Source organism: Streptomyces sp. NPDC002265 (assembly GCF_040296125.1).
Classification (GTDB): domain Bacteria; phylum Actinomycetota; class Actinomycetes; order Streptomycetales; family Streptomycetaceae; genus Streptomyces.
Map to the genome: position 1 here is coordinate 1 of NZ_JBEOWS010000005.1, position 57671 is coordinate 57671.

The 57671-nt window shown below is 73.1% G+C and carries 49 protein-coding genes and 2 pseudogenes (1 of these 51 running past the window's edge); 21 read left to right on the top strand and 30 right to left on the bottom strand.

What is annotated here, in order from left to right; genetic code table 11:
- The 8 genes and pseudogenes from ABT085_RS01650 to ABT085_RS01685 form a co-directional block, all read right to left on the bottom strand.
- Positions 1-372, bottom strand: a pseudogene (locus ABT085_RS01650) (hypothetical protein); the annotation flags it as partial.
- Entirely contained in the window at positions 369-4412 is a 4044-nt protein-coding gene (locus ABT085_RS01655; RefSeq protein WP_351600410.1) for a tubulin-like doman-containing protein, read from the bottom strand. The pseudogene ABT085_RS01650 and the gene ABT085_RS01655, both read right to left, overlap by 4 nt.
- Positions 4413-4578: 166 nt before the next feature.
- Positions 4579-7059, bottom strand: a complete 2481-nt coding sequence (locus tag ABT085_RS01660; protein ID WP_351600412.1) for a VWA domain-containing protein — start codon at positions 7057-7059, stop codon at positions 4579-4581.
- A gap of 236 nt (positions 7060-7295) precedes the next feature.
- Positions 7296-8531 carry a hypothetical protein gene (locus tag ABT085_RS01665; RefSeq protein WP_351600414.1) on the bottom strand — a complete coding sequence of 412 codons (1236 nt, stop codon included), beginning with the start codon at positions 8529-8531 and terminating at the stop codon, positions 7296-7298.
- Complete coding sequence (locus ABT085_RS01670; protein WP_351600416.1) at positions 8528-11506, bottom strand: DEAD/DEAH box helicase; 2979 nt, start codon at positions 11504-11506, stop codon at positions 8528-8530. The genes ABT085_RS01665 and ABT085_RS01670 overlap by 4 nt, the downstream gene beginning before the upstream one ends.
- Positions 11507-13504 carry a phosphorylase family protein gene (locus ABT085_RS01675; protein WP_351600418.1) on the bottom strand — a complete coding sequence of 666 codons (1998 nt, stop codon included), beginning with the start codon at positions 13502-13504 and terminating at the stop codon, positions 11507-11509.
- A gap of 245 nt (positions 13505-13749) precedes the next feature.
- Positions 13750-15264 (bottom strand): glycerol kinase GlpK, encoded by a 1515-nt coding sequence (glpK, locus tag ABT085_RS01680; RefSeq protein WP_351600419.1) that lies wholly within the window; start codon positions 15262-15264, stop codon positions 13750-13752.
- A 37-nt stretch (positions 15265-15301) separates the two neighbouring features.
- On the bottom strand, positions 15302-16069 hold the full coding sequence (locus tag ABT085_RS01685; RefSeq protein ID WP_351600421.1) for an IclR family transcriptional regulator: 768 nt from the start codon (positions 16067-16069) through the stop codon (positions 15302-15304).
- A gap of 222 nt (positions 16070-16291) precedes the next feature.
- Between ABT085_RS01685 and ABT085_RS01690 the strand changes: the two genes are divergently transcribed.
- Positions 16292-16717 (top strand): ATP-binding protein, encoded by a 426-nt coding sequence (locus ABT085_RS01690; RefSeq protein WP_351600423.1) that lies wholly within the window; start codon positions 16292-16294, stop codon positions 16715-16717.
- 111 nt (positions 16718-16828) lie between these two features.
- Here the strand turns inward: ABT085_RS01690 and ABT085_RS01695 are convergent, their stop codons facing one another.
- Together ABT085_RS01695 and ABT085_RS01700 are read right to left on the bottom strand one after the other, a co-directional pair.
- Positions 16829-17956: a PP2C family protein-serine/threonine phosphatase gene (locus tag ABT085_RS01695; protein ID WP_351600425.1), complete on the bottom strand. Its 1128-nt coding sequence runs from the start codon at positions 17954-17956 to the stop codon at positions 16829-16831.
- 97 nt (positions 17957-18053) lie between these two features.
- Positions 18054-18812 (bottom strand): IclR family transcriptional regulator, encoded by a 759-nt coding sequence (locus ABT085_RS01700; RefSeq protein WP_351600427.1) that lies wholly within the window; start codon positions 18810-18812, stop codon positions 18054-18056.
- Between the two features lie 247 nt (positions 18813-19059).
- On the opposite strand from ABT085_RS01700, the gene ABT085_RS01705 reads away from it, so the two are divergent.
- Positions 19060-20298, top strand: a complete 1239-nt coding sequence (locus tag ABT085_RS01705) for a phosphodiester glycosidase family protein (RefSeq protein ID WP_351600429.1) — start codon at positions 19060-19062, stop codon at positions 20296-20298.
- A gap of 12 nt (positions 20299-20310) precedes the next feature.
- Here the strand turns inward: ABT085_RS01705 and ABT085_RS01710 are convergent, their stop codons facing one another.
- The 6 genes and pseudogenes from ABT085_RS01710 to ABT085_RS01735 all read right to left on the bottom strand — a co-directional run bounded on the left by ABT085_RS01710 (position 20311) and on the right by ABT085_RS01735 (position 24860).
- Positions 20311-20505 (bottom strand): hypothetical protein, encoded by a 195-nt coding sequence (locus ABT085_RS01710; protein WP_351600431.1) that lies wholly within the window; start codon positions 20503-20505, stop codon positions 20311-20313.
- 102 nt (positions 20506-20607) lie between these two features.
- Positions 20608-20799 (bottom strand): annotated as a pseudogene (locus tag ABT085_RS01715) (hypothetical protein); the annotation flags it as partial.
- Positions 20800-20953: 154 nt separating this feature from the next.
- Positions 20954-22036, bottom strand: a complete 1083-nt coding sequence (locus tag ABT085_RS01720) for an acyl-CoA dehydrogenase family protein (RefSeq protein ID WP_351600433.1) — start codon at positions 22034-22036, stop codon at positions 20954-20956.
- Positions 22033-23217, bottom strand: coding sequence for an acyl-CoA dehydrogenase family protein (locus ABT085_RS01725; RefSeq protein ID WP_351600435.1), 1185 nt, complete (start codon positions 23215-23217; stop codon positions 22033-22035). Before ABT085_RS01725 ends, ABT085_RS01720 begins: the two co-directional genes overlap by 4 nt.
- On the bottom strand, positions 23214-24191 hold the full coding sequence (locus ABT085_RS01730) for an NADPH:quinone oxidoreductase family protein (protein ID WP_351600437.1): 978 nt from the start codon (positions 24189-24191) through the stop codon (positions 23214-23216). Before ABT085_RS01730 ends, ABT085_RS01725 begins: the two co-directional genes overlap by 4 nt.
- A 96-nt stretch (positions 24192-24287) precedes the next feature.
- Entirely contained in the window at positions 24288-24860 is a 573-nt protein-coding gene (locus ABT085_RS01735; RefSeq protein WP_351600439.1) for a helix-turn-helix domain-containing protein, read from the bottom strand.
- A 118-nt stretch (positions 24861-24978) separates the two neighbouring features.
- Here ABT085_RS01735 and ABT085_RS01740 point away from each other — a divergent pair, with 118 nt between their 5' ends.
- From ABT085_RS01740 to ABT085_RS01770, 7 genes are all read left to right on the top strand, one after another.
- On the top strand, positions 24979-26520 hold the full coding sequence (locus ABT085_RS01740) for an ATP-dependent DNA ligase (protein ID WP_351600440.1): 1542 nt from the start codon (positions 24979-24981) through the stop codon (positions 26518-26520).
- On the top strand, positions 26517-26990 hold the full coding sequence (locus tag ABT085_RS01745; protein WP_351600442.1) for an NUDIX hydrolase: 474 nt from the start codon (positions 26517-26519) through the stop codon (positions 26988-26990). The genes ABT085_RS01740 and ABT085_RS01745 overlap by 4 nt, the downstream gene beginning before the upstream one ends.
- Before the next feature lie 145 nt (positions 26991-27135).
- Positions 27136-28521 carry an NADP-dependent succinic semialdehyde dehydrogenase gene (locus tag ABT085_RS01750; RefSeq protein WP_351600443.1) on the top strand — a complete coding sequence of 462 codons (1386 nt, stop codon included), beginning with the start codon at positions 27136-27138 and terminating at the stop codon, positions 28519-28521.
- Between the two features lie 25 nt (positions 28522-28546).
- Positions 28547-28783, top strand: coding sequence for a DUF6213 family protein (locus tag ABT085_RS01755; protein ID WP_162468415.1), 237 nt, complete (start codon positions 28547-28549; stop codon positions 28781-28783).
- Positions 28784-29065: 282 nt separating this feature from the next.
- Positions 29066-30127: a type III polyketide synthase gene (locus ABT085_RS01760; protein ID WP_351600445.1), complete on the top strand. Its 1062-nt coding sequence runs from the start codon at positions 29066-29068 to the stop codon at positions 30125-30127.
- Positions 30124-31338 (top strand): cytochrome P450, encoded by a 1215-nt coding sequence (locus tag ABT085_RS01765; protein ID WP_351600447.1) that lies wholly within the window; start codon positions 30124-30126, stop codon positions 31336-31338. The genes ABT085_RS01760 and ABT085_RS01765 overlap by 4 nt, the downstream gene beginning before the upstream one ends.
- A 7-nt stretch (positions 31339-31345) precedes the next feature.
- Positions 31346-31867: a cupin domain-containing protein gene (locus ABT085_RS01770; RefSeq protein ID WP_351600449.1), complete on the top strand. Its 522-nt coding sequence runs from the start codon at positions 31346-31348 to the stop codon at positions 31865-31867.
- Positions 31868-31928: 61 nt separating this feature from the next.
- Here the strand turns inward: ABT085_RS01770 and ABT085_RS01775 are convergent, their stop codons facing one another.
- Positions 31929-33155: an acyl-CoA dehydrogenase family protein gene (locus ABT085_RS01775; protein WP_351600451.1), complete on the bottom strand. Its 1227-nt coding sequence runs from the start codon at positions 33153-33155 to the stop codon at positions 31929-31931.
- A gap of 172 nt (positions 33156-33327) precedes the next feature.
- Between ABT085_RS01775 and ABT085_RS01780 the strand changes: the two genes are divergently transcribed.
- Positions 33328-33972: a TetR/AcrR family transcriptional regulator gene (locus ABT085_RS01780; protein ID WP_351600453.1), complete on the top strand. Its 645-nt coding sequence runs from the start codon at positions 33328-33330 to the stop codon at positions 33970-33972.
- 71 nt (positions 33973-34043) lie between these two features.
- Here the strand turns inward: ABT085_RS01780 and def are convergent, their stop codons facing one another.
- Positions 34044-34583 (bottom strand): peptide deformylase, encoded by a 540-nt coding sequence (gene def / locus ABT085_RS01785; protein ID WP_351600454.1) that lies wholly within the window; start codon positions 34581-34583, stop codon positions 34044-34046.
- A gap of 159 nt (positions 34584-34742) precedes the next feature.
- Here def and ABT085_RS01790 point away from each other — a divergent pair, with 159 nt between their 5' ends.
- The 5 genes from ABT085_RS01790 to ABT085_RS01810 all read left to right on the top strand — a co-directional run bounded on the left by ABT085_RS01790 (position 34743) and on the right by ABT085_RS01810 (position 39329).
- Positions 34743-35981 (top strand): MurT ligase domain-containing protein, encoded by a 1239-nt coding sequence (locus ABT085_RS01790; protein WP_351600456.1) that lies wholly within the window; start codon positions 34743-34745, stop codon positions 35979-35981.
- 20 nt (positions 35982-36001) lie between these two features.
- Entirely contained in the window at positions 36002-36730 is a 729-nt protein-coding gene (locus ABT085_RS01795; protein WP_351600458.1) for a type 1 glutamine amidotransferase, read from the top strand.
- A 234-nt stretch (positions 36731-36964) separates the two neighbouring features.
- Complete coding sequence (locus tag ABT085_RS01800; protein WP_351600460.1) at positions 36965-37990, top strand: 6-phosphofructokinase; 1026 nt, start codon at positions 36965-36967, stop codon at positions 37988-37990.
- Positions 37991-38110: 120 nt separating this feature from the next.
- Positions 38111-39061: a cytochrome c oxidase assembly protein gene (locus ABT085_RS01805; RefSeq protein ID WP_351600462.1), complete on the top strand. Its 951-nt coding sequence runs from the start codon at positions 38111-38113 to the stop codon at positions 39059-39061.
- A gap of 91 nt (positions 39062-39152) precedes the next feature.
- Positions 39153-39329, top strand: coding sequence for a hypothetical protein (locus ABT085_RS01810; protein WP_351600464.1), 177 nt, complete (start codon positions 39153-39155; stop codon positions 39327-39329).
- A gap of 35 nt (positions 39330-39364) precedes the next feature.
- On the opposite strand, the gene ABT085_RS01815 is transcribed toward ABT085_RS01810, so the two are convergent.
- The 4 genes from ABT085_RS01815 to ABT085_RS01830 are packed head-to-tail and all read right to left on the bottom strand — an operon-like array spanning position 39365 to position 43428.
- Positions 39365-40570 carry a sensor histidine kinase gene (locus ABT085_RS01815; protein ID WP_351600466.1) on the bottom strand — a complete coding sequence of 402 codons (1206 nt, stop codon included), beginning with the start codon at positions 40568-40570 and terminating at the stop codon, positions 39365-39367.
- Positions 40567-42297, bottom strand: a complete 1731-nt coding sequence (locus tag ABT085_RS01820) for a sodium/solute symporter (protein WP_351600468.1) — start codon at positions 42295-42297, stop codon at positions 40567-40569. Before ABT085_RS01820 ends, ABT085_RS01815 begins: the two co-directional genes overlap by 4 nt.
- A 5-nt stretch (positions 42298-42302) precedes the next feature.
- Positions 42303-42662, bottom strand: coding sequence for a hypothetical protein (locus tag ABT085_RS01825; protein WP_351600470.1), 360 nt, complete (start codon positions 42660-42662; stop codon positions 42303-42305).
- Positions 42663-42672: 10 nt separating this feature from the next.
- On the bottom strand, positions 42673-43428 hold the full coding sequence (locus tag ABT085_RS01830) for a LytR/AlgR family response regulator transcription factor (RefSeq protein ID WP_351600472.1): 756 nt from the start codon (positions 43426-43428) through the stop codon (positions 42673-42675).
- A gap of 77 nt (positions 43429-43505) precedes the next feature.
- On the opposite strand from ABT085_RS01830, the gene ABT085_RS01835 reads away from it, so the two are divergent.
- From ABT085_RS01835 to ABT085_RS01855, 5 genes are all read left to right on the top strand, one after another.
- Positions 43506-44030 (top strand): Lrp/AsnC family transcriptional regulator, encoded by a 525-nt coding sequence (locus tag ABT085_RS01835; RefSeq protein WP_351600474.1) that lies wholly within the window; start codon positions 43506-43508, stop codon positions 44028-44030.
- Positions 44031-44146: 116 nt separating this feature from the next.
- On the top strand, positions 44147-44965 hold the full coding sequence (gene ddaH, locus ABT085_RS01840; RefSeq protein ID WP_351600476.1) for a dimethylargininase: 819 nt from the start codon (positions 44147-44149) through the stop codon (positions 44963-44965).
- Positions 44965-46203, top strand: coding sequence for an ornithine--oxo-acid transaminase (gene rocD, locus ABT085_RS01845; RefSeq protein ID WP_351600477.1), 1239 nt, complete (start codon positions 44965-44967; stop codon positions 46201-46203). Before ddaH ends, rocD begins: the two co-directional genes overlap by 1 nt.
- Before the next feature lie 149 nt (positions 46204-46352).
- A complete protein-coding gene (locus ABT085_RS01850) occupies positions 46353-48812 on the top strand; it encodes a SpoIIE family protein phosphatase (RefSeq protein ID WP_351600481.1) in 2460 nt (819 codons plus the stop codon).
- Positions 48813-48954: 142 nt separating this feature from the next.
- The gene (locus tag ABT085_RS01855; protein WP_351600483.1) at positions 48955-49680 is read left to right on the top strand and encodes a lysophospholipid acyltransferase family protein; all 726 of its coding nucleotides are present in this window, start codon (positions 48955-48957) and stop codon (positions 49678-49680) included.
- A 141-nt stretch (positions 49681-49821) separates the two neighbouring features.
- Here ABT085_RS01855 and ABT085_RS01860 read toward each other — a convergent pair whose 3' ends face one another.
- The 8 genes from ABT085_RS01860 to ABT085_RS01895 form a co-directional block, all read right to left on the bottom strand.
- Complete coding sequence (locus ABT085_RS01860) at positions 49822-51417, bottom strand: alpha/beta hydrolase (RefSeq protein WP_351600485.1); 1596 nt, start codon at positions 51415-51417, stop codon at positions 49822-49824.
- Positions 51418-51610: 193 nt separating this feature from the next.
- A complete protein-coding gene (locus ABT085_RS01865) occupies positions 51611-52378 on the bottom strand; it encodes an urease accessory protein UreD (protein ID WP_502982594.1) in 768 nt (255 codons plus the stop codon).
- Positions 52360-53043: an urease accessory protein UreG gene (gene ureG / locus ABT085_RS01870; protein ID WP_351600489.1), complete on the bottom strand. Its 684-nt coding sequence runs from the start codon at positions 53041-53043 to the stop codon at positions 52360-52362. Before ureG ends, ABT085_RS01865 begins: the two co-directional genes overlap by 19 nt.
- Positions 53044-53303: 260 nt before the next feature.
- On the bottom strand, positions 53304-53978 hold the full coding sequence (locus tag ABT085_RS01875) for an urease accessory protein UreF (protein WP_351600491.1): 675 nt from the start codon (positions 53976-53978) through the stop codon (positions 53304-53306).
- Positions 53978-55699 carry an urease subunit alpha gene (locus ABT085_RS01880; RefSeq protein ID WP_351600492.1) on the bottom strand — a complete coding sequence of 574 codons (1722 nt, stop codon included), beginning with the start codon at positions 55697-55699 and terminating at the stop codon, positions 53978-53980. The genes ABT085_RS01875 and ABT085_RS01880 overlap by 1 nt, the downstream gene beginning before the upstream one ends.
- Positions 55692-56003, bottom strand: a complete 312-nt coding sequence (locus tag ABT085_RS01885; protein ID WP_351600494.1) for an urease subunit beta — start codon at positions 56001-56003, stop codon at positions 55692-55694. Before ABT085_RS01885 ends, ABT085_RS01880 begins: the two co-directional genes overlap by 8 nt.
- A gap of 12 nt (positions 56004-56015) precedes the next feature.
- Entirely contained in the window at positions 56016-56318 is a 303-nt protein-coding gene (locus ABT085_RS01890; RefSeq protein ID WP_162468422.1) for an urease subunit gamma, read from the bottom strand.
- A gap of 354 nt (positions 56319-56672) precedes the next feature.
- The gene (locus ABT085_RS01895; protein WP_351600496.1) at positions 56673-56951 is read right to left on the bottom strand and encodes a type II toxin-antitoxin system Phd/YefM family antitoxin; all 279 of its coding nucleotides are present in this window, start codon (positions 56949-56951) and stop codon (positions 56673-56675) included.
- 73 nt (positions 56952-57024) lie between these two features.
- Here ABT085_RS01895 and ABT085_RS01900 point away from each other — a divergent pair, with 73 nt between their 5' ends.
- On the top strand, positions 57025-57671 hold the 5' portion of the coding sequence (locus tag ABT085_RS01900; RefSeq protein WP_351600498.1) for an ATP-dependent Clp protease proteolytic subunit. 25 nt of this gene lie beyond the right edge of the window; the window shows 647 of its 672 coding nt (coding positions 1-647); it begins with the start codon at positions 57025-57027; the stop codon falls past the right edge of the window.

The window sequence follows — 57671 nt, forward strand, 5'->3', positions numbered from 1 at the left end:
CAAGCGGGGGCCGAGCCCGGCGCCGGGCTCGGTGTCGGGGTCCGTCTCCAGGGCGGCCGGGACGTCGTCGTACGGGCCGCCCGGTGCGTCGGTGTCGGCCGTGCCCGGCAGATCGCCGATCACGAGACCGAGCATCCAGGCCTTGGTTCCGTAGCCGAGGACCTGCTCGTACAGGCTGTGGTGGTCCGTCAGCCCGCGCGGGGTGTCCAGCAGGAGGAACCGGTAGTGTCCGTCGCCCGGTTCGGGCAGCCCCTCGTGCCTGAGCTGCTTCTGGACGGCTCTGCGCAGTGCGCCGGGGGGCGTCAGCCGGTGCGCTCCGGACCGCAGGTCCAGCACGATCACCGCATGTGCCCCGTCCCTGACCTCGCTCACTCGGGGTCACGCTCCCAGGGGTCGCGGGCCGTACGGTTCTCGGCCGTACGGTCGGGTGTGTGGTCCGGCCCGGCCTCGCTGCCGGGGTCGCTCCACCGAGGTCGGCTCCACGTGGACTCGCTCCATGTGGTGTCCCGCCAGACGGAGTCGCTCGGCGTCGGGTCGGCGGCGAAGGCCGGACTTCCCGTGGCGGACGGCTCCGTGGCCCCATCACCGCCGGCGGGGTTCCGGTGAAGGCCTCCCGCCGAATCCGAACCCACGTCAGGAGATGGGGACTTGTCGAGGTCGGCGTCCAGCCACGGGAACGCCTCGGCCGCCGGGTCGTCCACCGCGTCGTCGCCGTCCGCGTCCCGGGGCTCCGCCCAGGCGGAGGACGCGCCGACCGTCGCGCCGAAGGACGCGCCGTCGGCCGGCCGGGGCTCGGCGGGCGCTCGCCGGGGGCCCGGGTCCGGCTCGCCCGTCAGCCCTTCGGGCCAGCGGGGTTGCTCGGGCCAGTCGAGGAAGTCGTACCCGCTCGTGCCGGACGGCTCGTGCTGCGCGGCCGGCGGCTCCGCAGCGCGCGACTCCGCGGCAGAGGGCTCCGCGGCGCGGGACTCCGAAGCACGAGACCCGGCAGCGCGAGACTCCGATGCGGGGGGCTCCGCAACGCGAGGCCCGGCAGGGGGAGGCTCGGCGGCGGACCAGGGCCCGGCAGGGGGAGGCTCGGCGGTGCGCGGCTCCGCGGCGCGAGGTCCGGCGGTGGACCGGGGCGCGGCGCGGTCCTTGCGGGCCGCGGCGGAGTACGGCTCGTCGGCTCCGTCGGAGCGCGCCCTGGGGATCCGTGTGGTCCCCCAGTCGTCCTTCGTGTCCGTGCGCCGCGTCGCCCGCGGCGGCCCGGACGGCCCCGGATCCTCCGCGGTGAACCGCTCGTCGGCCATCGTGGCCGCAAGCGACCGCAGGTTCGGCTGGAGTGCCCGCTTCTCGGTGAACGTCACCTCCAGGGCGCCGGGCAGGGTCTCGGCCCAGAACTGGCGCAGCGGGCCGATCCATTCGGCGGACCAGTGCCCGGACTGCTGCTCCAGCTTCTCCAGCAGCTGGAGCTGACGCGGCGCGATCTCGTTCACGAACCGTGCGAACAGCGGGTCGGGGGTGCTGCCGGAGAGCGACAGGCCCTTGGGCTGCACCCGCATCAGGACACCGCAGTAGTCCTCCACGATGCGGCCCTCGTCCAGCAGCGCCCAGCGTTCGTAGGAGCGCAGCAGTCCGGCCCAGCCGGAGATGTCGCCCTGGTAGTCGTCGAGCCGCAGGGTCATGCCGGGGACGTCGGGGCCGTCCTCCTCGTACAGCCGGACCCGGACCCGGGAGGGGGAGTCGGTGTCGCCCTCGACGACGGTGAGCTGGCCGTTCCACATCGCGCACAGCAGGCGGTGCAGGATGTGCCGGCGGTCCTCCTCGGTGCTGGCCAGCCAGTCGTCGCGGTAGCCGAGCCGCTGCCGCCAGCTCAGCACGTCCTCGCTCTGTTCCACGTCACGGGCCCTGGCCCAGCGGCGCAGCACGTTGCGGGCCTCGGGGACCTCGGTCAGGCTCATCTCGCTGCGGAAGAGCACGACGGTGATCGAGTCCGTCTCGACCCCGCGGAACTCGATGGAGCGCTTGCCGTCCCTGGGCAGCAGCAGGGACTTGCGCAGGTACTCCTCGACCGCGTCCTTGTTCTGGATGCGCGGGTAGACGATGAGGACCTTCAGCGGTCCGCCGCCCTCGGGCACGAACCCGTGCGGCAGCAGACCGGCGATCTTGAACCGGAACTGCTCCAGCGCGGTCTTGCCGACCTCCTCGGTGGCGTCGCCGACCCCGGCCGCGGCGCTCAGCAGCATCGCCATGGACGGCAGCAGCGGCCGCTCGTCGGCCTGCATGCCGCTCTCCGCGAAGAGCGTCTTGACCCGCTGCTCGACCGCGGCCTTGACGGTCGCGACGGCCGCGGCGGGGTTGCGCCGGCCCGCGGTGTACGAGGACTGCCAGCAGTCGGCGTCGACGAGTTTGAGCAGCAGCGCCGACTCGTCGTCGTTGTCCCGCAGGCCGACCCGCTTGATCAGGCGTTCGCGCAGGTCGTCGTAGAAGTCGCGGAGGTTGCTCTGCGGCGGCAGCAGGTAGGAGACACCGGTGCGGTCGTCGTAGAGCTCCTGCACCTGTTCCTGGAAGGCTCTGGGCTCTTCCTCCACGTGTTTGCGGAACGCCTCCACCAGGAGGCTCAGTTCGGCGTTCAGCGCCGCGGCGGCCGGGCGCCAGCGCTGCTCCTGGCGGCGCCACCCCTCGTGCCAGACGACCCGGCTGCGCCACTGGTACCAGCGGTCCTGCGCCTCGACGGCCGCCACCACGTCGGCATCGCCCCAGTGGGCCTTGGACAGGCCGCCGATCCGGCCCTTGATCCGGGGGACCGGAGGCGGCTGCGCGTCCACGCCCGCCGGGCGTACGGGCTGCCGGCCGCGGTTGTCCAGCATGCCGAGGAAGCCGAGCACGGTCACCGGGTCCTGGTCGCCGGGCACCCCTTTGACGATCCGTTCGGCCTGGAAGAGGTCGGCGGAGCGCAGCACCCGCTCCAGTGCGGCGCGGGGCGCGAACTGCTCGGCGAGCGCGGGAGCGCGCCGGTCCACCTTGCGCCGCAGGTCGTCCAGGAGGCCCTGCATGTCGCTGATGCGGTCGCGCAGGGCCTGCTCGATGGCGATACCGCCGCGGGGCAGGGGGTCGGGGTCGGGTACGGGGAGGGCTTCGCGGGTCCACAGTTCGTCCAGACCCGAGTCGGCGAACATCTTGCGGACGGTGCCCGCGTACTCGTGGCTGGCCTTGGCGACGGGTTCGGTGAGCCGGCGTACGGACATGGCCAGCATCCGGGAGGAGACCAGCGCGGCCAGTTCGTCGAGCGGTGCGGTCATCGAGGCGACCAGGCTGGTGGACACCCCGCGGTGGCCGATCCCGGAGGCGGCGCGTACGGCGCGGTGCAGGCCGCGGTTGATGAAGCTCGCGGCGAAGGTCTGGTAGTCGTCGTCGGCGCGGGCGCGCGGGCCGCTGCCGTCGCCCAGTTCGGTGCCGACGAGCGACATCACCAGCGAGACGATGGAGCGGCGCAGGTCGTCGGGCCGGATTCCGGCGGTGCGGCTGAACAGGAAGGCGGTCGGCACCATGCCGGTGCGCAGCCGGATCGGGTGGACGCCCGGGTAGCGGATGTGGGTCGCGGCGTCCAGGTCGGTGTCGCCGAGGTCGGACTCGGCGGTCGGCACGTTCTGTTCGTCGACCAGCCGGAAGAGGTCCACCGCGGCGCGGGCGGCGTTGAGTTCGGCCTCGCGGCCGCCGCCCGAGGCGGTGGGGAAGGCGGACGGCATGACGACCAGCGGGTAGATCCGGGCGCCGGTGAAGTTCTTCGCCCGGAACGCCTCCCCGATCAGGTGGAGGTAGTCGAGGAAGATGCCGGCGCCGGTGCCGCCGGCCACGGAGAAGGCCACGAACACGTCGCAGCCGGACATCGGTCCGCCGCCGAGCTGGCTGAGTTCGCCGCCGGAGCGGCTGATGGCGTCGATGGCCTGGAGCAGCGGCCCCATGACCGGGTCGAGTCCGTTGCGCAGAGTGCCGAACAGGGCGGCGCGGCCGACCGTGGGCAGTTGGCCGGCGCCGTTGCGCAGCGGGGTGACCTTGGGTTCGCCCGTGCGCGGCGGCAGCCAGCCGCTGACCTCGTCGCGCATCACCGCGCGCAGTTCCCGGGTGACCTCGGGGGAGCTGTCGTGGTCGGGCAGCAGGTCGTGGGTGGCGCGGGCGGTGCGGCCGTAGGCGGCGCGCAGCGCGTTGTCGGCGCTGAGGTGGGGCAGCCGGGCGAGTTCGGACTCGCTGAAGTCCGCGTAGACGAACTGGAGGCACTCCGGCAGTTGGTAGCGCAGCGGAATGCCGAGTCGGTTGAGCGCGGTTCCGTCGGGTCCGCACAGTTCGGCCCGCAGCCGTCGCTCCAGCTCGGCTCCGACCAGTCCGCCGGTGCCGCCCAGACCGACGAACAGCATCGGCTGGAAGATCTTCATATGGTGGTCCTCCGCCGGGACGCGGGGCGTCCCGGTCGCTGGTGGTCGAGTACGGGTGGGGGGACCGCGGTCGTGGACGCGCGGTCCGGTGGGGGCGGACGGCGGCTCGGGGTGCCGCCCGCCCGGTGGGATGTGCGGGGCTGCCACGGTGGTGTCGGGCGGACCCTCAGATGTCGGGGTGCTCCTGCTCCGGTGCGCTCGCCGGGTACGAGCCGGTGTGGTCCGTCGCGGCGGAGGCGCCGGCCCTGGCGGTGGCGCGACCGGGCGTGCGGGACCGGCCCCCGGCGGACGGGCCGCCGCGACGGCCGGTGCCGGGGCGGCGGCCCCGGCCGTCGGCGATCCGCAGCGAGAGGGTGCCGGTGAGCGCCAGTTGTTCGCCGAAGCGCAGGGTCCGCTCGCCCTGGCCGCCGGCCCGCAGCACCACTCCCCCGGCGAGGTCGCGCCGGACCGCGTAGGTGCCCCGGTCACGGCGTTCGATCCGGGGGTTGTCGGTGGCGGCGTCGACGAGGTCGAACTCGTACCGGTTGCCCCGGCCCGTCTTGGCCTTGCGGCTGCACACGGGGGTGCCGTCGGCGTCCAGGAGTTCCAGGAGGAGTCCGCCCGGGGCGAGCCGCAGGCGCTTGACGCGACGTCGGGAGAGCAGCGCGGCGACGACGGCGACGAGGACGAACACCCCGGGGACGATGAGCTGCCACCAGGCGTCCCAGATGCGCCGGGGGAGGCTGGGCACGGCGGTGACGGTGATGCTGAGCGGTGCGTCGTCGAGGACCCGGGTGCCGTCGGCGGCGGTGACCTTGCCGCCCAGGGCGGTGCCGTCGTCGTCGACCGGCGCGCCGAGCCCGCCGGCGTCGGCCACCCGCACGGTGACGTCGAGCGTGCGGGCCGAGCCCGGTTCGACGGGTACCTCGGCGGGGTCGACGCTCAGGCCGGTGCCCTCGGCGTCGGCGACGGCGAGCCGCACGGTGTGTGCCGCCGTGTCCTTGTTGCTGACCTTGAGCGTGCCCGTGACGCGGCCGCCGGGGTGGACGGTGGCGGCGGGGATGTCGAGGACGGCGCCGAACTTCGCGTTCGGCGGGGCGATGCCGGTGGGGTAGGAGCGGGTGTCGGGCCGCAGGCCCACGGATTCGACGGTGCTGGAGAAGAGCAGGTCGCCGGTGGCGTCGCGGGGCACGGTGACGGTCCCGGAGAAGACGCCGTCGAGGCCGTGCTCGTCCTGGCCGCGGCCGTCGTCGGTGAGCGTGATGGGGACCTTCTGCGGGAACCCCTTGCCGGTCAGCTGTCCGGAGACGGTGATCCCGTGCAGGTCCCGCTCGTCGAGTTTGACGCCGGCCCTGGTGAGGACCTCGACCTCCACGCGGGTGCGTTCCCCGGCGCTCGGGGAGGGCTTCTCCAGCCGGATGTCGGAGCGGACCGCGCCCTGCCAGAGGACGCTGATGCTGGCGGTGCGGTCGCGGTGTCCGGCGGGTGCGTCGAGGTGCACCCGCCAGGTCCCGGCGAGGGGCCGGGTGATGCGCAGGGACTCGACCGGCTTGCCGCGCCCGGTGAACTCGAAGGACGACTCCCCGTCCCCGGCGCCGTCACCGGGGTCGGTGATCTTGTGGCCCTCGGGGTCGTAGTACGTGGCGGTGACCAGGGGGTCGCCCTTGGAGACGACGATCGTCCCTTCGGTGGCCAGCGGGGAGACTCGCACGCTGAGGTCGCCGGGGGGCCTGGTCCGCGAGCCCGGGTCCCGGTAGAGGCAGCGGGCGGCGGCGAACGCGGTCTCCAGGGCCCTGCCGAGGTTCTCGGCGTCGACGACCTCCGCCTGCGGCCTGGTCTGCGGCAGGTCGCGGCATCCGTTGCGGTAGCCGCCGGCGGCCATCTCGTCGAGGCGCTTGCGGTCGACCGCTCTGCCGAAGCCGAGCGGCCGGATCTGCACCTTGGCGTCGGCGGCCTCCCGCAGGGCGCGGGTGAGGTCCTCGTCCGCCTGCTCGTCCCGGGTGCGGTCGTCGAGGCCCCGGTAGCGGTAGCTGTCCTTGACGTCGAGGTAGCCGTCGGTGAGGAGGAACAGCACCCGGGGCCGCCCGGAGTCCGGTGCCTCCTTCAGCCGGGTGACGCCCTGGCGGACGGCGGAGATGAAGTCGGTGCCGGAGCCGCCCTGGGGGGTGCGTTCGCGCAGCTGTCCCGCGCACTCGGCGATCTGTTCCCGGCCGACGGTGTCCAGCTGCCGCATCGGGCAGACCTCGTCGACGGGTGACTGGGTGGCGGTCCTGGCGTCGGCGAAGCCGAACACCACCATCCTCGACCGGGGCGAGGGGTCGCTGACGGCGATCGCCGCCACCGCGTCCTTCTCCCGGTCGAGTTCCCCGGCCCCCAGGCTCGCCGACTCGTCGACCGCGACGGCGTAGTCGACGGGGTCGTCGGAGGCGCCCGTCGCGGCCGGGGCCACGGCGGCGGGCCGGCCGTGCCCCGCGGCGTCCGTGCCGAGGGCCGTCGGTGCGGTGCCGGGGAGCGCCGCCGCCGGGAGTGCCGCGGCGGGCAGCGCGGCCGCGGCGAGCGCCACGGCGGCGAGGCGGTACGCCCTTGCGCGCACCGCGAGGAGGGGGTGCTCCTTCGTCGTCGAGGCGCGTGCGCACGCACGCCCGACCGCCCCCGTTGTATACGTCACGCTTGGCTCCCCCACACATTCCGAAGCCCCCGAAATTCCCCGCATTCCGACGACTGCCGGAACGACATCCCTTCGGTGGCGTCCTGCACGAAGAGATTAGTGTCACCGGGCCACGCTTTTGGCCGGAATCTCCTCTTTCCCCGACAGATAAAGCGACCACTCTTAATTAGCGATCATCCGAAAATATATTTCGCCTTTTCGAGCACGCTCGCCGTCATTGCCTGTTCATTCATGACCTATTTCCGATCGTCTGTCGTCGGCTCCGCAAGCCGGGCCGCGCGCAGCCGTTCGGCGAGTCCGTGCTTGCCCTTGGCGACCGCGGCCCGGCGCAGGGTCTCCAGGTCGACCTGACCGAGCTCCAGCTGCCGGCAGAGGGAGTCGACCCGGGCGCGAAAACCGACGGGATCGTGGCGCAGCCGGGCGCCGAACTGCCGGTCGAGGCGTTCGACGAGGGCCCAGGCCCTGGTGTCCCGGTCCTCGCACCAGAACTGGAAGAACGAGCCGCCCAGCACGACGAACCCGCCGATCCGGTGCAGCCCGACCGGGCCGCCGGCCCCGACCCGGTCGCGCGGCAGCGTGACGCGCCAGGCCCCCTGCGAATCCCGTACCGGCGGGTACCGGCCGAGGCCCTGGCCGCTGAGCCAGCCCGTGATCCGCTGCTCGACCGACCGGGCGGCGGCCAGTTCCTCGTTCCGCAGGGCGTGCACGCACTCCGGTGTCTGTTCGCACGCGGCCGAGAGGAGGACGTCGTGCTCGCCGTCGAGGGCCCGGGTGTACACCAGATGGCGGGTCCGCCCGTCGTCCTCGGCCGCGCGCACGACGTACGCGGGCAGGTGCAGGCACTCCGGCGCGCCCACGCGTTCTAGGCCGTCGATGCCCGCCGGCAGGTTGAAGCCCTCCCGTCCGGGGGCGTCCGCCAGTTCCCGCACGGCCTCGTCGCGGAACGGGTGCGCCATCAGCCGGTGCGGACGGCTGCCGCGGTGCCACCCGGGCGCCGTGCCGTCGTACGGGACGCGCACGACGGTGTCGTTGCGGTAGTGGGCGGTGGTCAGCGGACCGGAGCGGAACCCGTCGAAGTACAGGCTGCGCCGGTCGCCGTGCGTCACCGTGTAGCGCTTGCCGTCCTGCACCGACCGATGGCCGAGCGCGGTGAGCCCGAGCCTCCCCGCGTCCTCGGTGACATGGCCGATCGCGGTCAGGAAGGCCAGGACCTGGGCCACCAGGGCGGGGTCGAGCGCGAGGAAGGAGGCCAGCTCCCCGGCGGTGGCGAGCCCCGCCTCGGCGATGCCGCGCTCGACGAAGCGGTCGATCAGGTCGTAGGGCTGCGCCTCGGTGACCGTCGCCCGCACCTGCACGCACCACACGGGCAGCAGCACCGCGTGGATGCCGGTGGGCCGCATGCCCAGGGTGTACGCGGCGTTCTCCAGCGCCAGGTACGGCGGACACGGCGCCTGCAGGGTCCCCGCGCTCACCGGCCGCCGCCCTCCGTCCCGATACCGTCCAGCAGCGCGCGGAGCTCGTCGTACGACCGCAGCTCGCCGCGGGCGGCGACGTGCTCGCGCAGCGCCCGGACGAGGTCGCGAAAGCCCGGGTCCCGGGCCCGGGTCAACGTGGACAGGTCCCCCACCAGCACGAGCTGGCGGCGGGCCCGGGTGAACGCGACGTTCGCCCGGCGCAGTTCGTCCAGGAACCCCACCCGTCCGGCGGGGTTGCTGCGGGTGAAGCCGTAGAGGATCACGTCCCGTTCGCCGCCCTGGAACGAGTCGACCGTGCCGAGGTTCTGCCCGACGTGTTCCGCCCGGCCGGTCCGCCGGGTCAGGGCCGTGCCGATCAGCGCGGCCTGGGCGGCGTACGGCACGATCACCGCCCACTCCTCGCCCCGGGCGGCGTAGTGGGCGGCGAGCAGGGTGAGCAGATGGGCCTCGGCCGGGTTGACGTATCCCGTGCGCGCTCCGCCCGACGGGTCGCCCGCGTCCTGTTCGAAGCGTCGGCCGTCCGGCAGCCGCGAGGTGTCGACGAACACCATCGGGGCGCGGAACAGCAGGGAGTCGTGCGGCAGGTCGGGGCCGGGGGTCCGCAGCCTGCCCTCGTAGAACGCGCCCGAGACGAAGTCGGCGACGGCCGACGGCATCCGGCGCTGGTTCGTCAGCGACACGACGGCCGAGCCGGGCAGGTGCGGTTGCAGCATCTCCAGGGCGCTCGTGGCCAGCAGGGCGGTGACGTCCGGGTCGGCGCGGCGCCCGCCCCGGCCGCCGGCCTCGGCGTCCAGGTAGGGCGGCAGTTGCCGGTGGTCCCCGACGAGCACCGCGCGGCGGGCCCGGACGAGCGGGACGAGCAGGTCCGGGACGGCGATCTGGCCCGCCTCGTCGATGACGGCGAGGTCGAAGCCGAGGCCGGTCAGCTCGGGGCGGGAGGCCACCCCGATGCAGGTGGCGGCGACCACATGGGCGTAACGGATCAGTTCCGTGTGCAGCTGCCCGGTCGCCGACGCCACCTCGCCGTGCCATTCGGCCAGCAGGGCATGCCGGGCCAGCAGGCCCGGCAGCCGCCGTGTCAGGCCGTCGTACAGCAGGGCCGGTTCCGGTTCGGCGCCACCGGATTCCGCCGACGGCCCGGCCAGGTCGGACGCGGGCTCCCCGGCGGCCGCGAGCAGGGTCCGGCAGCGGCCGGCCGCGTGGCGCGCCTCGGCGCGGCAGGCCGCGGCGTGCCCGGCGGCCTCCTCCAGCGCGCGGAGTGCCGTGCGCACGGCCGGGATGCCGGCGGTGGCCTCGGCGAGGACGCGCTCGGCCTCGGCCAGGTCCCGCCGGTGGCGTGCCCGCCGCCCGGCGAGCGCGGCGGCCGCCGCCTCCGCGCGGGCGAGACGGCGCGCACGGCGCCGGGCGAGAAACCGGAAGACGAAGCGGACCGGCCGCGGACCGGTGCGGCGCAGGGCCGCGTCGCGCGAGCGGGTGAGCCGTTCGGTCCTGCGGGTGCCGCGCTCCTCCTCGCGGGCGAGGCGTCGGCCCTCGGCGAGCAGTTCGTCCACCCGCGTCAGGGCGGGACCGCCCGCGGACCGCCTGGCCTCGGCGAGCGCGGCGCGCCGGACCGTCTCCTCGGCCGCCAGCGTGCCGAGCCGGTCCAGCAGCCGGCCCAGGGTCTCGTACCACTCCTGGACCGCCTCGATGTCGCCCCGGGCGGCCAGCCTGGTCTCCAGCCGGCCGAGGATCTCCTGCCGCAGCCCGGCCGCCTGCTCCTCCAGGAGGTAGGGCCGGCCCTCGGGGGTGACCCGGGACTCGTTGCCGACCCGGACGACGACGAGGTCCTTGGGGAGCCGGCCGAGGACGTTGTCCACGGCCCGGTTGCTGTGGGAGGCGATCAGCACGCGCTCCCTGGTCGGCCGGGCGGCGACCGCCCGGGCGATCTCGCTGATCACCCGGGTCTTCCCGGTGCCGGGCGGCCCCAGCACGAGCATCAGGTCCTCGGCCGCCAGGGCTCTGCGGAAGGCTTCCGTCTGGGCGGGGTCGAGGGTCTCGCCGGGTGCGTCCGGGGCCGGGTCCGAGGGGCGGACCCGGTGGTCCACCAGGACGTCCAGCAGATGCGGGTTGAGCGACCGGCGCTCGCGCAGGATCCGCACCGCCTCGCGCCGTCGTTCGTGGACCGCCTGTGCGGTGGGGAGCTGGAGCGCGCCCTGCCGCGGCACGCTGTCCCAGTCGACGGCCCGGTCGAAGGACACGGTGACCGAGGTGCCGCCCGCGGGGGCGCGGACGACCTGTCCGCGCAGGTCTCGTTCGCCGCTGATCTGCACGAAGGCGCCCTCGTCGGGCAGGCGGTCGACCGCCAGGTCGAAGGTGTAGACGGCCCGGGTCCCGTGCCGCCGCTCGCCCGCGGCGCGGGCGGCGCGGTAGGGGAAGTCGCCGGTCTCGCGCGCCCGGTCGGCGGTGATCTCCTCGACGGTGTCGACGGCCCGCTCGACGGTGTCGAGGAAGCGGGCGTGCCGTTCGGCGAGTCCCGGTGCGCCGTGCCGCGCGGCCAGCTCCTCGGTGAGCCGTCGCCAGGCGTCCTCCAGCAGGGGCCAGTGGGTGTCGCTGCCGGCGGGGGTCCCGGCGTCGGGGTGGCGGGCCAGCCAGCCGCCGGGCCGCACCAGCAGGCAGCCGCGCTCGATGTCGCGATGGTGGCGGAAGCCGAGTGGCAGGACGGCGGCCACCCGGTAGGCGCCCTGTTCCCGCCTGCTGCGGTACAGGCGGGCGACATAGGACCTGCCGTACAGCAGCAGGCTGCGGTCCCCGCCGGGCCGTCGCGGTTCGGCGACGATCGCGGGTACGCCGCGCTCCCGGCCGCCGAGATCGGCCGCGAGGCCGTGGACGTCCTCGGGCAGGTGGTCGGTGCGCCGTCGCAGCAGCTCGGCTTCGAGGGCGGCGCCGGGGACCAGGACGAGGTTCCCGGGCACGTCCACGGTGCGCAGGCGCATTCAGGCGTCTCCGAGCAGGTCGTCGCGGGCCGCGCGCAGGGCGGTGCCGAGGGCGCGGGCGGCGGGACGCTCGCCGGGGTCCTCGGCCAGCGCCGCGCGCAGCGCGCGGTCCAGGCTGCCGGGGGCGCGCTCCAGCCGGGAGCTCGGCGGCGGGGCTCCCTGCGGCTCCGGGGGCCGGCCGGTGGCCAGGTGGTAGGTGAGGGCGGCCAGTTGGTAGACGTCGGCGGGCGGTCCGACGAGACCCGGCCGGTGGCCGCCGCGCCACTGTTCGGGCGCCCGGTAGGGGGTGGGTCCTTCGCCGGGGCGCGGGGCGTGGGCGGCCAGACCGAGGTCGCGCAGGACCAGACGTCCGTCGTCGTGCTCCAGGACGGCCGTGGGGGCGAGCAGGCGATGGGTGGCGCCGGCCCGGTGCAGCGCGGCCAGGGTGTCGCACAGCCCCGCGACCGCGCCGAGCAGCCGGGCCAGCCGGCCGGCGCTCAGGGGGGCGGGCCGGCCGGCGAGCCAGCCGCTGTGCAGCGTCCCGCAGCGGCGGCTGGACCGGGTCGGCGGCCAGGGCAGGGCGAGCACGGCCCGGCGGTCGCCGATCCGCTCGTACCGTCCGGGGCCCGGCAGGCCGCGGGCGCGTCGGTGGATCCGGCCGAGGAGGTCGTGTTCCCGGCCGAGGGCGGCCAGCTCCTCCAGGGCGTCGGGGGTGGGCTGCCGTACCTCGGCGTGCCGCAGCCAGACGTAGGGCGAGGCGGTGCCCGCCTCGGACGGCTCCAGCCGGCAGGCCACCGCCTGGTGCCGGACGAGCGCGTGGTCCGGGGAGGGCTGTTCGTCGAGGAGTTCGTCGTGCAGCAGATAGCGGCAGGCCGGCGTGGCCAGGAGGCGTCCGCCGGTCCACGGCTGCCCGGGGGCCCACGGCGGCTGCCCGTCCGCCCCCGCGGCCGACGGCGTGGGCGGATACGGCGTCGGCGGGTACGGCGACCCCGGCCGGGGCGACGACGGCGGTGGGGGCGGCCAGGGGGACGGCGCCGGGTGCGCCGGCGCGCCGGACGGCAGGGGCGGCGCGGACTCGCTGCGGTGGACCAGGGAGGCCGAGGGAGCGGCCGGCACCCGGAACCCGTCGGGCACGAAGAATCCGTCGGGTACGAGGAACCCGTCCGGATCGGAGGCGGCGTACGGGTCGAGGAAGGCGTACGGGTCGGGGGACGCGCAGGAGCCGGGGGACGCGCCCGGCTGCTCGTCCCCGGCCGCCAGTTCGCGCACGACGCACAGGGCGAACGCGGCCGCGTTGCGGGCGGCGGCGCTCTGCCAGTCGGCCTCGTCGCTGAGCTGCTTGGTGCCGTCGGCCCGGTCGCTGATGCCCCGCACGATCAGCGCGGGCAGCCGGTTGCTGAGGTGGGCCGCGTGCGCCACCCCCGCGCCCTCCATCTCTACGGCCACCGCGTCCTGGTAGTGCCGGTCGAGCTGCCTCCGCAGCGCGGACTCCGGTGCGTCGGAGACGACCTCGCCGGCGGCGATCGGTTTGAAGTGGACGGCCGGCGGGGCGTGTCCGCCGCCGGTCCGGGGCCGCGCCGCCGGCCAGGTGCCGTCGCGGCCCACGAAGCGGGCCAGTTGCTCCAGCTCGTGCGGGGCCTGCCAGGAGACGGGCCGCGCCGCGAATCCCTCGCCGGTCTCCTTGCCGCCGTGGTAGGCGTACACCTTGGTCGCCACGACCACGTCGCCGAGGGCGATGTCCGGCCGCAGCCCGCCCGCGACGCCGACGAAGAACAGCGCGCGGGGGCCGAAGGCCTCGATGGCACGGCTCGCGAGCACCGCGGAGACGTGGTTCCCGGCTCCGGTCTGCGCCAGCACGATCTGCCACGGCGTGCCGTCGAGCCAGCCCACCTCGAACACCGTGCCCTGGTGGCTCGGGCCCCTGCGCACGGAGACCAGGAGCTCGCGCACCGCCTGGTACTCCACGGGCAGGGCGGTCAGCACCAGGACGGGCCCGGTGGACGTCCGCGTACCGTTCACGGCATTCCCCCGCTGAGATTCCCCCGCTGAAATATTTCCCGACGACCTGACGGACGGCACCGCGCACGCCGAGGCAGGCGACCATACTCCACGGCGTGCCACGCCCGGCGCGCGATGGGAATTCCGCACGGGGAACGGCCCGGAACTCGAAATCGGAATGCCATCACACGATCACGAACAAAGCATTTCCGATCATCGGTTTTCCTGAAGGGAAAAGCGCCGCGTGAGGTCCCGGGCGCCCGCCGTCACAGGAGGCCCGGTGGTCTGATCCACCCCAGTGACCGCTCGACGGCCCGCTGCCAGTTCTCGTACTCCGACACGCGGCGCGCGGGGTCCATGGCCGGCAGCCACTGCGCCGCCCGGTGCCAGTTGTGCCGCAGGACCTCCATGTCCGGCCAGTACCCGGCGGCGAGCCCGGCGGCGTAGGCGGCGCCGAGGGAGACCGTCTCGGCGACCATGGGACGCACCACGGGCACGTCGAGCACGTCGGCCACGAACTGCATCAGCAGATTGTCCGCGGTCATGCCCCCGTCGACCTTGAGCTCCCGCAGGCCGACCGATGAGTCGGCGTTCATGGCGTCCACGACCTCGCGGGTCTGCCAGCCGGTGGCCTCCAGGACCGCCCGGGCCAGGTGCCCCTTGGTGATGTACGAGGTGAGGCCGACGATGACCCCGCGCGCGTCGCTGCGCCAGCGGGGTGCGAACAGGCCGGAGAACGCGGGGACGATGTAGCAGCCCCCGTTGTCCTCGACCGTCCGCGCGAGGGTCTCGATCTCCGGCGCGCTGCTGATCAGCCCCAGCCGGTCGCGGAACCACTGGACCAGGGCGCCGGTGACGGCTATCGAGCCCTCCAGGGCGTAGACCGTGGGCCCGTCCCCGACCTTGTAGGCGATGGTCGTCAGGAGCCCGTGCCGGGAGCGCACGAGATCGGTACCGGTGTTGAGCAGCAGGAAGCTGCCGGTGCCGTACGTGCATTTCGCCTCGCCCGGGGAGAAGCAGGTCTGTCCGAACAGCGCGGCCTGCTGGTCACCGAGGGCGGCGGTGATCCGGACGCCGGGCAGTGCCGCGCGGGCCTCGCCGTAGCTCTCGGCGGAGGAACGGATCTCGGGCAGCATGGCGCGGGGCACCCCGAAGAACGCCAGCAGCTCGTCGTCCCAGGTCAGCGAGCGGATGTTCATCAGCATGGTGCGGCCGGCGTTGGTGGCGTCCGTGATGTGCAGCCCGCCGTCCACTCCCCCGGTGAGGTTCCAGATCAGCCAGCTCTCCATGGTGCCGAACAGCACCTCGCCGTCCCTGGCCCGCTCCTCCAGCCCCTTGACGTGGTCGAACAGCCAGCGGATGCGCAGCGCGGAGAAGTAGGTGGAGGGAGGCAGTCCGCAGCGTTCCAGGAAGAAGCCGTCACCGGGCCGGATCCTGAGCTCCTCGACGAGCGGCGCGGTGCGGGTGTCCTGCCAGACGATCGCCCGGCCCAGCGGGGCGCCCGTGCGCCGCTCCCAGAGCACGGTCGTCTCGCGCTGGTTGGCGATGCCGACGGCGGCGACCTCGTCCGGGCCGGCCTCCGCGGCGGACAGGGCCTCGGGCACGACGCGCAGCAGATTGCGCCAGATCTCGACGACGTCGTGCTCGACCCAGCCGGGCCGGGGGAAGTGCTGCCGGTGCTCACGCTGGGCGACCGACACCAGCCGTCCGTGATGGTCGAACAGGATGCATCGGGTGGAGTTGGTGCCCTGGTCGATGGACATCACATACCGTTCAACCATGATCGGGTCTGCCTTCCGACGGTCCGAGGAAGCGGGCTCACCAGCGGGCGGCCCCCAGATCCCGGGAGATCGCCCGGGCGGCGTCATGGAGCAGGGTGACCAGCTCCGGCCGGGGGCGGCCCTGGCCGCCACAGATCCTCTCGACCGCGCCGGAGAGCCCGATCGCCCCCACCACCAGCCCGCCGTGCCCCCGGATCGGCATGGCGACCCCGGCTTCGCCCATGTCCATCTCCTGGACCTCGGCGGCCCAGCCGTTCTCGCGGACGTCGGCGAGCGCCCGGGTGAGCTGCGCCCGGGTGACCAGGGTGTGCCGGGTGTACGCCTCCGGAGCGGGCTCCAGGGCCTCGTCGAGCGGTGCGGCCCCGAAGGCCAGCAGCACCTTGCCGAGGGAGGAGGCGTGCAGCGGCAGCAGCGAGCCCACCTCCAGGCTCTGGAGCGTGTCGTCCGGCCGGAACACGTGATGGACGACGAGGACCCTGCCCTCCAGGGGGGTGCCCAGACGGACCGACTCCCCGCTGCGCGCGGCCAGGGCGTCGGCCCAGTTGATGGAGCGCGACCGCAGCTCGTTCACGTCGAGGTAGCTGGTGCCCAGATGCAGCAGGGCCGCTCCGAGCTGGTATTTCCCGGTCGCAGCGTCCTGCTCCACGAAATCCACGTGCTGGAGGGTGCGCAGGATGCCGTGGGCCGTGCCCTTCGCAAGACCCAGCGAGGCGGCCACCTCGCCCAGCCCCAGCCGGCGGGGTCCGCCGGCGAGCAGCCGCAGGATCGCCGCCGCCCGTTCGATCGACTGGACCGGCCCGGCCATGAGGCGAGCCTATTACCGCCCGGAGACGACCGCTTCACGTGCAGATGGAGGCTTCGCCCCTGGATGCGGTGCTTGCGTTCGGCAATGGCGACCTGTGTTCATTGACCCCCTTCGTACGGCTCCCTACGGTGCTCTGAGGCCCGGCACCCACGCCGGACCCCGGCACCAGGCCGGCAACGTCCACCGGAGGAGTCCGGCAGCGTTCGTCCCGGAGGAGTACAGATGGCGGCACAGCTGAACACGATGCTTGCGCAGACATGCGAACACGTCTGCCCGCTGCCGCCCGTGCCCGGGGCCGTCTCGGCCGTACGGCGCAGCGCCGCGGACGTCATGGCCGCCTGGGACGTCTGCCCGGAGATCGTCGAGGACGCCCTCCTGGTCGTCTCCGAGCTGCTCACCAACGCCGTCGTGCACGCCCTGCCACCGGCGCAGCTGCGCCTGACCTGGATCCGGGAGTCGGGGCTCGACACCCTGCGGATCGAGGTCACGGACTCGGGTCCCGCCTATGGCGCGGAGCGGCCGCAGGACGGGATCGACCCGGACGAGCACGGCCGGGGCGAGCAGATCGTGCACGCCCTGGCGGCCCGGCACGGCATCCACATCCACTCGGGCGGCGTGTCCCGGTGGGCCGACCTCGTCGCGGCCTGAGCGCTCTCGCACACCGACTTACGACACGTACGACATCCCACCTGCCTCTCCGGTCCCGCGAACGCGCGGCGCGACCGCCGACGCCGGCCCCGGTGCCGTGCGGCGCACCGGTCAGACCCGGTCCTTCGCCGGTCGGACCCGGTCCCGCAGGGGAAGACCGGTACCGTGCGCCGGCTTGTGGAGCAGGAGCAGCGCCGCGTCGTCGTCCAGCCGCCCGCCCACGTGCGCCAGCAGCTCGGTGTGCAGTGCGGTCAGGGTACGGTCCGGCTCGTCGCTCGCATGGCGCGCCAGCCCTTCGGCCAGTGGATAGAACGCCCGGTCACGGTCCCGGGCCTCGGTCACCCCGTCGGTGTAGAACAGCAGCTGGTCACCGTCGGCGAAGGTCAGCGCCTGGAGGCCCGGAGTCTGTCCCGACAGGGCGCGCAGCCCGAGCGGCGGGGCCGGATCGGCGGGCTCCACCGGTACGACCTCACCGGCCGCGCGGACCAGCAGCGGCGGCGCGTGGCCGCAGTTGACCAGCTCCAGGCGGCCGGCGCCCGGGTATCCGGCGACCACGGCGGTGACGAAGTCGTCGCAGTCCAGGTTGCGCTCCAGGCTCCGCTCGATCCGGTCCACCACGGCGACGAGGTCGGGCTCGTCGTGGGCGGCCTCGCGGAAGACACCGAGCACCAGGGCGGCGGTGCCCACGGCGGGCAGGCCCTTGCCGCGCACGTCACCGACGATCATCCGGATCCCGTACGGGGTGGAGATCAGCGCGTAGAGGTCCCCGCCGATCCGGGCCTCGGCCGCGGCGGCGCTGTAGCGGACCGCGACCCGGAACGGGCCGACGGTCTCCGGTACGGGCCTGAGCAGCGCGTGCTGGGCAGCCTCCGCGACCGAGCGGACGGCCGCGAGCACGCGCTCCCGGCGTGCGCGCAGCGCACTGGCCAGGTCGCTCGCCAGGGTGACGGCCAGCAGGCCCGCCAGTACGGCCGCCAGCTCGCCGTCCGGGACGTCCGCGCGGGCCCCGAGGATCGAACCGAACACCAGGGCGAGGAGGCCGACGAGGAGGACCCCGCGCGGCCGGTTGGTGGTGGCGGCCAGCGCGGGCCCGGCGACGAGCAGCGGCAGCCAGATCGTCCCCGCACCCTCGAACAGTTCGGCGAAGACCACGACGGCGACGAGCAGGACGGGCAGTACGGCCTTGGCGGCCGACCGGGCCGCGGCGGGCCGGCGGGTGGATCCTCGGGCCTGGGTCATCTTGCGTCCGTTGTCCTCACGTGCGCTCTGGAACTCCCGGTATGTCCGCTTTATCCAGATAAAGGCGTCGAGGGCAGGTGTCACAAGGACCGGGATTTCACATAGTGAGCGAAAGGCCCCGGGTCACCCGGTCCGCGGTCGGGATCAGCCGTGCGAGGACCTCCGTGATCCGGGAGGCCCGCGCCGCCGGCATGGAGACGCCGAGCGAGCCGAGGGTGTCCCCGCTGTAGACGGGCGTGGCGACGCAGACGGTGCCCAGGGCGTACTCCTCCAGGTCCGTGACGGCCGGCGCGACGGGTGAGCAGTCGATCCGCCGGAGCAGTTCCGGGGAGCTGGTGACGGTCCGCGGGGTGAGGTCGGCCAGCAGGTGCCGGGAGAGGTAGTCCCGGCGGGCGTCCTCGTCCAGCTCCCGCAGGACGGACTTGCCCAGCGCGGTGGCGTGCCCGGCGTCCTCGAACCCCACCCAGAGGTCCACCCGGGGTGCGCGGGGGCCGTCGACGATCTCGGCGACCCGGATCTCGCCCTCCTCGTAGAACGTGAGGTAGGCGGCGGTCGCGAGCTCGTCCCGCAGTGCGGCGAGCACGGGCCGGACCCGGCTCAGCAGCGCCTGCTCACGGCTGGTGGTGTGCAGCGCCTGCATCCTGTCGCCCAGGACGAAGCCGCCGTCGTCGAGTTTGCGCAGGTAACCGTCGTGCACCAGCGTCCGCAGCAGGTGGTAGGCGGTGGCCAGGGGCAGCTCCGTCTCCCGCGCCAGCTGTTTGGCGGGCGCGCCGTTCACGTGCCCGCTCACCGCCTCCAGCAGGCGGAAGGCCCGCTGGACGGACGTGATGAGCGTGGGACCGTCCTGAGCGCTCATACCACCAGCGTGCGCCCGGCGCCCGGCACGGGCAAAACGCGCACGGAACGTGACGGATCCGGCACCGCCCGGCCGCGTCCGGCGGCGTCCGGCCGCGGCACTAATACCCAGGTCGAGGGGATTCACCCGATGGCAGGCGTTCCCTCACTCGTTCTCGTGCAGTAGTCCGCAGGCCACCCCGTGACGAAAGGGGTTCTGCTGAACTTTTCCGACGTACGAGTGAGTCGACGCGACCTCAGGGGATCAGGTGACCTTACGTCGGACGTGGTTCGGGGCAGGCAGAGGCAGATCGGCACTGACGGTTCTCACGGCGTTCACGGCGCTGGCCGGTGCGACCGTGGTGGAGGCGGCACCCGCCGGTGCCGCGCAGGGCACGGCGGTGGCACCGGGCGTGGTGTACCGGCAGTTCGACATCCGGGGAGCCAGGGGGGTGACGCACGCCCATGTACTGACCGTCGACCTGCGCCGGGGGGTGCGCCTCGGCCTGCTCCGGCCCAGGGCGGTGGCGGGACGGGCCAGGATCTCCGCGCTGGCCGACGCGCAGGGCGCGGTCGCGGGCGTCAACGGCGACTTCTTCAACATCACCGAGACCCAGCATCCGGGTGTCCGGGCGACGGGTGCCGCCGTGGGACCGACGATCGTGTCCGGCCGGGCCCTCAAGGCGGCGGTGCCGGACGGGCAGCGGTTCGGCCCCGGACTGCCGCCGGGCACCGACACCACCGAGGTGATCGGCGTCGGCGCCGACTGGCGCGCCCGGCTCGACCGGCTGCGCCTCGTCGGGTCGGTCCGCACGCCCGCGGGCACGCTCGCGCTCGGCGGGCTCAACCAGTACGCGCTGCCGGTGGGGGCCATCGGCGCGTTCACCTCGGACTGGGGCGGCGTCTCGCGGGTGCGGGCCACCTGCGGCACGGACACCGAGCGGGCGGCGTCGTGCAGCGCGGACACCTACGAGGTGACGCTCCGTCACGGCAGGATCGTCGCGCTCGCCGGCCGGCCCGGCAGCGGCGCCGTCGCCCCGGGCACGACCGTCCTCGTCGGCCGTGAGGCGGGCGCGCAGCAGTTGCGCAGGCTCTTCCGGGGCGAGGCGGTCTCGGTCCGGTACCGGCTGGCGGCCTCGGGCAGCCGGATTCCCTACCGCTTCGCGCTGGGCGGGTACCCGGTCCTGCGCGACGGGGTTCCGCTGGCCGGGCTCAACGACACGACGTCGGCGGTGCGCACCGCCGTGGGCATCGCGGGCGGTGGGCGGCGCGTGTTCCTGCTGGCCCTGGACGGCGCGCCCGCCTATCGCAGCGGCCTCACGATCGCCGAGGTGGCGGGTGCGCTGCGGAGCCTGGGCGCGGTCGACGGGTTCAGCCTGGACGGCGGCGGCTCGTCGACGCTGGTGGCCAGGGCCCCCGGCGCGACCCGGGTCTCGGTGCGCAACCACCCCTCGGGCGGGGCGGAACGCGCCGTGGCCAACGGGATCGGGGTCTTCACCGTCGGGTGACCCCGCGCGGGATCACGGCCGCAGGCCGCTCATGACGTCGGCCGTCGCCGTGATCCCGCTGCTGATCGCGGGCGCGATGCTGGTGCTCGCGAGACAGAAGCCGAACAGTGCGCAGATCAGCGCATGGGAGATCTTCAGTCCCCCGTGACGCAGGAAGATCACTGCCAGGATCAGCAGCAACAGCACCGCAGAGATGGAAATGGCCATCGTCAACCTCCTCCGCCACGTCCGCTTCGCGGCGTTCGGCCGTAAGTGTGGCGTAGCGGAGGGTCCGTCCGGGCGGTTGACCTGTCCGCCGAACGAGTGGTTTTACGCGGCGGGGCGATAGGAGTCGAGGAAGGCCTCCAGGCCCGCCAGATCGTCGGTGTCGAGGTGGTCGACCCCGGCCGCGAGGAGTCCGGTCCACAGGGCGGTGCGGGCGGGTCAGGCGAGGTCCGGGGTGGCCCGGAACCGCACCTTCCGGTCGTGCGTGTGCGCCGTGCGGACGATGTCCCCGAGCTGCGGCGGCCCGGACCTCGACAGGCCTGTGCATGGCAGGGGTCGGCCGGACCGCCGTCGCTCGTTCGCTCCTTGCGCGCGGGCACACGGCGAAGCCCGCCCCGGTGGACGCGGGGAGCAATTCGCGTCCGGGTGGGGCGGGCTTCGCCGGGGCCGGTCAGGGGGCGCGCAGGTCGACGAGTTCGGCCAGCGCGGACCGGTGGGCGCCCGCCGTGCCGTACGCGATCGAGTCGGCCTTGGCCCGCTTGAGGTACAGGTGGACCGGATGCTCCCAGGTCATGCCGATGCCGGCGTGCAGCTGGAGGGCCTCCTCGGCGGCGTGCACGGCGACGGGGGCCGCGTACGCCTGGGCGACGGCGGCCGCCACGTCGGCGTCCTCACCGGTGGCGAGGGCGTCGGCCGCGTTGCGGGCGGCGGCGCGCAGGCCGACGGTCTCCAGCCACAGCCCGGCGAGCCGGTGCTTGAGGGCCTGGAACCCGCCGACGGGCCGGTTGAACTGCTTGCGCTCCTTGAGGTAGCGGACCGTCTCCGTCAAGGTCCATTCGGCCAGGCCGAGTTGCTCGGAGGCGAGCAGTGCGGCACCGGCCCGCAGGGCGCGCCGCACGGCCGGTCCGGCATCGCCGACGCGGCGGCCCGCGACGCCGTCGAGCAGGACGGTGGCGAGCGGGCGGGTGAGGTCGAGGGACACCTGCGGGGTGACGGTAACAACGGCGGAGTCCACCGCGTACAGCCCGCCGTCGTCGGCGGGCACGAGCAGCAGGTCGGCGACGGCCGCGTCCGCGATGCTCGTCAACTCGCCGTGCAGGGTGCCGTTCTCCAGCCGTACGGTGGCGAAGGCGGCGCCCGGGGCGGTGTGCAGTCCGACGGCCAGCGCACCGATCGAGGTGGCGCAGGCCAGCCGTGCGAGCAGGTCGTCGGCGCCGCACTCCAGCAGCGCCTCGGTGGCGACCACGGCGCTCGTCAGGTACGGCACCGGCGCGACCGCCCGGCCGAGTTCCTCCAGCACGACGGCGGCCTCGCGGTGGGTGGCGCCCTGGCCGTCGAGTTCCTCCGGAACGAGCAGTCCGGCCAGGCCCATCCCGTCCGCGAGCGTCTTCCACAGGGCGAGGTCGTAAGGGGCGTCCGACTCGGTGCGCGCGATCACCGCGGCCGGGTCGCAGCGGTCGGTCAGCAGGTCCCGCACCGCCGACCGCAGCGCCTCTTCCTCCTCCGAGTACAGCAGGTCCGGCGTGGTGCTCATCGGGCCAGGTCCTTCCAGGCGACGTCCTTGTCGGTGCGCGGCTCGGAGGGCAGTCCCAGCACGCGCTCGGCGACGATGTTCAGCAGGACCTCGCTGGTCCCGCCCTCGATGCTGTTGCCCTTGGAGCGCAGATAGCGGTAGCCGGCGTCACGGCCGGTGAAGTCCACCAGTTCCGGGCGGCGCATGGTCCAGTCGTCGTACAACAGGCCCTCCTCGCCGCGCAGTTCCACCTCGAGGCCGCTGATCTGCTGGTTGAGGCGGGCGAACGCGAGCTTCATGCCCGCGCCTTCGGGGCCGGGCTGGCCCGCGACGAGCTGCTGGCGCAGCCGTTCGCCGGTGAGACGGGTCACCTCGGCCTCCACCCAGAGTCCGAGCAGACGCTGGTGCAGGTCGTGGGTGCGCAGTTCGGGGCGCTCGCGCCAGGTCGTCGAGACCGGGCCGATCATGCCGCCCTCGCGGGGCAGCCGCATCCCGCCGATCGCGACGCGCTCGTTGTTCAGGGTGGTCTGCGCGACCCGCCAGCCGTCGCCGACCTCGCCGAGCCGGCGCGAGTCGGGGATGCGTACGCCGGTGAGGAACACCTCGTTGAACTCGGCCTCACCGGTGATCTGGCGCAGCGGCCGGACCTCGACGCCGGGGTCGGTCATGTCGCACAGGAAGTAGGTGATGCCCGCGTGCTTGGGCACGTCCGGGTCGGTGCGGGCGATCAGGATGGCCCAGCGGGCCAGGTGCGCGCTGGAGGTCCACACCTTCTGCCCGTTGACCACCCAGTCCCCGTCGCCCTCCCGGACCGCCCGGGTGCCCAGGGCCGCCAGGTCGGACCCGGCGCCGGGCTCGCTGAAGAGCTGGCACCAGACCTCCTCGCCCACCCACAGCGGGCGCAGGAAGCGCTGCTTCTGCTCGTCGGTGCCGTAGCGCAGGATCGTCGGCGCGGCCATGCCGAGGCCGATGCCGATGCGCCGCGGGTCGTTGTCGGGGGCGCCCGCGGCCTCCAGTTCGGCGTCCACGACGGCCTGGAGGGAGCGGGGGGCGCCGAGTCCGCCGAGGCCCACCGGGTAGTGCACCCAGGCCAGGCCGGCGTCGAACCGGGCCTTGAGGAAGTCCGTGCGGTCCGTCGTGGCGGGCGGGTACGCGGTCAGCAACTCCTGGGTGAGGCTGCGCAGTTCGGCTGCGTCGGTCATGCGGCGGCTCCGTTCTCCAGAGCGGGCAGCACGGCGACGCGGCCGGTGGTGACGCCGTCGGCGACCCGCTGGACGGCGGCCGCGGCCTCCGCCAGCGGCACGCGCTCGCTCACCAGCGGCCTGATCGCGCCCCGGGCGGCCAGCTCGGTGAGCTGTTCGTGGCAGTGCTGGACCAGCTTCGGGTTCTTGGTGTTGTACAGGCCCCAGTGCAGGCCGAGGATCGAGTAGTTCTTCACCAGGGCGTGGTTCAGCGCGGCCGAAGGGATCGTGCCGCTCGCGAAGCCGACGACGACGATCCGGCCCTCGAAGGCGACGACCTTGGTGGACTGGGTGTAGGCGTCGCCGCCCACCGGGTCGAAGACCACGTCGGCGCCCCGGCCGCCGGTGGCCTCCTTGACGGCGGCGACCACGTCCTGGGTGCGCCGGTCGATCACCACGTCGCAGCCCAGTTCGCGGGCGACGGCCGCCTTGTCCGCCCCGCCGACGACCCCGATGACGGTGGCACCGGCCGCCTTGCCGAGCTGGACGGCCGCGCTGCCGACCCCGCCCGCGGCGGCGTGGACGAGCAGCGTCTCGCCGGCCTCCAGCCGGGCCCGGCGGTGCAGTGCGAACCAGCCCGTCTGGTAGCCGATGTGCAGCGCGGCGGCCTCGGCGTCGTCGAGCGACTCGGGGGCGGGCAGCAGAGCGGCGGTGTCGGCGACGGTGTACTCGGCGAAACCGCCGTACGGCAGGGCCGGGTTCGCGATCACCCGGCGCCCGTCCTCGGTCTCGCCGCAGATCTCCACGCCCGGCGTGAACGGCATCGGGGGCCGGACCTGGTACTGGCCGCGGCACATCAGCGCGTCCGGGAAGTTGATGTTCGCAGCGCGCACCTTCAGCAGGACCTGGCCGTCGCCGGGCGTGGGCCGCTCGACGTCCTGGAGCCGCATCACCTCACTCGGCTCGCCGTTCTCGTGCACCTGCCATGCCTGCATGCGAAGCCTCCACGGGACTGCGTCCTCGACCGGTCGATCGCATACTAAGCGGTCGCTTGCCGATCAGGGAACAGTCACGTCCGTCACGGCCCCGGCTCACGGGCGCGAGGGCCGCGCCCGTACGTGCATCCGCTCGCCCTGCGGTCCGAACAGACTGAGGAACTCCACCGGCCCCTCGCCCGTCGACCCGAACCAGTGCGGCACCCGGGTGTCGAACTCCGCCGCCTCCCCGGGGCCGAGCACCACGTCGTGCTCCCCCAGCACCAGCCGCAGCCGCCCGGACAGTACGTACAGCCACTCGTAGCCCTCGTGGGTGCGCGGGTCCGGGTCGAGGCTGCGCTGCGGCTCGAACACCTTGAACGCCTGGAGTCCGCCGGGCTGTCTGGTCAGCGGCCAGTGGGTGCGCCCGCCCCGCACGATCGGTTTCGCCCGCACCCGCGGGTCCCCCACCGGCGGCGCACCGACCAGTTCGTCCAGCGGCACCTGGTGGGCCTGGGCGATCGGCAGCAGCAGTTCGAGGCTGGGTCTGCGCAGGCCGGACTCCAGCCGGGAGAGGGTGCTGACCGAGATGCCGGTCGACTCGGACAGCGCGGCCAGGGTCACCTCCCGCTCCTTGCGGATCCGGCGCAGCCTGGGGCCCACCGCCGCGAGAACGTCGTCGGTACTCATCCCCGTATTGCAGATTCGGCAAAGCTGTTTGTCAATTCCGCCAGGCCCGGCGGAGCACGCCCGTCGTCGGCGGGGCCGTGCGGGTGTAGCCGCCGGGCCCGCGGTGCACCATGGCTGCATGCTGCTGAGCCGGCTCGCCCAGGTGTCCCGGGAGGTCGCCGCCGCCTCGGCGCGGTCCCGCAAGACCGCGCTGCTCGCCGGGCTGTTCCGGGAGGCCGACCCGGACGACGTGCCGCTCGTCATCCCGTACCTGGCCGGGCGGCTGCCGCAGGGCCGGCTGGGCGTCGGCTGGAAGGTGCTGTCCCGCCCGGTCCCGCCGGCCGCCGGACCGGCGCTGACCGTGCGCGAGGTGGACGCCCGGCTGACCGGGCTGGCCGCGGTGTCCGGCCCCGGCTCGCAGGCCGAACGGGCCCGTCTGGTCGAGGCGCTGATGGGCGCGGCCACCGAGGACGAGCAGCGGTTCCTGCTCGGCCTGATCACCGGCGAGGTACGGCAGGGCGCGCTGGACGCGGTCGCGGTCGAGGGCCTGGCGGCGGCGACGGGGGCGCCCGCGGGGGACGTACGGCGGGCGGTGATGCTGGCCGGTTCGCTCCCCGCGGTGGCACAGGCGCTGCTCGCCGACGGACCCGCGGCCCTGGACCGGTTCCGGCTGACCGTCGGACGCCCGGTGCTGCCGATGCTCGCGCACAGCGCGGCCTCGGTCGCCGACGCGATCGGCAGGCTGGGCGCCTGCGCGGTGGAGGAGAAGCTGGACGGCATCCGGGTCCAGGTGCACCGGGACGGCGACACCGTGCGCGTCCACACCCGCACCCTCGACGACATCACCGACCGCCTGCCCGAGGTGACCGCGGCCGCGAGGCAGCTGGCGGGCGAGCGGTTCGTCCTGGACGGGGAGGTGATCGCGCTCGGCCCGGACGGCCGGCCGCGGTCCTTCCAGGAGACCGCCGGGCGGGTCGGCTCACGGGTGGACGTGGCCACGGCCGCCGAGGCGGTGCCCGTCTCCCCGGTCTTCTTCGACGCACTGTACGTCGACGGCCGGGACCTGCTCGACCTGCCGCTGACCGAACGGCACGCGGAGCTGGCCCGGCTGGTCCCCGAGCCGATACGGGTGCGGCGGACACGGGCCTCCCAGGCCCCGGAGGACGTCCGGGAGGCGGAGGAGTTCCTGGCCACGACGCTGCGGCGCGGCCACGAGGGCGTGGTGGTCAAGGCCCTGGACGCCCCCTACAGCGCGGGGCGGCGCGGCGCCGCCTGGCTGAAGGTCAAGCCCGTGCACACCCTGGACCTGGTGGTGCTGGCCGTCGAGCGGGGCCACGGGCGGCGCACCGGCAGGCTCTCCAACCTGCATCTGGGCGCCCGCACGGCCGACGGCGGCTTCGCGATGCTCGGCAAGACCTTCAAGGGCATGACCGACGCGATGCTCGCCTGGCAGACCGAGCGGCTGGCGGGGCTGGCCGTCGAGGACGACGGCCAGGTGGTCACCGTACGCCCCGAACTCGTCGTGGAGATCGCCTACGACGGCCTCCAGCGCTCCAGCCGCTACCCGGCCGGTGTCACGCTCCGCTTCGCCCGCGTGGTCCGCTACCGGCCGGACAAGCGCCCCGAGGAGGCGGACACCGTGTCGACCCTGCTCGCCGCGCACCCGGAGGTACACCCGTGAGCACCGCCCGCGGCCGACGCAGCGCCGGACTGCTGTTGTTCCGGCACACCGACCATGGCCTCGAGGTGTTGCTCGGGCATATGGGCGGTCCGTTCTACGCGCGGAAGGACGCCGGGGCGTGGACCCTCCCCAAGGGCGAGTACGGGCCCGAGGAGCCCGCCTGGGAGGCCGCCCGGCGCGAGTTCCGCGAGGAGCTCGGGCTCGCGCCGCCCGACGGCGCCGCGATCCCGCTCGGGGAGGTCCGGCAGACCGGCGGCAAGACCGTCACGGCCTGGGCGGTCGAGGCCGACCTCGACCCCTCGGCGGTCCGTCCGGGCACCTTCCGGATGGAGTGGCCGCCCCGGTCGGGGCAGGTCCGGGAGTTCCCCGAGCTGGACCGGGTGGAGTGGTTCGGGCTCGACCGGGCCCGGGAACTGGTCGTCGGGGCGCAGACCGCGTTTCTCGACCGTCTGACGGAGCACTCGGCCTGAGCGGACGCGCACGCGTGACCCGGGCGGACACGCACGCGTGGCCGGAGCGCGGGCGCGGGTGTTGCCTGAGCGGACGCGCACGCGTTGCGGTCCCCCGCGGCGCGCGGGAAGGTCGAGACACAGCCTGTTCCCAGGGAGGTCGGTCATGCCCATCGCAACGGTGAACCCTGCGAACGGCGAGACGCTGAAGACGTACGAGGCCATGGGCGAGGAGGAGATCGAACGCCGGCTCCAGCTCGCCGAGGCCACGTTCCGTACGTACCGCACGTCGACGTTCGCCGAGCGCGCCCGCCTGCTGCACCGGGCGGCCGACCTGCTGGAGGCGGACCAGGCGGACATCGGGCGGGTGATGACCACCGAGATGGGCAAGCCGGTCAGGCAGGCCCGCGCGGAGGCGGCCAAGTGCGCCAAGTCGATGCGCTGGTACGCCGAGCACGCCGAGGAACTGCTGGCCGACGAGCTGCCCGCCGCCGACGACGTGCGGGACTCCGGCGCCTCGCGGGTCCTGGTCCGCTACCGGCCGCTGGGCCCGGTGCTCGCGGTGATGCCGTGGAACTTCCCGCTGTGGCAGGTGGTCCGCTTCGCGGCGCCCGCCCTGATGGCGGGCAACGTCGGCCTGCTCAAGCACGCCTCGAACGTCCCGCAGACCGCCCTCTACCTGGAGGACCTCTTCCATCGCGCGGGCTTCACCGAGGGCTGCTTCCAGACCCTGCTGATCGGCGCGGGCGCGGTCGACGGGATCCTGCGCGACGAGCGGGTCAAGGCGGCCACCCTCACCGGCAGCGAGCCGGCCGGCCGGGCGGTCGCGGCCACCGCCGGAGAGATGATCAAGAAGACGGTGCTGGAACTGGGCGGCAGCGACCCGTTCGTGGTGATGCCGTCCGCCGACGTCGAGCGCGCCGCGCAGGTCGCGGTGACCGCCCGGGTGCAGAACAACGGGCAGTCGTGCATCGCCGCAAAGCGGTTCATCGTGCACGCGGACGTCCACGACGAGTTCACCGAGCGCTTCACCGCGGCGATGAAGGCGCTGAAGGTCGGCGACCCGCTGCTGGAGAGCACCGAGGTCGGGCCGCTGGCGAACGAACAGGGGCGGGCCGACCTGGAGGAACTGGTCGACGACGCCCGGCGCAGCGGCGCCGCCGTGCTGTGCGGCGGCGAACGGCCCGAGGGACCGGGCTGGTACTACCCGCCGACCGTGCTGTCGGGGATCACGCGGGAGATGCGCATCCATCGCGAGGAGGCCTTCGGGCCGGTCGCCACGGTGTACCACGCGGGCGATCTGGAGGAGGCACTGCTGATCGCCAACGACTCCCCGTTCGGGCTGAGTTCGAACGTCTGGACCCGGGACGAGGCCGAGGTCGACCGGTTCGTACGGGACCTGGAGGCGGGCAGTGTGTTCGTGAACGGGATGACGGCCTCCCATCCGGCGTTCCCGTTCGGCGGGGTGAAGCGGTCGGGATACGGGCGCGAGCTCTCCGGGCACGGAATCCGCGAGTTCTGCAACATCACCACCGTATGGCAGGGAGCGTGAGCCTTCCGCGGCTACGATCCCCTTTGTGAACCGCGAAGTGACCCTGCCGCTGATCGTCGACGACCGCGGCACGTTGCAGGTGTCGGCGTCCGACGTCAGCAAGCTGCTGCGCACGGTGGGCGGCCGCTGGCTGCATCTGGTGGAGGCCGGTCAGGACGGCCTGGACGAGGACACGGTCGCGGCGCTGACCATCGAACTGGCCAAGCTGGCCGACCGGATCGACGTGGCGTGCATCGCGCACAGCAGCGGACAGCGGGGCTAGGCGGCCGACAGCGGGGACAGTTCGCCCCCTGAGGGGCTGCGCATCCGTGTGCCCCGCGCCGGGTGAACCGCCCCCGCGGCCTGTCGCGGCCGCGGCCGACGCCGCCCAGGGACGCACTCGACATGCCCCGCCCGCTCCGCCTCGGGGCCCCCGATTGGAGTAGTCCAGCGAGAGACCGTCGCCCTGTCGGGTGATCGTGGGTGGACCACCCTCACGGGTGAACCACCTTCTGACCGGAGGGCCTGCGAAGGGGTCCTCCGGACGGCGAAAGCAGGCACGGTCATGGCGACTTTGTGCAAACCCTCGGTGTCGGTCCCGGAGCACGTCATCACCATGGAGGAGACGCTCGAGCTGGCACGCAGCCACCACGAGGACCACCCGCAACTGCCCCTGGCCCTCCGTCTGATCGAGAACACGGGCGTACGCACCCGGCACATCGTGCAGCCGATCGAGGAGACCCTCAAACACCCGGGGTTCGAGGAACGCAACAAGCTCTACCAGGCCGAGGCGAAGGCCCGGGTCCCCGCGGTCATCCAGCGTGCGCTCGACGAGGCCGAACTGCTCACCACCGACATCGACGTGATCATCTACGTCTCGTGCACGGGCTTCATGATGCCCTCGCTCACGGCGTGGCTGATCAACGAGATGGCCTTCGACAGCACCACCCGTCAGATTCCCATCGCCCAGCTGGGCTGCGCGGCGGGCGGCGCCGCGATCAACCGGGCCCATGACTTCTGCACGGCGTACCCGGACGCCAACGCGCTCATCGTGGCCTGCGAGTTCTGCTCGCTGTGCTACCAGCCCACCGACCTCGGCGTCGGATCGCTGCTGTCCAACGGCCTGTTCGGGGACGGCATCGCCGCCGCCGCGGTCCGCGGCAGGGGCGGCACCGGCATCGAGCTGGAGCGCAACGGCTCGTACCTGATCCCCAAGACCGAAGAGTGGATCATGTACGACGTCCGGGCGACCGGCTTCCACTTCCTGCTGGACAAGCGGGTGCCCGCCACCATGGAGCCGCTCGCCCCGGCGCTCCACGACCTCGCGAACCTGCACGGCTGGAACGCGGCCGACCTGGACTTCTACATCGTCCACGCGGGCGGGCCCCGAATACTCGACGACCTCAGCAAGTTCCTGAAGGTCGATCCGCACGCCTTCCGGTTCAGCCGGGCCACGCTCACCGAGTACGGCAACATCGCCAGCGCCGTCGTCCTGGACGCGCTGCGCCGGCTGTTCGACGAGGGCGGCGCCGAGCACCGGGCGCGCGGGCTGCTCGCCGGGTTCGGCCCCGGCATCACGGCCGAGATGGCGCTGGGCCGGTGGACCGGTGGCGAAGGGGCGTCATGACCGAGAAGACGATCACCGAGACCCTGCCCCCGGTCCGGCACTGGCCGGCCCTCGATCTGACCGGTGTCGACTTCGACCCGGTCCTGACCGAGCTGATGAACGAGGGCCCGGTCACCCGCATCCAGCTACCCAACGGCGAGGGGTGGGCGTGGCTGGTCACCCGGCACGACGATGTGCGCACGGTGACCAACGACCCCCGGTTCGGCCGCGAGGCGGTCATGGACCAGCAGGTCACCCGGCTGGCCCCGCACTTCATCCCGGCCCGCGGCGCGGTCGGCTTCCTGGACCCGCCGGACCACACCAGGCTGCGCCGGTCGGTGGCCGCCGCCTTCACGGCGAAGGGGGTCGAACGGGTCCGGGAGAAGTCCCGTCTGCTGCTCGACGAGCTGGTCGACGAGCTGCTCCAGGACGGCCCGCCCGCGGATCTCACCGAGACGGTGCTCAGCCCGTTCCCCATCGCGGTCATCTGCGAGCTGATGGGCGTCCCGGCGGCCGACCGGCACGGCATGCACGCCTGGACCCAGCTGATCCTCTCCTCCTCGCACGGAGCACACGTCAGCGAGAAGGCCAAGGCCGAGATGGGCGCGTACTTCGCGGACCTGATCGGCCGGCGGGAGGACGGCACGGCCGAGGACGTGACCTCGCTGCTCGGCGCCGCCGTGGGCCGGGGCGAGATCACCCTGGAGGAGGCCGTGGGGCTCGCGGTGCTGCTCCAGATCGGCGGCGAGGCGGTCACCAACAACAGCGGGCAGATGTTCTACATCCTGCTGACCCGCCCGAACCTGGCCCGGCAGCTACGGGCCGAACCGGAGATCCGGCCGCAGGCCATCGACGAACTCCTGCGGTACATCCCGCACCGCAACGCGGTCGGTCTGTCCCGGATCGCGCTGGAGGACGTGGCGATCGGAGGCGTACGGATCCGGGCCGGTGATCCGGTCTACGTGTCCTACCTGGCCGCCAACCGTGACCCGGACGTCTTCCCGTACCCCGAGACGATCGACTTCTCGCGGTCGCCGAACCCGCATGTCGCGTTCGGCTTCGGTCCGCACTACTGCCCAGGCGGCATGCTGGCCCGCCTGGAGTCCGAGCTGCTCGTCGACGCGCTGCTCGACCGGATACCGGGGCTCGAACTGGCCGTTCCGCCGGAGAAGGTGCCGTTCCGCAAGGGCGCGCTGATCCGCGGGCCCGAGGCCCTGCCCGTCACCTGGTGAGCCCCCGATGACGACGACCGAGGGACTGCTGGTGCCGCCCGGCCACGGCCGGGTGGTCCAGAGTCCCGCGCAGCACGTGACGTTCAAGGTGACCGGCTCGCACTCGCGTACGGCCTCCACCTTCGAGGTGGTGGTCCCCCCGGGCTTCGACGTCGGTGCCCATGTGCACGCGCGCAGCGAGGAGTTGTTCTACGTCCTCGAGGGCGAGCTGGACGTGCTCGCCTTCGAGCCCCGCGTCCGCACGCCCGACAACTGGCGCACCTGGGAGTCGAGTTCGGGCAGCCGGGTGGTGCGGGCCACGGCGGGTACGGTGATCGTCGTACCGCCCGGTTGCCCGCACGCGTTCGCGAATCCGACGGAGACGCCCGCGAAGATGTTCTTCCAGGCGTCGCCGCCGCCGGACCACGAGCGCTACTTCGAGGAACTCCTGACGATCCTGGACGGCGAAGGCCCGCCGGACCACGAGGCGATCGAGGAACTGAGGATGCGCTACGACATCGAGCAGCTGACCCCGCTGCGGCACCGCTGAGCCACCGGGGCGCGGCTTTCCGGGGCGTGGGCCGGACCGGTCCACGCCCCGCCGCCGCGTGCTAGCGCACGGGCATCCCCGACAGGGTGCGGGCGATCACCAGGCGCTGGATCTCGCTGGTGCCCTCGAAGATGGTGTAGATCGCCGCGTCCCGGTGCATCCGCTCCACCGGGTACTCCCGGGTGTAGCCGTTGCCGCCCAGGATCTGGATGGCCTGTCCGGTCACCTTCTTCGCGGTCTCACTCGCGAACAGCTTCGACATCGAGCCCTCGGCCGACGTGAAGGGCCGGCCGTTGACCGCCATCCAGGAGGCCCGCCACACCAGCAGCCGGGCCGCGTCGATGGACGTGCGCATGTCGGCGAGCTGGAAGGCCACGCCCTGGTTGTCGATGATCGGCCGGCCGAACTGCTCGCGGGTCCTGGCGTAGTCGAGGGCGACCTCGTAGGCGGCGCGGGCGGTGCCCACGGCCATCGCGCCCACGGCCGGGCGGGACGCCTCGAAGGTGGCCATCGCGGCGTTCTTCACGCGCTCCCCGCCCGCCTTGGCCCGCTCGCGCGCCCGGGCGAGGCGCTCGTCCAGCTTCTCCTTGCCGCCCAGCAGGCAGGAACCGGGGACGCGTACGTTCTCCAGGACGACCTCGGCGGTGTGCGAGGCGCGGATGCCGTGCTTCTTGAACTTCTGTCCCTGGGACAGGCCCGGCGTGTTCGGCGGGACGATGAAGGACGCGTGGCCCTTGGAGCCGAGCTCGGAGTCGACCACGGCGACGACCACGTGCACGTTGGCGATGCCGCCGTTGGTCGCCCAGGTCTTCGTGCCGTTGATCACCCACTCGTCCTTGGCCTCGTCGTAGACGGCGCGGGTGCGCAGGGAGGCCACGTCGGAGCCGGCGTCGGGCTCGGAGGAGCAGAACGCGGCGACCTTCACGTCGTTCGGGTCGCCGTACATCTGCGGGATCCAGGTGCCGATCTGCTCCTCGGTGCCGTTGGCGAGGACGCCCACGGCGGCGAGGCCGGTGCCCACGATCGACAGGGCGATGCCCGCGTCGCCCCAGAACAGCTCCTCCATGGCCATGGGGATGCCGAGGCCGGTGGGGTCGAAGTACTGCTGGGCGTAGAAGTCGAGGGAGTAGATTCCGACCTTCGCGGCCTCCTGGATGACCGGCCAGGGAGTCTCCTCACGCTCGTCCCATTCGGCGGCCGCGGGGCGGATGACGTCGGCGGCGAAGCCGTGCAGCCAGTCCCGGACCTCATTCTGTTCGTCGTTGAGCTCCATGGTGAACTCGGCCATGTCCCCTCCAGCGGCGGCGCACGTGCATGTTACTTGCGGTAACGCGAGTCTGTTACCGACGGGTAGGCCATGTCAACTCCTGATGACCGGTCGGCAGCCCGTTCGATGTCAGGGAGGTGTTGAGTGTTAGTTTGCGCAGGCGTCACCGAACCAGCACGGGTGGGGAGAGCTCATGGACACCACACAGCGGACCGATCAGCAGCGGGCCGCCGACCGTCGACGGCGCGAGCTGCTGGAGGCCGCCGACCGCGTGGTGCTCCGCGACGGCCCGCAGGCGTCGATGAACGCCATCGCGGCGGAGGCCGGCATCACCAAGCCGATCCTCTACCGCCACTTCGGCGACAAGGGCGGACTGTACGCCGCCCTGGCCACCCGGCACACGGACGCCCTGCTCGCCTCGCTGCGGGCCGCGCTGGACGCGCCCGCCGAACGGCGCGAGCGGGTCGAGGCCACCCTCGACACCTACCTCGCGGCGATCGAGGCGCGCCCCCAGGTGTACCGGTTCCTGATGCACCCGGCGGAGGGCGGCCAGTCCGGCGACCAGGGCTTCGACGTGGGCAAGCACAGCGCGCCGCTGCTGCGCCGGATGGGCGAGGAGCTGGCCCAGGTGATCGAGGAGCGGGTGGATCTGGGTCCGGGCAGCCAGCAGCTGGCGCGGGTCTGGGGACACGGGATCGTCGGCATGATGCACGCGGCCGGCGACTGGTGGCTCGGCGAACGGCCGTGCTCGCGCGCCGAACTCGTGCGCAGTCTCGCCGATCTGCTGTGGGGCCGGCTGGCGGCGGCCGGCGACAAGGTGGGCGGCCCGGGGTTCTGAGACCCCGCGCCACCGGAGTCCGTCCTCGCGCGACGCGGCGGACGGGCCCGGCACACCCGCGCGCGGACGCCTCACCGGTGCCAGGGGGCCCGCTTCACCTGCCGCATCAGCCGGTGGCCGCGCCATCCCGTCACCCGGTCCGCGTACACCGCACCGTCCAGATGATCACATTCGTGTTGCAGACAGCGGGCGAAGAAGCCGGTCCCGTGCACGGTGACCGGCTCGCCCGTCACCGTGAACCCCTCGACGACCGCGTGGTCGTGGCGCTCGGTGCCCGCCTCCAGGCCCGGCAGGGACAGACATCCCTCCGGCCCGCGCAGCACCAGTCCGTCGGCCGTCACCAGCCGGGGGTTGACCACGTGCCCCAGGTGCCGGACGTCCTCGTCGTCCGGGCAGTCGTACACGAACACCCGCAGCGGCTCGCCGACCTGGTTCGCGGCCAGTCCCACCCCCTGCGCCGCGTACATCGTGGCGAACAGGTCCTCCACGAGCCGGGCCAGTTCGGGACCGAAGTCGGTGACCTCGGCGCAGGGGCTGTGCAGCACCGGGTCGCCGAGCAGGGTGAGGGGCCGGACTCGCCCGCGGGCGCCCGGGATCGGACCGTGTCGCATGGCGGCAAGGGTACGGTCCTGACAGCCACGCGGATGTCGCGTGGGTGCCGCGGGGGTGCCAGGGTTCGGGTGTGTGAATGGATCTCGATAGGCTGAGGTCCACACCACGTTGCCGAACGGCTTGAGGCGCGGCGCGTACGCAAGGAGGATCGAGAACTGATGGCAGGCAACTCGGACCCGCTCACGCCGCGGGCCAAGATCGCCGTGACCGCGGGCAAGGCGGTCGCGGCGGCATCGCGCGCAGCGGGGCGCGGCAGCGGTTCGGTGATCGGCGGACGGGTGGCGCTCAAGCTCGACCCCGACCTTCTCGCCCGGCTCGCCCAGCACCTGGACGTCGTCCTGGTGTCGGCGACCAACGGCAAGACGACCACCACCCGGCTGATCGCGGAGGCCCTGGGCGCCGCGGGCCCGGTCGTGTCCAACGCGCTCGGCGCGAACATGCCGGCCGGCATCACCTCGGCGCTCGCGGGCGGTTCGGAAGCCCGCTACGCGGTCATAGAGGTCGACGAGAAGTACCTCGCGGGCGTGGCCCGGGACACCGACCCGAAGTGCATCGCGCTGCTCAACCTCTCCCGCGACCAGCTCGACCGCGCGGCCGAGACGCGGATGCTGGCGGAGAACTGGCGTGAGGGCCTGGCCGGTTCCAAGGCCGTCGTCGTCGCCAACGCGGACGACCCGCTGGTCGTGTGGGCCGCGTCGTCGTCCGCCAATGTGATCTGGGTCGCAGCCGGGCAGATGTGGAAGGACGACGCCTGGTCCTGCCCGTCCTGCGGCGGTGTGATGCAGCGTCCGGGCGACGACTGGTTCTGCGGCGACTGCGGCTTCCGCCGGCCGTCGCCGAGCTGGGCGCTGTCGGGCGACCACGTCCTCGACCCGCACGGTTCGGCCTGGCCGATCCACCTCCAGCTGCCGGGACGCGCCAACAAGGCCAACGCCGCCTCCTCGGCCGCGGTCGCCGCCGTCTTCGGAGTGCCGCCGCAGGTGGCCCTGGAGCGGATGTACCAGGTACAGGCCGTGGCCGGCCGCTACGACGTCGTGCAGTTCATGCAGCGCGACCTGCGGCTGCTGCTCGCCAAGAACCCGGCCGGCTGGCTGGAGACGTTCTCCCTGATCGACCCGCCGCCGACCCCGGTGATCCTGTCGGTGAACGCGCGCGGCGCCGACGGCACGGACACCTCGTGGCTGTGGGACGTCGACTACACCCGGCTGACCGGCCACCCGATCTTCGTGATCGGCGACCGGAAGCTGGACCTCGCGGTGCGTCTGGAGGTCGCCAACCAGCACTTCCAGGTGTGCGAGAGCGTCGACCAGGCCGTGCAGATGGCGCCTCCCGGGCGGATCGAGGTCATCGCGAACTACACCGCCTTCCAGGACCTGCGCCGCCGCGTCGGCAACTGACCACCAAGGACGGTCATCTCATGAGCGACAACCAACTGCGGATCGTCTGGGTCTACCCCGACCTCCTCAGCACCTACGGCGACCAGGGCAACGTCCTCGTCGTGGAACGCCGGGCCCGCCAGCGCGGCCTCGACGTGGCCCGGCTGGACGTACGCAGCGACCAGCCGATCCCGACCTCCGGCGACATCTACCTCATCGGTGGCGGCGAGGACCGGCCGCAGCGGCTCGCGGCCGAGCGGCTGCGCCGCGACGGGCACCTGTACCGGGCCGTCGAGAACGGCGCGATCGTGTTCTCGGTGTGTGCCGGCTACCAGATCCTCGGCCAGGAGTTCGTCAACGACCTGGGCCAGCGCGAGCCGGGTCTCGGGCTGCTGGACGTGACCACGGTGCGCGGTACCGGCGAGCGCTGCGTCGGCGACGTGCTCGCGGACATCGACTCGCGCCTCGGTCTGCCCCCGCTGACCGGCTTCGAGAACCACCAGGGCGTCACCCAGCTCGGCCCCACCGCCCGTCCCTTCGCCCAGGTGCGGATCGGCCGGGGCAACGGCACGGGGGACGGCACGGAGGGCGCGTACAACGACACGGTCTTCGGCACCTACATGCACGGGCCCGTACTCGCCCGCAACCCTCAGGTCGCGGACCTGCTGCTGAAGCTGGCCCTCGACGTGAACGCGCTGCCGCCGATCGACGACCACTGGTACGAGGCGCTGCGCAACGAGCGGATCGCGGCCGCGCAGCAGCCTGCCTGAACGTCTCTGCACAGGCCCGTCGGACACCTTTCGGACACCCGTCCGATGCCCGTCCGACGGGCCTTGTGCACAGGTGAGCGGGCCCGTCTGACACCCCGTCCGCACAGGTGAGCGGGCCCGTCCAGCAGGCGGACGCACGGTGCGGTCCCGCCCCCTCCTGACGCTAGGGTGGCGACGTCCGTGCCGGACAGCGTGGTTCGGCCCCCGGCCCACGTGGAGAAGGTTGTTCGGGCTATGCGCATTGGTGTCCTCACGTCCGGCGGCGACTGCCCCGGCCTGAACGCCGTCATCCGGTCCGTCGTGCACCGTGCCGTGGTCGACCACGGCGACGAGGTCATCGGCTTCCGGGACGGCTGGCGGGGTCTCCTGGAGTGCGACTACCTCAAGCTCGACCTCGACGCGGTGGGCGGCATCCTGGCCCGCGGCGGCACCATCCTCGGCTCCTCCCGGGTCCGCCCCGAGCATCTGCGGGACGGCGTGGAGCGCGCCCGGGGCCATGTCGAGGAGCTCGGTCTCGACGCGATCATCCCGATCGGCGGTGAGGGCACGCTGAAGGCGGCCCGTCTGCTGTCGGACAACGGCCTGCCCATCGTCGGCGTGCCGAAGACCATCGACAACGACATCGCGGTCACCGACGTCACCTTCGGCTTCGACACGGCCGTCGGGGTCGCGACCGAGGCCCTGGACCGGCTGAAGACCACCGCCGAGTCCCACCAGCGCGTGCTGATCGTGGAGGTCATGGGCCGTCACACCGGCTGGATCGCGCTGCACTCGGGCATGGCGGCCGGCGCCCACGCCATCGTCGTACCGGAACGGCCCTTCGACATCGACGAGCTGGCGCGGCGGGTCGGGGAGCGCTTCGAGGCCGGCAAGCGGTTCGCGATCGTCGTGGCCGCGGAGGGCGCCAAGCCGAGGGCCGGCTCCATGGACTTCGACGAGGGCGGCAAGGACGTCTACGGCCACGAGCGGTTCGCCGGGATCGCCCGTCAGCTCTCCGTGGAGCTGGAGGAGCGCCTCGGCAAGGAGGCCCGGCCGGTCATCCTCGGACACGTCCAGCGCGGCGGCACGCCCACCGCGTACGACCGCGTGCTGGCCACCCGCTTCGGGTGGCACGCGGTGGAGGCCGTGCACCGCGGCGAGTTCGGCATGATGACCGCGCTGCGCGGCACGGACATCGTGATGGTGTCGCTGGCGGAGGCCGTGAAGACGCTGAAGACGGTCCCGGAGGAGCGCTACGCCGAGGCGGAGTGCGTGCTCTAGGCGCTTTTGCGGCTTCAGCCGCCCCCGGCCGCAGTGGCGGCCGGGGGCGGCTTTAGTCTGGGTGCGGACAGACAGCTGTGGACAGACAGCGCGCAACCCCCACGAACCAGGAGCCGGCGGATGGATCACAGCGGGCACGGCATGACCATGGATCTGCCGCCGTTCACGCTGGGACGAGGTCTTCAGTGGTCGGCGGACCCCTTCTTCCTCGTGGCCTGCCTGCTGGCACTGGCCCTGTACGGCTGGGGGGTCGTCAGACTGCGGCGGCGCGGGGACGCCTGGCCGGTCGGCCGGACCGTGTCGTTCACCGTCGGGGTGCTGACGGTGATGGCGGTGATGTGCACCGCGCTGAACGACTACGGGATGGTCATGTTCAGCGTGCACATGGTGCAGCACATGGTGATCAGCATGCTGTCGCCGATCCTGATCCTGCTCGGCGCCCCGGCCACCCTGGCGCTGCGCGCGCTGCCGGTCGCGGACCGGGGCCGCAAGGGGCCGCGCGAGCTGCTGCTGGCGCTGCTGCACAGCCGCTACATGCGGGTGATCACGCATCCGGCGTTCACGATCCCGATGTTCATCGCGAGCCTGTACGCCCTGTACTTCTCCCCGCTGTTCGACTTCCTGATGGGCTCCCGGGCCGGGCACATCGCGATGATGGTGCACTTCCTCGCCGTCGGCGTGGTGTTCTTCTGGCCGATCATCGGCGTGGACCCGGGGCCGAACCGGCCGGGTCATCTGATGCGGATGCTGGAGCTGTTCGCGGGCATGCCGTTCCACGCGTTCTTCGGCATCGCGCTGATGATGGCGTCGTCGCCGATGGTCGACAGCTTCCGCAACCCGCCCGCCTCGCTCGCCATCGACGCCCTCTCCGACCAGAACGCGGCCGGCGGCATCGCCTGGGCGTTCAGCGAGATCCCCTCGGTGCTGGTGCTGATCGCACTGCTGTTCCAGTGGTACGGGTCCGAGCAGCGGCAGGCCAAGCGCTCGGACCGGGCCGCGGAGCGCGACGGGGACAAGGAGCTGGAGGCGTACAACGCCTATCTGGCCTCCCTGAACGCACAGGGACGCTGAGGCGGACGCACGGGCGGTACGGCCTGGCCGGATCCGGGGCACCATGGAGGAGGACGAACCCTGAGCAGGGTGTCCTGAGGAGGGTGTCGCGATGCCCGGTTCCACGGACGGTTCCACGAGAGCGATGGGGGTGCTCACCCTCGGCGGGCTCGTCGTGGTGACGGCCTACACGGTGGCGCTCGGCAGCAACGGCTGGCTGTGGTTCGGCTGGGTCGTGCTGGGACTGCTCACCCTCGCCATGATCATCACCGACGGCCGGCCGGCGTAGAGCTCCGGAGCTCTACGCCCTGAGCACGCCGGGGCTCACGTCCCGGTCAGCCGGCCCGCCGAGTGCACGCCCGGCTGGTACTTCGGCAGCCGGGCGGTGATCTTCATGCCCGCCCCCACCGCGGTCTCGATGACCAGACCGTGGTCGTCGCCGTAGACCTGCCGCAGCCGGTCGTCGACGTTCGACAGTCCGATGCCGCCGGACGGGCTGACCTCGCCCGCGAGGATGCGGCGCAGCAGGGCGGGGTCCATGCCGGCGCCGTCGTCCTCGATGACCACCAGGGCCTCGGCGCCCGCGTCCTGCGCGGTGATCTGGATGCGGCACGCGTCGGCCTTGCCCTCCAGGCCGTGCTTGACGGCGTTCTCGACGAGGGGCTGGAGGCAGAGGAAGGGCAGCGCCACCGGCAGCACCTCGGGGGCGATCTGAAGGGTGACGGAGAGCCGGTCGCCGAAGCGGGCCCGGACCAGCGCCAGGTAGTGGTCGATGGCGTGGAGCTCGTCGGCGAGGGTGGTGAACTCGCCGTGCCTGCGGAACGAGTAGCGGGTGAAGTCGGCGAACTCCAGCAGCAGCTCCCGGGCGCGCTCGGGGTCGGTGCGCACGAAGGAGGCGATGACCGCGAGCGAGTTGAAGATGAAGTGCGGGGAGATCTGGGCCCGCAGAACCTTGATCTCGGCCTCGATCAGCCGGGTCCGGGACTGGTCGAGGTCGGCCAGCTCCAGCTGCACGGACACCCAGCGGGCGACCTCGCCGGCCGCCCGGAGCAGGACCGCGGACTCGCGCGGCGCGCAGGCGACGAGCGCGCCGCGCACCCGGTCGTCGACGGTGAGCGGGGCGACCACGGCCCAGCGCACCGGGCAGTCGGGGGCGTCGCAGTCCAGCCGGAACGCCTCGCCCCGGCCGCTCTGGAGGGGGCCGGCGAGCCGCTCCCTGACCTCGGCCCGGTGGTGGCTGCCCGCGCCGTCCCAGACGAGGACGTCCTGGTCGTCGGCGAGGCACAGCGCGTCCGTGCCGAGCAGCGACCGCAGGGTGCGGGCCGATCTGCGGGCCGTCTCCCCGGTGAGGCCCTCGCGCAGCGGGGGTGCGGCAAGGGACGCGGTGTGCAGGGTCTCGAAGGTGGCGTGCTCGACGGGGGTGCCGAGGCCGCCCTGGCTCTCCGGGCGTGCCGTGCGCCGTCCCAGCCAGAATCCGGCGGCCAGCAGGGGCAGCGCGGCCACGCACAGGCCCGCCAGGAATCCGCTCACGCCCGCGCCTCCGGCCGCAGTTCCTCGGTGCGCAGTTCCTCCGGCAGATGGAAGCGCGCCAGCACGGCCGCCGTGCCGGCCGGTACCCGCCCCGGGGTCGCGAGGGACACCAGCACCATGGTGAGGAAGCCCAGCGGTACGGACCACAGGGCGGGCCAGGCGAGCAGGGCGTGCGGCGGTCCGCCGGTGCCCGGGAAGCCCGCCATGGTCGCGGTGACCGCCACGAACGCCGAGCCGCCGCCCACCAGCATCCCGGCGGCCGCGCCGGGCGGGGTCAGCCGCCGCCACCAGATGCCGAGGACCAGCAGCGGGCAGAACGACGACGCGGAGACGGCGAAGGCGAGCCCGACCGCGTCGGCCACGGGCAGGCCGCCGACCAGGACGCTGGCGGCCAGTGGTACGGCCATGGCGAGCACCGTGCCGAGCCGGAAGTGCGGGACGCCGCGTGCGGGCAGGACGTCCTGGGTGAGGACGCCGGCCACGGCCATGGTCAGCCCCGACGCGGTGGACAGGAACGCGGCGAAGGCGCCCCCGGCGACCAGGGCGCCGAGCAGTTCCCCGCCCAGGCCCCCGATCAGCCGTTCGGGCAGCAGCAGTACGGCGGCGTCAGCGTCGCCGGTCAGGGTGAGCTCGGGGGCGTACAGCCGGCCGAGCGCGCCGTAGACCGGGGGCAGCAGGTAGAAGGCGCCGATCAGGACGAGGACCGCGACGGTCGTGCGGCGGGCGGCGACCCCGTGCGGGCTGGTGTAGAAGCGGACGACTACGTGCGGCAGGCCCATGGTGCCGAGGAAGGTGGCGAGGATCAGCCCGTACGTGGCGTACAGCGGGCGCTCCTCGCGGCCCGCGGCCAGCGAGGTCGACATGCCGGCCCGGCCGCCGTGGTCGGCCGCGGGCACCGTGCTGCCCTCGGTGAAGGTCAGCCGGGTGCCCCGCTCGATGCGGTGGACGCCGGCCGGCAGGTCGACCCGGGTGCCGTCCAGGGGCCGCCCGTCGACGGTGCCGCTGACGGCCACGGTCAGCGGCCGGTCCAGCATCAGGTCGAGGGTGGAGTCGAAGCGCACCACGCCCTGCCTGCGGAAGGCGGCGGGCTCCTCGAAGGCGTGCGTGGGCGCGCCGTCGCCCTGCCAGGCGAGGACCAGGAAGAGGGCGGGGACCAGCAGGGCGGTGAGCTTCAGCCAGTACTGGAAGGCCTGGACGAAGGTGATGCTGCGCATGCCGCCGGCGGCCACGGTCGCCACCACGACGACCGCCACGATCACCCCGCCGAGCATCCCGGGCGCTCCGGTCAGCACGGTCAGCGTCAGTCCCGCGCCCTGGAGCTGGGGCAGCAGATACAGCCAGCCGACGCCCACGACGAAGGCGCCCGCGAGCCGCCGTACGGCCTGGGAGGCGAGCCGTGCCTCGGCGAAGTCGGGGAGGGTGTAGGCGCCGGAGCGGCGCAGCGGGGCGGCGACGAACAGGAGCAGGACCAGGTATCCGGCGGTGTAGCCGACGGGGTACCAGAGCATGTCGGGGCCCTGGACCAGGACGAGCCCGGCGATGCCGAGGAAGGAGGCGGCGGAGAGGTACTCGCCGCTGATGGCGGCCGCGTTGAGGCGGGGTCCGACGGTGCGGGAGGCGACGTAGAAGTCGGAGGTGGTGCGCGATATGCGCAGCCCGAACGCGCCGACGAGGACGGTGGCGACCACGACGAGGGCGACGGCGGGGACGGCGTAGCCGGAGTTCACGGCGCTCAGCGGTCCTCCACCAGGAGCACGAAGTCCCGCTCGTTGCGTTCGGCCCGGCGTACGTACCAGCGGGCGAGCAGCACGAGGGGGACGTAGAGGCAGAAGCCGAGGACGGCCCATTCGAGGCGGCGGGCGTCCGGCATGGCGGCGAAGAGCAGCGGGAGCGGGCCGACGAGCAGCACGAGGACGGCGAACACGGCCAGCGCGGCCCGTAGTTGAGTGCGCATCAGGGAGCGGACGTAGGTGTGGCCGAGGGTGGTCTGCTCGGCTATCTCGGTGCGGGGGCGGTAGTAGCCGGAGGCTCGTCCGGTGCGGCGGGGCGGGCCGGTGACGACGACGCGGCGCTCGGCGGGGTCCTGGGGCACGGATTCCTTCCTAGCTGGTCGGGCGGCGCATCAGCAGGTCCCTCAGCTCGCGTGCGTGGCGGCGGCTGACCTGGAGCTCCTCGGTGCCGATCCGGACGCTCACCGTACCCGCGTCCAGGCGGAGTTCGCCGACGTGGCGCAGCGCGACCAGGTGGCGGCGGTGGATGCGGACGAATCCGCGCGAGCGCCAGCGCTCCTCCAGGGTGGACAGCGGGATGCGGACGAGGTGGCTGCCGCGGCCGGTGTGCAGCCGGGCGTAGTCGCCGTGCGCCTCGACATGGGTGATGTCGTCGACCGCGACGAAACGGGTCACGCCGCCCAGTTCGACCGGGAGTTGGTCGGGGTCGGGTTCGTGCACGGGGAACCGGGCGGTGGTGCCGCGCAGTTCGGCGGCCCGTCGTACCGCCTCGGCGAGGCGTTCCTTGCGGACCGGTTTGAGCACGTAGTCGACGGCCTTCAGGTCGAAGGCCTGGACGGCGAAGTCCTCGTGGGCGGTGACGAACACGATCAGCGGCGGCCGGGCGAAGCCGGTCAGCAGCCGGGCCAGGTCGAGGCCGTCGAGACCGGGCATGTGGATGTCGAGGAAGACGACGTCGACGGCCTCGGGGCCGTGCGGGCCGGACTCCAGGGCGCGGTTGATGCGCCGCAGCGCCTCGGTCGCGTCGCCGGCGCCCTGCACGCTGCCGATCCGGGGGTCCGCGTTGAGCAGGTAGAGCAGTTCCTCCAGCGAGGGGCGTTCGTCGTCGACGGCGAGGGCGCGCAGCATGAAGGTGGAGTGTAGGAGCAATCGGTACGTCTGGACATGTGCCCTGCGTGTGGGTTCGCGCTGGATACAGTGCGGCCATGAACAGCAGGCCCACGTCGTTCGACGAGCTCGACCGGAAGATCCTCACCGCGCTGATGGCGAACGCCCGGACCAGTTTCGCCGAGATCGGCGCGGCGGTCGGTCTGTCCTCGACGGCCGTGAAGCGCCGGGTGGACCGGCTGCGGGACACGGGGGTGATCACGGGGTTCACGGCCACGGTGAAGCCGTCGGCGCTGGGCTGGAGCACGGAGGCGTACGTCGAGGTGTACTGCGAGGGCGCGGCGCCGCCGCGGCGGCTGGCGGAGGTGGTGCGCAACCATCCGGAGATCACCGCGGCGATGACGGTGACGGGCGGCGCCGACGCGCTGCTGCATGTGCGGGCCCGGGACGTGGACCACTTCGAGGAGGTGCTGGAGCGGATCCGTGTGGAGCCGTTCATCCGGAAGACGATCAGCGTGATGGTGCTCTCCCACCTGCTGCCGGAGAGCCCGGAGGCGGGCGCGAGCCAGCCGGCTCCCACCGAGCCCGTGCAGGACGCAGCAGACATGCGCCGACCGGCGTAAAGACGCAGCGATGCTGCGTGAACACGCAGGGTTCGTTCCTTGTCGTGCGGTTCTGTCACTTCTTACCTTGGTGTACACCCTCAGTCGTTACCCGTAGGAAGCGGAGGAACCCCTCTGTGTCCGAAAGCCGTGTGCCACGCTCCCGGCGTTTCCTGGTCTGCGAACCCAGACACTTCGCCGTGCAGTACGCGATCAATCCCTGGATGCATCCCGACACCCATGTCGACGTCGATCTGGCCCAGGAGCAGTGGCGGGCGCTGATCGGCGCCTACCGGGCCCACGGCCACACCGTCGAGACGGTGGAGCCGGTGGCCGGGCTGCCAGACATGGTCTTCGCCGCGAACTCGGCGGTCGTCGTCGGCGGCCGGGTCTTCGGCTCGCTGTTCCACGCGCCCGAACGGCGCCCCGAGGCCGTGCACTACGACACGTGGTTCAAGACCGCGGGCTTCACCGTGCACCGTCCCGAGTCGGTCTGCGAGGGAGAGGGCGACCTGGTCTGGACGGGCCGGTACCTGCTGGCCGGCACCGGCTTCCGCACGACCCGTGAGGCGCACCGGGAGGTGCAGGAGTTCTTCGGCCGGCCGGTGATCGGCCTGACGCTGGTGGACCCGTACTTCTACCACCTGGACACGGCGCTGTTCGTCCTCGGCGAGGGCCGCGACGCCGACATCGTGTACTACCCGCAGGCGTTCTCGCCGGGCAGCCGCGAGGTGCTGGAGCGGCTGTTCCCGGACGCCGTCCTGGCCACCCGCGAGGACGCGCTGGCGTGGGGCCTGAACTCGGTGTCCGACGGCCGTCACGTGTTCATCGCGCCGCAGGCCGAGGCGCTGGCCGCCCGGCTGGCCGAGCGCGGCTACGTCCCCGTCCCCGTCGACCTGTCCGAGTTCCACAAGGCCGGCGGCGGCATCAAGTGCTGCACCCAGGAGATCCGCTGATGACCGCACCCGCCCGTACGCTCCCGGACAGCCGCACCTCGGCCGACCTGATCCGCGCGGAGGAGCCCGTCCTCGCGCACAACTACCATCCGCTGCCCGTGGTCGTCTCCCGGGCCGAGGGCGTCTGGGTGGAGGACGTCGAGGGCCGCCGCTATCTCGACATGCTGTCCGGCTACTCGGCGCTCAACTTCGGCCACCGCCATCCGGCGCTGATCGAGGCGGCGCACCGCCAGCTCGACCGGCTGACCCTGACCTCGCGCGCGTTCCACAACGACATGCTCGCCGGATTCGCCGAGCGGCTCGCCGCGCTGACCGGTCTGGACATGGTGCTGCCCATGAACACCGGCGCGGAGGCGGTGGAGAGCGCGATCAAGGTGGCCCGCAAGTGGGCGTACGAGGTCAAGGGCGTGCCCGCCGACCGGGCCACGATCGTGGTCGCGGCGGACAACTTCCACGGCCGTACGACGACGATCGTCGGCTTCTCCACGGACGAGACGGCGCGCGCCGGTTTCGGCCCCTTCACGCCGGGCTTCCGGGTGGTGCCGTACAACGACCTGGCGGCGCTGCGGGCGGCGGTCGACGAGACGACGGCCGCGGTGCTCATCGAGCCGATCCAGGGCGAGGCGGGCGTCGTGATCCCGGACGACGGCTATCTGGCCGGTGTCCGGGAGCTGACCCGGCGCGAGAACTGCCTGTTCGTCGCGGACGAGATCCAGTCGGGGCTGGGCCGCACCGGCCGCACCCTCGCGGTCGAGCACGAGGGGGTCGTCCCGGACGTCCTGCTGCTGGGCAAGGCGCTGGGCGGCGGCATCGTGCCAGTGTCGGCCGTGGTGGCCCGCCGGGAGGTCCTCGGCGTGCTGCGGCCGGGCGAGCACGGCTCCACGTTCGGCGGCAACCCGCTCGCCGCCGCGGTCGGCACGGCGGTCGTCGAGCTGCTGGAGACGGGCGAGTTCCAGCGCCGGGCCGCCGAACTGGGCACGGCCCTGCGCGTCGGCCTGACCGCGCTGACCGGCCAGGGCGTGGTCGGCTTCCGCGCCCGGGGGCTGTGGGCGGGCGTCGACATCGACCCGGCCATCGGCACCGGCCGCGAGATCAGCGAGCGCCTGATGCGCGAGGGGATCCTGGTCAAGGACACCCACGGTTCCACGATCCGGCTGGCACCGCCGCTGACGATCACCGGCGAGGAACTGGCCGGTGCGCTCACCGCCCTGGCGAAGGTGCTCACGCAGGCGGCCTGATCCGGGCCCGCGCGACCCCGTCCGTTCGAGCCCGTCCGGCTCCTACGGACGGGGTCGCCGTGTCCTGCGGTGGCGCGGGCGCCTGCGGTTGCGCAGGGTGAGACTGTCGAGTGGGGGTGGACCACACTCATACGCCAGAGAGGCCGGCCGTGAGCGCACACGAGGAGCACGACGTGGCTCGCCCGCGCTTCGACGTGGCCGACGCCGCGCCCCTGCTGCTCGACGCGAAGGGCGTGGTGACCGGCTGGACGGACGGTGCCCGGCGGCTGCTGGCGTACCCGGCCGCGGAGGCGGTCGGCCGGGGGCTGGCCGACCTGCTCGGCGAGCGGGACGCGCCGCGGGTGCCGGAGCTGGTCGAGCAGTGCCGTGCGCACGGCGGCTGGGCGGGACTGCTCACCGTCCGGGCCGGCGACGGGCGCCCGGTCACCGTCATGGCCCGGCTGGTGCGGGCCGAGGACGGCGCGGGCCCGGCCCGGCTGCTGATGCTGTTGTCGGAGCTGTCCGGGGCGGCGGGCCTGGACCTGAGCCGCGGCATGCTGGAACAGCTGGTCCAGTCGCCGATCGGTATCGCGATCGTGGACCGGGACCTGCGCTGCGTGTGGTCCAACGAGGCCCTCGCGCAGTTCGGCGGCGGGGCCCCGCAGCAGCGCCTGGGCCTGCGGATCTCGGACATCCAGCCGGGCCTGGACACCGACCGCATGGAAGCCCGGATGCGGCACGTGCTGGAGACCGGGGAGACGGTGACCGGCTACGAGCACGTGGGCCGCGTACGGTCCGCGCCGCACCGCGAGACGGCCCACATGATGTCGTTCACCCGTCTGGAGGACGAGCAGGGCCACCCGGTGGGCGTGTACTACACGGTCATGGACATCACCGAGCTGCACCGGGCTCGGCGGCGGCAGGCGCTGCTGGACCGGTGCGGCGAGCACATCGGCCGCAGCCTGGACATCATGCGCACCGCGCAGGAGCTGGCCGACGTGGTGGTCCCCGCCTTCGCCGACTTCGTCACCGTGGACCTGCTGGAGCCGGTACTGCGCGGCGCCGAGCTCGCGCCCGGACCCCTGCGCGACGTGGACCCGCTGCGGCTTCGCCGGGTCGCCCAGCGGTCCGCGCAGGCGAACATGCCCGAGGCCGTCGTCGCCATCGGGCAGACCGCCGCCTACGCGGCCGGGTCCCCTCCGGTGCGGTGCCTGTCCACCGGCACCTCGTGGCACGAGGAACGCCTCGACCCGCTGGCCCGGGAGTGGGCGACGAACATCCCGGCGGGCAAGGAAGCCACGTTCGTGGAGCTGGGGCTGCACAGTGTGCTGATCGTGCCGCTGCGGGCGCGCGGCATCACCCTCGGAATCACCCTGCTCTACCGGCGGCACCGCCAGGAGCCCTTCGACGAGAACGACCTGGCCCTGGCCGAGGACATCGCCTCGCGGGCGGCCGTGTGCGTCGACAACGCCCGCCGCTACACCCGCGAGCGCCTGTCCGCGCTCGTCCTCCAGCGCAATCTGCTGCCGCGCAGGCTGCCCGAGCAGGACGCGGTGGAGGCGGCCGCCTGCTACCGGCCCGCCGACGAGCTGACGGGCCTCGGAGGCGACTGGTACGACCTCATCACGCTGTCCGGCGCGCGGGTGGCCCTGGTGGTGGGCGAGGTGCTCGGCCACGGGATCCAGGCCGCCGCGGCCATGGGGCGGCTGCGGACCGCCGTGGACACCCTGGCCGCGCTCGACCTCCCGCCGGACGAGGTGCTCGGCCATCTGGACGACCTGGTCGCCCGCTCGGCGCGCGAGGAGGTGACCGGGGCGGACCCCGAGGGGGGCGACGAGGCCGGGACCCTGGGCGCCGGGTGCCTGTACGTCGTCTACGACCCGGTCGAGGGACGCTGCGGGATGGCCGCCGCGGGCCATCCCGCGCCGGTGGTGATCGCGCCGGACGGCGGCATCACCTTCATCGAGCTCCCCCAGGGGCCGCCGCTGGGGGTGGGCGGTCCGCCCTTCGAGGCGGTGGAGCTGACCCTGGAGGAGGGCAGCACCCTGGTCCTGCACACCGACGGTCTGCTGGCGCACAGTACGCAGGAGCAGTTCGCCGACGCGGACCGCGACCGGCTGCGCACGGCCCTGGAGCGTCCGTCGCCCAGCCTGGAGCTGCGCTGCCGGGACGTGATCGAGGCGCTGGTGCCGACCGGGCCGCACGACGACGTCGCCCTGCTGATGGCCCGCACCCGGCGACTGGACGCCGGGCACCTCGCGTCCTGGGACCTGCCGGCCGATCCGGAGGTCGTCGCCGAGGCCCGCAGGTCGGCCACCCGGCAACTGGCGCAATGGGGGCTGAAGGAGCTGACGTTCAGCACGGAACTGGTCGTCAGCGAGCTGGTCACCAACGCGATCCGGCACTCGGCAGGCCCGATCCGGCTCCGGCTGATCCGGGGGCACGCCCTGGTGTGCGAGGTCTTCGACGGCTCCGCCACCGCGCCGCATCTGCGCCATGCGCGCACCACGGACGAGGGCGGGCGCGGCCTGCTGCTGGTCTCCCAGTTCGCCGACCGGTGGGGGACGCGCTTCGTCCCCGACGGCAAGATCATCTGGGCCGAGCAGTCCCTGGCCGGGCACACGGGATGACACGTCGCGCTCCTGCCGGAGGCCGCCGCCGCCCTCGCGTGTCCCCCGCGCACGGACATGCCGACGAGATTGCCTGGACCTGCGCATCGCGGGAAGCTTGCGAAAGCACGTCGGTCGACCGTGGAGGGGTGAGAGGCGAGCCGTGATCTACTACGTCCTGAAGTACGTGGTGCTGGGCCCCCTGCTGAGAGTGCTCTTCCGTCCCCGGATCGAAGGCCTGGAACACGTACCGGCGTCGGGCGCGGCCATCGTCGCGGGCAACCATCTCTCCTTCGCCGACCACTTCCTGATGCCCGCGATCCTCAAGCGGCGCATCACCTTCCTCGCGAAGTCCGAGTACTTCACCGGCTCGGGCCTGAAGGGCCGGCTGACCGCCGCGTTCTTCCACAGCATCGGGCAGATCCCGGTGGACCGCACCGGCAAGGAGGCGGGGCAGGCCGCGATCCGCGAGGGCCTGGGCGTGCTGCGCAAGGGCGAACTGCTGGGCATCTACCCGGAGGGCACCCGGTCGCACGACGGGCGGCTGTACAAGGGCAAGGTCGGCGTGGCGGTGATGGCCCTGCGGGCCGGTGTGCCGATCGTGCCGTGCGCGATGATCGGCACCTTCGAGGCACAGCCGCCGGGCCGGGTCCTGCCGCGCATCCACCCCGTGGCGATCCGCTTCGGCAAGCCGCTGGACTTCTCCCGCTACGCGGGGATGGAGAACGAGAAGGCGATCCTGCGCGCCGTCACCGACGAGCTCATGTACGCCATCCTGGCGCTGTCCGAGCAGGAGTACGTCGACCGGTACGCGGCCGACGTCAAGGCCGAACTGGCGGGAGACCCGACGGCCCGGCAGCCCAGGTTCCCGAGGATGCCGCTGAGTTGAGGACGGCGTTCACCGGACTCGCGTGTGTCTACGCCGAATTGTTCGACTACGCCGCGGAGGACGCCTGGCTGGACGCCCGGTCCTGAGCGAGGGGCGGCGGGGACGTGTCCCCGCCACCCCTCGCTGGTGTACGGCAGCCGGTTACGCCTTCGGCGTGGCGTGCGGCGCGCAGGTCACGTCCGCGGCGTCCACCTTGCCGGTGAGCAGGTAGGTGTCCACCCGGGTGTTGATGCAGGGGTTCACCAGGCCGGTCACACCGTGCGAGCCGGCGTCCTTCTCGGTGATCAGACGCGAGCCCTTGAACCGCTGGTGCAGCTCGACGGCACCCGCGTAAGGCGTGGCGGCGTCACGCTGCGACTGCACGATCAGCACCGGCGGCAGACCCTTGCCGGTCTTCACGTTCACCGGGGTCTGCTGCTTGACGGGCCAGGTGGCACACGGCAGGTTCATCCACGCGTTGGCCCACGTCATGAACGGGTAGGCCTTGTTGAGCCGCGTGTTGTCGCGGTCCCACTTCTTCCAGCTGGTGGGCCACTTGGCGTCGGTGCACTCGACGGCCGTGTAGACGGCGTTGCCGTTCTCCGAGGCGATGTTGCCCGCGGTGTCGGACAGGTCGGGAGCGGCGGCGTCGACCAGCGCCTGGGTGTCACCGGCGACGTACTTGGCGAAGACGTCGGCGACCGGCACCCACGAGGAGTCGTAGTACGGGGCGCTCTGGAAGAAGGAGATCAGCTCGGCCGGGCCGACGACCCCGCCGATGGGGCTCTTCTTCGCGGCGGCCCGCACGTCCAGCCACTTCGCCTGGACCGCGGCACGCGTGGTGCCCAGGTGGAAGGTGGCGTCGTTGGCGGCGACCCAGTCCTCCCAGTCCTTCCAGCGGCCCTCGAACGCGATGTCCTGCTCCAGGTTGGCCTGGTACCAGATGTTCTCGCGCGACGGGTTGACGACGCTGTCCACGATCATGCGCCGGACATGGCCCGGGAAGAGCGTGCCGTAGACGGCGCCGAGGTAGGTGCCGTAGGAGACGCCCAGGTAGTTGAGCTTCTTCTCGCCGAGCGCGGCCCGGATGACATCCAGGTCGCGGGCGGTGTTCGGCGTGGTCATGTACGGCAGCATCTCGCCGCTGCGCTCGTAGCAGCCGTCCGCGTACTCGGCGGCCAGCTTGCGCTGGGCACGCTTGTCCGCCTCGGAGTCCGGCACCGGGTCGGCCTTGGGCGCCTTGACGAACTCCTGCGGGTCGATGCAGGAAATGGGCGCGGAGTGGCCGACGCCGCGCGGGTCGAAGCCCACGAAGTCGTACGCCTTGGCCGTGTTGGCCCACAGCGCGCTCTTGGTGGTGACCCGGCGCGGGAAGCGCATACCGGAGCCGCCGGGGCCGCCGGGGTTGTACACGAGGGCGCCCTGGCGCTCCTCCTTGGTACCCGTGTTGCCGATCCGGTCGACGGCCAGCTCGATCTTCTTGCCGTCGGGCCGGGCGTAGTCGAGCGGGACCGTGACGTAACCGCACTGGATCGGCTTCTCGAAGCCCCAGTCCGCGGGACAGTCCTTCCAGTCGATCCCCGCCTTCGCGGCGCGCTCCGCGGCGATCGCGGCACCGCGGGCCTCGCGGTCCTGGCCGGGGCGGCTCTGCGCGTTCGCCGCGGGCGCCGCGAAGGCGCCGGCTATCAGGGTCGCGGTGACCAGCGCTCCGGCCGAACCGAGCGCGGTCTTTCGATTCCTCGGTCTGATGTCCCTCAAGTGGGCACTCTCCGTATCTGGTTATTGACTGCAGAGGGATCATTTCGGCTGTGAGGTCCCTGAGAACAGGGTTCGTTGACCTTCTTTGCCAATCCGATAACCGGGTGCCATGTTCCGGTTACCGGATGACCGGTGCCGAACCGGCCCGGTCCGGGCCCGACTTGGCCCGCAGGCGGCTCGGACCGGAGCGGGCTCAGTCCAATTCCGCGAGCGCCCCGTCCAGCACCCGGCGCAACCGCAGGGCGTCCGCGGCGACCGCGGTCACCAGCGCGCCGGGCCCGGCGAGCGGAACGAGCACGGCCTGCTCGTCCAGCATCCGGGCCGCCACCGGCTCGGCTGCGAACTCCGGCCGGACGACGACCAGTTGCCCCACGGCCCGATGACCCGCCAGCACGGCGGGACCGTCCCAGCCGCCGGGTGCGCCCGGCCCGCAGCCGAGCTCCTGGTCGAGCAGCACCCGACCGTCGATCCGGACAGTGAGACGGCTGGTGAGCCGTCCGGGTTGCTCGCCGACCCGCCCCAGCACCTGCTCCTCGCGCAGTACGAGCCGAGCGGCGCCGGCCAGATCCACCCGGGTCCTCACATACAGCTCACTCCCGCCGGCCGAGATCAACTGCTCCGGCAGCCAGTGGAGTTCACCGCCGTCCGCGACATCGAGCCGAACGTCGTAGCGGGCCTCGGCCTTGGACTGGCCCGGCAGCGCGATGGTGGCGGCCGCCGATCCGACGCGCAGCCGGGTCCCGGGCCCGACCTCGGCCCGGACGGCGAGGCGGTCGCCCCCGTGCGGCCCGCTCATCGCACCGACGAGCATGACGTGCGCCTCGCGGCCGCTCGACCGGGTCCGCCGGAGCGCGAGCGGCCCGTCGCTCTCCAGCACCGGAAGGGCGGTGCCACCGCGGCCGTCGTCGCGCGCGACGATCGCGGCGGTGGCACTGACCCCGTTCACGCGCACGCCGTCCAGGCGGCGAGCCGCGCCCGCACCCAGGCGGAGACCTCCCGCACTCCGTCCTCGCCGCGCAACGACTGGAAGACGACCGGGAGTTCGGCCCGCTGCGCCTTCGCGTCCGAGGCCATCCGCCCGAGGTCGGACCCCACGTACGGGGCGAGGTCGGTCTTGTTGACGACCAGCAGGTCGGCGGTGGTCACCCCGGGGCCGCCCTTGCGCGGGATGTCGTCGCCCCCGGCGACGTCGATCACGAAGATCTGCGCGTCGACCAGCCCCCTGGAGAAGGTGGCGGTGAGGTTGTCGCCGCCGGACTCGACGAGGATCAGGTCCAGCGGCCCCACCGCGTCCTCCAGGTCCTCCACCGCCTCCAGGTTGGCGGAGATGTCGTCCCGGATCGCCGTGTGCGGGCACGCGCCCGTCTCCACCGCGGTGATCCGCTCCGGCGGCAGCACGGCCTCCCGCAGCAGGAACTCGGCGTCCTCCCGGGTGTAGATGTCGTTGGTGACGACCGCGAGGGACAGCTCCGCGCGCAGGGCGCGGCAGAGCGCGGCGACGGTGGCGGTCTTGCCGGACCCGACGGGCCCGCCGAGGCCGATCCGCAGGGCCCGGCGACGGCCGTCGGGACGCCGGGCGTCGGCTCCCACGGCGGACGGGCCGTCGTGAAGGTGGTCGAGATGCATGAGGCGGCTCCTGCCATTGTTCTGCGGTGCCCTGTCGAGCGGTCCGCGTGTGTGCGCTGCGGTCGTTCTCCCCGGTGCCGCGGCCCTAGGGCCTGTCTGACAATTCCCGTCTGCCCGGCGACGCCATGCACGCACTCTCGCCGCACCGGCCCCAGACCCGAGTACGTCCAGTACGCGGGGCTGGGGCCGGCGCGCCGAGAGCAGGCACCTGACGCCGCCGGGCCGCCCTTCGGGCGACGGCGGGAATTGCCAGACAGGCCCTAGGACGCGAACAGCCTGGCCGGCCAGGCGGCATGGGCCTCCGCGTCGATCTCCAGCAGAGGAGCCGAGGCCGCCGGCAGCGCATCGACCCCTTCGTCGAGCACCCGGCGGGCCGCCCCGACCGCCCGGTCCGCCACCCGGTCCAGCTCCGGCGCCAGCCGGGCCAGCACCGCCGTGGCGTCGAACGGGTCCAGGCTCAGCAGCCGCACCGTCGCGGTGGCCGGCCCGCCGACGCTCTCGTACGCGGCGCAGTAGGCGGCGTCGACGGCCCCGAGTCCGGCCGCCCGCGCCAGCAGCCCCAGCACCACCGGCTGGTGCATCCCCTTGGGGAACCCGCCCGCCACGGCGTCGAGTTCCGGTGACGGCCAGGTCGCCCGGGCGGCCCGCAACAGCTGCCGGCCCAGCCTGCGCGCGACGGCACGCAGCGCGGGGGACGGCGTACGGGCGTCCGCCGCCGCGTCCAGCACCGGCGGATCCACCCCGAGCGCGGCCGCGGCGGCGAGGGACGCCGACACCAGTCCCGCCGTGTGCAGCCGGCCCCGGGCGAAGTCCTCCAGGCTCGCCGCTCCCGTGATCCGCCCGGCCCGGACGGCCGCCTCGGCCCCGCCGGAGTGCGCGTGCCCTCCGGCGGGGAAGCGGCCGTCGGCCAGGACGAGCAGTGCCGCCCTGGACATCAGAAGAGGAAGTAACGCTGGGCCATGGGCAGTTCGGCGGCCGGAGTCGCCTCGACGAGCTCCCCGTCGATGTGCACGGCGAAGCTGTCGGGGTCGACCCGGACCCGCGGCCGCGCGTCGTTCTCGCGCATGTCCGCCTTGGTCACCCCGCGCGTGGAGTCGATCGCGACGAACCGCTTCCCGAGCTGGAGCCGCTCCGGCAGCCCGTCCTCGACGGCCGCCGGGGCCACGAAGTTGAACGAGTTGGCCGCGGGCGCCCGCCCGATCGCCCCGAACATCGGGCGCGGCAGGATCGGCTGCGGGGTCGGGATCGAGGCGTTGGCGTCGCCCATCTGCGCGTACGCGATCTGTCCGCCCTTGAGGACGAGGTGCGGCTTGACGCCGAAGAACGCGGGCTCCCACAGCACCAGGTCGGCGAGCTTGCCGCTCTCCACGGAACCGATCTCGCGGGCGAGTCCCTGGGCGAGGGCCGGGTTGATCGTGTATTTGGCGACATAGCGACGCACCCGGTGGTTGTCCGCCCGCCCGTCGCCGGGGAGCGCGCCCCGGCGCCGCTTCATGACGTGCGCCGTCTGCCAGGTCCGCAGGACGACCTCGCCGACGCGCCCCATGGCCTGGGAGTCGGACGAGATGATGGAGATCGCGCCGAGGTCGTGGAGTATGTCCTCCGCCCCGATCGTCGACGGCCGGATCCGGGACTCGGCGAAGGCGAGGTCCTCCGGCACCGCCGGGTTGAGGTGGTGACACACCATCAGCATGTCGAGGTGCTCCTCGGCGGTGTTGACGGTGAACGGCCGGGTCGGGTTCGTCGAGCTCGGCAGCACGTGCGGCTCGGACACCACGGTCATGATGTCCGGCGCGTGCCCGCCGCCCGCTCCCTCCGTGTGGTACGCGTGGATCCCGCGCCCGGCGATCGCGGCGAGCGTGTCCCCCACGAACCCGGCCTCGTTCAGGGTGTCCGTGTGGATCGCGACCTGGATGCCGGTCCGTTCGGCGACGGTCAGCGAGGCGTCGATGACGGCCGGGGTGGAGCCCCAGTCCTCGTGCAGCTTCAGCCCGAGCGCGCCGCCGCGGATCTGGGACAGCATCGCCTCCTGCGAGACGGTGTTGCCCTTGCCGAGCAGGCCGATGTTCAGGGGGTAGGACTCCATCGCCGCCAGCATCCGGGCCAGATGCCAGGGGCCGGGCGTCACGGTGGTCGCCTTGGATCCCTCGGCCGGTCCGGTGCCGCCGCCGACCAGCGTGGTGACACCGGAGGCGAGCGCCTCGTCGGCGATCTGCGGGCAGATGAAGTGGACGTGCGCGTCGACGGCGCCCGCGGTGAGGATCCGCCCGTTGCCCGCGATCACCTCGGTCTCCGGACCGATCACGAGATCCGGGTGCACCCCGTCCATGGTGTCGGGGTTGCCCGCCTTGCCGATCCCGGTGATCCGCCCGTCGCGGATGCCGATGTCCGCCTTGACGATCCCCCAGTGGTCGACGATCACCGCGCCCGTGACGACGGTGTCCGGGGTGCCCTCCGCCCGGGTGGCGCGCGCCTGCCCCATGGACTCGCGGATGACCTTGCCGCCGCCGAACACGGCCTCGTCACCGGCGAGTCCGGGCCCGCCGCAGCGGTCCTCCTCGATCTCGATCAGCAGATCGGTGTCCGCGAGCCGGATGCGGTCCCCGGTCGTCGGGCCGAACAGGTCGGCGTACGCGGCGCGTGAGATCTCAGGCATCGAGGGCGCCTCCGGTCTCCCCGCGCAGCCCGGGCACGATCCGGGCACCGGCGAGCGGGACGAGTTCGACCTCGGCGGGGATCCCGGGTTCGAAGCGCACGGCGGTGCCGGCGGCGACGTTCAGCCGCTTGCCGCGCGCGGCGGCACGGTCGAAGTCCAGGCCGGGATTGGCCTCGGCGAAGTGGTAGTGGGAGCCGACCTGGACGGGGCGGTCGGCGGCGTTGAGGACGGTGAGCCGGGTGACCTCGCGGCCCTCGTTGTAGACGATCGGGTCGTCCGTGAACAGGATCTCTCCGGGAATCATGGCGCGCCCCCGTCAGACGATCGGGTCGTGGACGGTGACGAGTTTGGTGCCGTCCGGGAAGGTCGCCTCGACCTGGACGTCGTGGATCATCTCGGGAATGCCGTCCATGACGTCGTCCCTGGTGAGCAACTTGCGTCCGGAGGACATGAGTTCGGCGACGGTACGGCCGTCACGCGCACCTTCGAGGATGTGCGACGTGATGAGCGCGACCGCCTCGGGGTGGTTCAGCCTGAGGCCACGGGCCCGGCGCTTCTCGGCGACGTCGGCCGCCACATGGATCAGCAGCCTCTCTTGCTCGTGCGGGGTCAGTTGCACGTCCCACCTCACAGTCCTCGCTCCGGACCGTGCGGGGTCCGGTTGCCGCAGCCCCGGGGCAGCGTCCCTGATGGCGTGGATCGGCAGGCTAGTTGGAGCGAGTTTCGAGCAAGTTAACCAAGCTGTGATCGAGTCCGCGGCCCGGCGCACGCGCGGACCGCCGCGCGATCCGTCCCCCACAGCCGGTTCCGGCCGCGCTGCCGGCCGGCAGCGCGCCGAAGGAGCACGCGCGGACCACGGAACCCGCCGCGGAGCGCGACCTCGCGCCGGTCGTCCGGACGGCGTCCCGCATCGGACAGGCCGGGCGGCCCGGCCGCGCGCCCGATCGGGCGGGGGCCGGGCAGGCGCGTCCGGTCAGGCGGGGCCGGTCCCCCGGTGCTCGGCGGCGATCCCGAAGCGCTGACGCTCCCGGGGAGCTGCCGCGACCTCGCGGACCGCGGAGACCGAGCTGATCATCTGCTCCTCCTCGGGGCCGTCGAGCCCGTCCAGCCGCTCCAGGTCCGCGGCCGAGACGAGGGCGACGAGGGGCTTGCCGTGCCGGGTCACGACGACGCGCTCACCGCCGTACACGACGCGGTTGATCAGGTCGGCGAGTTCAGCCCTGGCTTGCGTCACCGGAATCTCGTAGGCCATACCCCCATCATAACGTCACGTACGTCCTGTACATTTTTTACAGAGACACTTTGTCGCGAGGAGGGGGTACGCCATGACCCGACCGTCCGCCCGCCATGTCCTGCCGGAGTTCACCGAACGCACGGGCTTCGGGCAACGGACGCTGGATCCGTACGCGAAGCTGCTGGAGGGACGGATCGTCCTGCTGGGGGCACCGATCGACGACACCTCGGCCAACGACGTGATCGCGCAGTTCATGCACCTGGAGCACGCGGCACCGGACCGGGCGATCTCGCTGTACATCAACTCCCCCGGCGGCTCGTTCAGCGCGATGACCGCCGTCTACGACACCATGCGCTACGTCGGCTGCGACGTGGAGACGTTCTGCATGGGCCGGGCCGGGGCCTCCGCCGCGGTGCTGCTGGCCGCGGGCACGCCGGGCCGACGGTACGCGCTGCCGGGCGCCCGGGTGTCGATCCGCCAGCCGGCGCTTCCCGGGCCGGTCGAGGCCCAGGTGAGCGATCTCGCCGTCGAGGCGGAGGAACTGGCGCGCACCCGGACCCTGCTGGAGGAGATGCTGGCCCGGCACACGGGCCGCACGCCGGAGCAGGTGGCCGCGGACATCGAACGGGAGACGGTCCTGGACGCGCGGGGCGCGCTGGAGTACGGCCTGGTGGACCGCGTCATCGACGGCCGTGACGTGCCGCCCGCCGCACCGGGCACGTCCGGCACACCGGGCGG

Coding starts and splice junctions, on each gene's coding strand:
- ABT085_RS01700 (WP_351600427.1), bottom strand. CDS start 18,812: ATGAGCGCTCAGGACGGTCCCACGCTCATCACGTCCGTCCAGCGGGCC.
- ABT085_RS01655 (WP_351600410.1), bottom strand. CDS start 4,412: ATGAAGATCTTCCAGCCGATGCTGTTCGTCGGTCTGGGCGGCACCGGC.
- ABT085_RS01895 (WP_351600496.1), bottom strand. CDS start 56,951: ATGGCCTACGAGATTCCGGTGACGCAAGCCAGGGCTGAACTCGCCGAC.
- ABT085_RS01775 (WP_351600451.1), bottom strand. CDS start 33,155: ATGGCCGAGTTCACCATGGAGCTCAACGACGAACAGAATGAGGTCCGG.
- ABT085_RS01685 (WP_351600421.1), bottom strand. CDS start 16,069: ATGGCCGGGCCGGTCCAGTCGATCGAACGGGCGGCGGCGATCCTGCGG.
- ABT085_RS01735 (WP_351600439.1), bottom strand. CDS start 24,860: ATGAGTACCGACGACGTTCTCGCGGCGGTGGGCCCCAGGCTGCGCCGG.
- ABT085_RS01835 (WP_351600474.1), top strand. CDS start 43,506: ATGAACAGCAGGCCCACGTCGTTCGACGAGCTCGACCGGAAGATCCTC.
- ABT085_RS01725 (WP_351600435.1), bottom strand. CDS start 23,217: ATGACCGACGCAGCCGAACTGCGCAGCCTCACCCAGGAGTTGCTGACC.
- ABT085_RS01880 (WP_351600492.1), bottom strand. CDS start 55,699: ATGCCTGAGATCTCACGCGCCGCGTACGCCGACCTGTTCGGCCCGACG.
- ABT085_RS01800 (WP_351600460.1), top strand. CDS start 36,965: ATGCGCATTGGTGTCCTCACGTCCGGCGGCGACTGCCCCGGCCTGAAC.
- ABT085_RS01830 (WP_351600472.1), bottom strand. CDS start 43,428: ATGCTGCGCGCCCTCGCCGTCGACGACGAACGCCCCTCGCTGGAGGAA.
- ABT085_RS01720 (WP_351600433.1), bottom strand. CDS start 22,036: ATGAGCACCACGCCGGACCTGCTGTACTCGGAGGAGGAAGAGGCGCTG.
- rocD (WP_351600477.1), top strand. CDS start 44,965: ATGACCGCACCCGCCCGTACGCTCCCGGACAGCCGCACCTCGGCCGAC.
- ABT085_RS01790 (WP_351600456.1), top strand. CDS start 34,743: ATGGCAGGCAACTCGGACCCGCTCACGCCGCGGGCCAAGATCGCCGTG.
- ABT085_RS01770 (WP_351600449.1), top strand. CDS start 31,346: ATGACGACGACCGAGGGACTGCTGGTGCCGCCCGGCCACGGCCGGGTG.
- ABT085_RS01885 (WP_351600494.1), bottom strand. CDS start 56,003: ATGATTCCCGGAGAGATCCTGTTCACGGACGACCCGATCGTCTACAAC.
- def (WP_351600454.1), bottom strand. CDS start 34,583: ATGCGACACGGTCCGATCCCGGGCGCCCGCGGGCGAGTCCGGCCCCTC.
- ABT085_RS01805 (WP_351600462.1), top strand. CDS start 38,111: ATGGATCACAGCGGGCACGGCATGACCATGGATCTGCCGCCGTTCACG.
- ABT085_RS01795 (WP_351600458.1), top strand. CDS start 36,002: ATGAGCGACAACCAACTGCGGATCGTCTGGGTCTACCCCGACCTCCTC.
- ABT085_RS01730 (WP_351600437.1), bottom strand. CDS start 24,191: ATGCAGGCATGGCAGGTGCACGAGAACGGCGAGCCGAGTGAGGTGATG.
- ABT085_RS01875 (WP_351600491.1), bottom strand. CDS start 53,978: ATGTCCAGGGCGGCACTGCTCGTCCTGGCCGACGGCCGCTTCCCCGCC.
- ABT085_RS01710 (WP_351600431.1), bottom strand. CDS start 20,505: ATGGCCATTTCCATCTCTGCGGTGCTGTTGCTGCTGATCCTGGCAGTG.
- ureG (WP_351600489.1), bottom strand. CDS start 53,043: ATGCATCTCGACCACCTTCACGACGGCCCGTCCGCCGTGGGAGCCGAC.
- ABT085_RS01810 (WP_351600464.1), top strand. CDS start 39,153: ATGCCCGGTTCCACGGACGGTTCCACGAGAGCGATGGGGGTGCTCACC.
- ABT085_RS01695 (WP_351600425.1), bottom strand. CDS start 17,956: ATGACCCAGGCCCGAGGATCCACCCGCCGGCCCGCCGCGGCCCGGTCG.
- ABT085_RS01780 (WP_351600453.1), top strand. CDS start 33,328: ATGGACACCACACAGCGGACCGATCAGCAGCGGGCCGCCGACCGTCGA.
- ABT085_RS01765 (WP_351600447.1), top strand. CDS start 30,124: ATGACCGAGAAGACGATCACCGAGACCCTGCCCCCGGTCCGGCACTGG.
- ABT085_RS01760 (WP_351600445.1), top strand. CDS start 29,066: ATGGCGACTTTGTGCAAACCCTCGGTGTCGGTCCCGGAGCACGTCATC.
- ABT085_RS01740 (WP_351600440.1), top strand. CDS start 24,979: ATGCTGCTGAGCCGGCTCGCCCAGGTGTCCCGGGAGGTCGCCGCCGCC.
- ABT085_RS01750 (WP_351600443.1), top strand. CDS start 27,136: ATGCCCATCGCAACGGTGAACCCTGCGAACGGCGAGACGCTGAAGACG.
- glpK (WP_351600419.1), bottom strand. CDS start 15,264: ATGGTTGAACGGTATGTGATGTCCATCGACCAGGGCACCAACTCCACC.
- ABT085_RS01670 (WP_351600416.1), bottom strand. CDS start 11,506: ATGCGCCTGCGCACCGTGGACGTGCCCGGGAACCTCGTCCTGGTCCCC.
- ABT085_RS01690 (WP_351600423.1), top strand. CDS start 16,292: ATGGCGGCACAGCTGAACACGATGCTTGCGCAGACATGCGAACACGTC.